This is a genomic window from Chryseobacterium binzhouense (assembly GCF_007474545.1).
GTDB classification, from domain to species: domain Bacteria; phylum Bacteroidota; class Bacteroidia; order Flavobacteriales; family Weeksellaceae; genus Chryseobacterium; species Chryseobacterium binzhouense.
Genome location: NZ_VKOG01000001.1, coordinates 115,344 through 173,014 on the forward strand (window position 1 = coordinate 115,344; position 57,671 = coordinate 173,014).

A 57,671-nucleotide genomic window follows, 5' to 3' on the forward strand; every position below is an offset into this window, starting at 1 on the left:
TAACAACTTCTTTTTATCTTTCTCCAAAGAAAAATGTTACAGAAAATAAAAAAATCATCGCCGAAAGAACAGTAAAAACAACTCCGGAAAATGTATCTAACGAAAAAACCGGCAATCTAAGTTCATCTGAAGAACTTTACAATTCCATCTTATTTGATGATGAAAATAAACTGAATTTTGATGTTTTTGCAAAAGCAATTTTAGGATTTAACAATCTTAAAAAAGCAGGAAAACTGAATGAAGATGCTCATCTGCTGACCGTTTGTGATTTCTCTATGTCTTCCAACAAAAAAAGACTTTGGGTAATTGATATGAACGAAAGAAAAGTAGTTTTCAATTCTTTAGTAGCACACGGTAAGAACACCGGTGAGGAATTTGCGGAAAAATTTTCAAATACTGAGAGTTCGTACCAAAGCAGTTTGGGCTTTTATATTACCGATACCACTTACGAGGGTGGAAACGGCTATTCACTAAGACTTTTGGGAATGGATAAAGGTTTTAATGATGCCGCTTTACAAAGAGCCGTAGTGATGCACGGTGCAAATTACGTAAGTGAAGAATTTGCTGCCACTCACAAAAGAATCGGAAGAAGCTGGGGTTGTCCCGCTGTTCCGAGAGCTTTGGCAGAACCTATCATCAACACCATCAAAGGCAAAAATGTACTCTTCATTTACTATCCTGATGAAAATTACCTCTCATCTTCCGAGTGGTTAAAATCATAAAAAATTAAAGCAGTCTAAATAGGCTGCTTTTTTTGGCACTAAAAAAACAATTGTTTATCACTATTTTTGTAGTGATATTTTTTTATTTAGATTTGCCAATCAATTTAAATCTCCGTCTTGTGTAACAAAAAAGTTTTAATGATAACTAATTATTCAACCTTTTAGGGTTTAAAAGATTTCAGATAAGAAATTTTACCACAATAATTTAAACTATAAAAAAAGTAAATCTTATCAATCGCAATGATTTTAAAAGCAAATTAATAAATCAGCGACTGCATAAGATTAATAAAAACAATAAATATCTACATATATGAAAATAAAAATCTCCCTTTTCCTGATGTTTTTTTTCTCTCTCATCACGTTTGCACAGAAAACTGTTACGGGAAAAATTACAGATGAAGACGGCGTAGCCATTCCAAGCGCAAGTGTAACGATTGAAGAGCCGGGAAAAGATGCCATTTTAGCTTATGGAATTACCAATTCTAAAGGTGAATATAAAGTAACATTTACCTCATCTGAGTCTAATGTAGATCTTAAGGTAAAAGCATTTAATCAAAAAACTCTTACTCAACAAATCAGCAACAGCAATCAGAATCTTAGCTTTAGGCTTCAGCCGGAGGCTACAGAGATAAAAGAAGTACAGCTGAAAACCAAGATGATCACAGCTCGTGGAGACACCATTGCATACGATCTTAAAGCATTCGACAGTAAAAATGACCGAACGCTTGCTGATGTAATGAAAAAAATCCCGGGAATTGAAGTGAAAACCGACGGAACCGTTCTCTATCAAGGTAATCCTATCAATAAATTTTATGTAGAAGGAAAAGACCTGATGGAAGGCGGCTACGGAACTATTAATAACTCGCTTCCAAAAGATGCGGTTGCAAAAGTTGAGGTTCTGGAAAATCATCAGCCTGTGAAAATGCTGCAGGGGAAAATTCCTTCTGATGCAGCTGCCCTTAATATTAAACTTAAAAAAAATGTCACCATGACCGGAAGAGGCGAAGTCGGAAGTGGTTTTGGTGATCCATGGTTGTGGAATGTAAAACTTACCCCGATGTTTTTCAGTAAAAAACAGCAGTGGGTTCTCAATTACAAAACCAACAACATGGGAGAACAGGTAGAAAATGAAGGCAACATTATCGGTTTTGGAAGTTCATGGGAAGGAAGAAGAAGCAATATAGGACAAAATAACTGGCTTAGTGTAGAAAATGCAAGTGTTCCTAATCTTCCCGTACGAAGATATTTATTCAATAATGTTCATTATTTATCCGCCAATTACCTTACTAATATTGATAAAAAGCAGGAATGGGAACTGAAAACCAATGCCAATTATACTAATAATGCGGTGGAAAGAGAATCGACGACGTATGTTACCGATTTCCAGCAAAATACACAGTACGGGTACAGCTTTTTAAACAATTTTTATACAGATAAACTAAAAGGGGAATTGATTTTTACGAAAAACGCAAAAAAAGGTTTCTTTAAAAATGTTACTACTTTCTCGCAATTCTGGAATGGGGAAAGAGCTGACGCAAACAGATGGGATGCTTTGAGCAACAGATTCGGAAATCAGTCTGTACAATCTCCAACTTCTTCATTTCAAAACTCTTTAAGCACCATTATTCCGTGGAAGGAAAAAATGGTTAATTTAAAATCATACATCAGCTATCAGGATGATAATCAGACTTTACAGATAACACCAGCCAATTACCTACAGATTCCGTTTATTCAAAATAATGCATTTACAACAATACCTTTTGCTCCCGGAAGTATTGCCTTACAAAATTACCGAATGAAAACTTTAGACACATCGCATTCGGCAAATATTAGCTTTACTACGAAAGGATGGACTTTTACTCCACAGATTGGTGTTGATTTTTCTACGGACAATCTTACAACAAACTTTGACGGCGTTACAACAGGAGTTGTAGGAGCGCCAGATTTCAACAGCCCATTATATGACAATGCCTTGAAATTCACAGAAGTTACACCATCTGCCTCAGTAGGAATCAACTATAAATCTGATGCATGGAGTTTATTTTCTAATATTCCTGTAAATTTCAACAGCATCAAAGCTGAAGATCCGGCAAGAAATGTTTACAAAACCTTAAACAGAACAACTTTTACTCCTAATATTTTTGCTCAGTACACTTTCGCTTCTTTCTTTAAGGCAAGTATTAACGGAAACATCAGCAATAATTTCGGAGATATTCAGACTGCCTATGCAGGATATATTTTAACAAGTCCCGGAGGTTTTAATGTAATGAATGCTAATAATCCAATCCCGCAAACCACTACAAAGAGTTTGGGAGGAAGATTAGAATACAGAAATCCGCTTAATAACTTATTTTTCAATACAGGATACAGATTGAGTGATTCTAAAAATAATTTGCTGGCATCAAGCAGAGTAAATGAGTCAGGATTTAGTGTAATCGAATATATTGAGAGAGAAAACAATAGACAAACGAATACTTTATACGCGGAAATTGGAAAATACTTTCCAAAATTTAAGACTAATCTATCGGTAACATTCAACGAGACTGAAACAACTTCACAACAGCTTAGAAACAACGACTTTATTGATAACAAAAATACAGGAAATACACTTGGTTTCAAATTCAACAACACATATTTCTCCTGGATGAGTATTGATTTTAATCTTTCGAAGAGCTGGACAAAACAAACTAACGGAATTCAGGACAACAAAACCGAAGGCTACAATCACAACCTGAATGTATTCTTTTATCCTTTGGAAAATCACACAATCGGTTTTTACTGGGATCAGATCAACTCAACGTTTGTGGATACACAATACCAAAATGCATTTTATGACTTGTCTTATCAGTTTAGCTGGGCAAGTAAAAAAATAGATTTTGAACTAAAATGGATGAATATTGCCAACCGAAAAGTTTTTGAAAGAATTGATCTCAACTTAGCTACAGTAGCACAAACAACCATGTTGCTCCGTCCAAGCCAGGTAATGTTTACCGTTAAATTCAACTTCAAATAAAACAGAAAGCCAATCAGGAAGATTGGCTTTTTTAATGTTCATTCAAAAAATAATTTAAAAAAAGTGTAACATTTTTTATATAACCCCAACTAATTAATTAAAATAAACATTCAAATCTCTATAAAATAGATTGATGATTTAATAAGCACAGATGAATAACTATAATTATCTATATTCTTAAATAAATATCTATTATGAAAAATATACTATCATTCTTATTTATTGCTGTTTTTGCCATTGCAAATGCGCAGGAAACCGCAAATAGATTTTTTTATGAATTGACTTATGTACCAAATAAGGATTCTTTGGAAAAGAAAAACAAAGAAATGATGATCCTGGATATTACAAAAGATAAATCTATTTACCGCGATTATCTTGCTGTTTCTCAAGATTCAATCTTAAAAGTTGAAGTAGAGGCTATGCAAAAGGCTGGGGTTTTTAAAGATTTATCAAAAACATTGAAACAGCCGAAATTTTCTCATGTAATTACTAAGACATATCCGTCAATGGACGTTTCTTATGCAGATTATATATTGCAGGACAAAGTGAGCTATAAAGATGGAAGCTCATTAGTCTGGAATATTTCCAATGAAAAAGCTAAAATCGGTACTTATGACACTCAGAAAGCCACTACAACTTTTGGAGGCAGAAAGTGGACTGCATGGTTTACAACAGAAGTGCCTTTTCAGGATGGACCTTACAAATTTAAAGGTTTACCCGGCTTAATTGTAAAGGTGGAAGATGATGCTAAAAATTATTCTTGGGAATTGAAGGGCAATAAAAAAATCGCTGATTACAATCCTGAAAGTTATTCAGAAAAATTAATGAAGCAATTCGGACAAGGGAGAAACAACTTAGAAGTAAATAGAGAAAAATTTGAGCAAATGTATGCTGCTTATAAAAAAGATCCTTTTGGAAGCATTAGATCCCAATTATCACAAATCCCGGCAGATGCAAAAATGCCTGATGGAACATCAATGTCTCAAATGATGAAAGATGCTGAAGAAAGAATGAAAAAATATTTAAGCGAAAATAACAACTCTATTGAGATTCTTGAGGCAACAGCAAAAAAGAAAAAATAGCATTCATATTTAACTAAACTATATTTTGATAAACCCAGATACTATTCGTATTTGGGTTTATTTATGAATTTTCATTATTTAGATTAAATTTAAATAGCGTATATTTGCACTCAAAATTTTGGCTTTGCAGGATATTTCATTACACAATCTTAGCAGCTTTCCCAAAAACAAATTGGGGATAATTATCGGTTATGATAACGACGGAATGGATATGCCTGTGAAGATCATAGAAATGGGGCTGCTTCCTCATACTACTTTCAGAATTCTTTATCAGGCTCCTTTCGGAGGACCCCTTTATGTGGAGTTTGGAGAAGAGAAAAGCAGGATCGCTCTTCGCCGGGAAGAGGCAGACTTTATCACTGTAGAAGAATTGACAGATGCGGGAAAATAATCAAAAACAAATTCTATTAGTAGGAAATCCAAACGTCGGAAAATCTACTCTCTTTAATGCTCTTTCCAATAAAAAACAAAAAACCGGAAATTATGCAGGCGTTACCGTTTCCAGCCATTCCGGGAGATACACTTACAAAAATGAAGAGGTAGAAATTATAGATTTACCCGGATCATACAGCATCTATCCAAGCTCAGAAGATGAGGCTATTTTTTCTCAGTTTTTGATTGAGAATCAGAAAAAGTATTCCGGTGTCATTTATATTCTTGAAGCTCTAAGCATTAAGAGAGGTCTTTTACTTTTTCAGCAGATACAGGATTTGGGAATCCCAATGATTTTGGTTCTTAATCAGATAGATCAGGCGGAAAGAAGAGGAATTCATATTGATGCAGATAAGCTGTCTGAAAAGCTCCATATAAAAATTATTAAAACCAATGCAAAAGAACAGTTAGGCATCGAAGCTATAAAGGAGGCTGTACTTAACAATGATTTTGCGCTAACTAATAATTCAGTTTTTAAAATACCTTCAGAACATCAGGAAAAATTATCCGGTAACACTTATCAGGACTGGCTTAAAATAACTTTAGCTAAAAGTACTGAGCAAGAAAAAAGTCTAAACCCTAAAAGGTTACAGGTGCAGGAAACAGTAAGACGTTACCAAAATATTGACGGAATACTTTCTGAAGTCATTTCAAAAAAAGCACAGTTTAAAGAACTCCTTACAGAAAAGCTGGATAAAATTCTTGTACACCCGGTTTTAGGATACTTCTTCTTTTTGCTGGTACTTTTAATAATTTTTCAGAGCGTTTTCTTTATCGCAGAATATCCGATGAACTGGATTGATGCACTTTTTGCCTGGCTTTCAGAAACTTCAGCAGCCTATCTTCCCGAAGGACCTGTAAATTCATTAGTCTCTAAGGGGATTATTCCCGGATTAGGCGGAATTATTATTTTTGCTCCTCAAATCGGAATTTTACTGTATTTCCTTTATCTTTTGGAGGATTCGGGATATATGGCAAGAGTGGTTTTCCTGATGGATAGAATCCTGCGTCCTTTCGGATTAAACGGAAAAAGTATTGTGCCTTTGGTTTCCGGAACTGCGTGTGCGATTCCTGCTGTAATTTCTACAAGGAATATTGAGAACTTAAAGGAAAGATTATTGACCATTCTGGTGACACCTTTTATGACCTGTTCTGCAAGACTTCCGGTTTACAGTATTATTATCGGATTAATCATTTCAGACAAAACTGTTTTCGGAATTCATTACAAAGCTTTGGTGCTCTTAGGCATGTATCTTCTAGGATTTTTCGTCGCTTTATTTTCGGCTTTTATTTTGAAAAATTTCATTAAAGAAGACAAAAAAACATATCTGGTGATGGATCTTCCTACTTATAAAAAGCCTTTATTCGGGTATGATTTTCAGTTAGTTTTAGGCAAAGTATGGGAGTTTATTACCGGAGCCGGAAAAATAATTTTTGTTGTAAGCATCATCATCTGGTTTTTAAGCTATTTTGGTCCTAAAGAAAAGCCGGAACAATGGGTTGCCGCTGACGTTTCGCTGGATCATTCTTATTTAGCAAGAATGGGAAAAGTATTAGAACCTGCTATAGAGCCTTTAGGCTATGACTGGAAAATGGGGGTCGGTATTCTAACCAGTTTTGTGGCAAGAGAAGTTTTCGTAGGTACGATGTCAACATTATACAGTCTTGACGATGACGTTCCAGAAGGAAAAATAATTGACAAAATGCGTCATGATGTAAAACCCAATGGCGAAAAAGTCTTCAGCTTTGCAACAGGAATTTCTATACTTTTATTCTATGCTTTTGCGATGCAGTGCGTTTCTACGATTGCAGTAGTATATAGAGAAACAAAAAGCTTAAAATGGACAGCCTTACAGGTAATTATGATGACCGGTTTGGCATATTTTGTGTCGATGATTGTATATCAGATTTTAAAATAAAATGGATAATTCTTTAATCTTTCAGTATATCGTTGTTGCGTTAATTGTGATTTTCGCCTGCTACTCTCTGTACAGAATTATCCGTAAGAACTTTTCAACAAAAAAATTCAGTTCCAAGAGAAGCAATTGCGATAAAGATTGCAGATGCTCGTAGTTTAGTATTTGTAAAATAATTTAACTAATTTAGTTTTGCAAATATTTCCTCTTGGATAAGTATTTCTTATTTATTGCCACTGTATTTTCTTTTCTCAGCCTTAAAGCTCAGAGCATATCTGATTCTGCAAAAATAATTTCATACGAAGAAAAACTCATCCTTAGAATTAATTTTGACACCAATATTGAAGACTTTGTAGCTTCTTTTAAAAATTCCGACAGAGATTTTCAGACAAGGCTTTCCATCAACAATAAAATCAGAACATCGTTTTCAATAGATTATAAGATTATTAGTGCAGCATTATCTTTTACACCCGATTTCATTCCCGGAAATGACGATAATAACCTCAAAGGTAAAAGTTCATATACTGATTTCAGATTCAGATTTTTTCCTGATCAGATTATTCAGACATTAGGATACAGAAATGTGAAAGGTTTTTATCTCGACAATATGGAAGACTTTTTTCCTGATTGGCAAAAAGGAAAAGATCCGTATTTTCAGTTCCCGAATCTAAAGATTCAAACCTTTAGCGGCAGTACATCGTATGTATTCAACAAAGATTTTTCATTAAAAAGCATTCTTTATCAGCGTGAATGGCAAAATTACAGCTCCGGAAGCCTGATTCCGGAGATAGAGTATGATCTTTCTTTATTTAAAAACAAAATTGATGAAGTTAGAACGAAAGAAACACAGCTCAATGTAGGATTTAATCTTGGCTATCATTACAATTGGGTCATTCGAAAGAAAGTCAATATTGCACCGTATTTTTTCACAGGAATTGGCAGAAAATGGACAAGCTATAAAGCAGATATTCAAAATTTCCCCGCTGAAAGAAACAATTATTGGGTAGGAAAAGCAGGAGCAGGAATTCATTTGGGTTATAATTCAGAAACTTTTTTTTCAGGCATAAAATTAAATTTGAATTCGTCTTACTACAGGGAAGATTCGTCCTCTGAAATTACTAATACGAATGTTTTTGGCTTGATTTATTTTGGATATCGCTTTCCACCTCCCAAAATATTAAAAAGAAGTTACGATAACGTAAAGAAAAAAGTTCCCATCTTATAAATTGTAGGTATTTGAGTATCTTTGCAAAAATTTAATTCAACGTAAATCAGAATAAACTAAAATGTCATTAATAAAAAGTATTTCAGGAATCCGCGGAACAATTGGTGGTAAAGTAGGCGATAATTTGACACCGCTTGATGTTGTAAAATTTGCTTCTGCTTTCGGAACCTGGCTTCAGAATAATAAAAACAAAAAAGACTTAACTTTAATCATCGGGCGTGATGCAAGGATTTCAGGATCGATGGTTAATTCTCTGGTTACTGCAACTTTACAGGGATTGGGAATCAACGTGGTTGATTTAGGTCTTTCTACCACACCGACTGTTGAAGTGATGGTTCCTGAGCTCAATGCAGATGGCGGAATTATCTTAACCGCTTCTCACAACCCAAAACAATGGAACGCGCTTAAACTTTTGAACGAAAAAGGAGAATTCATCAGCGGAGAAAATGGTGCTGAAGTTTTGTCTTTAGCTGAAAATGAAGATTTCAATTATGCAGAAGTTGATGACCTGGGAAAATACGAAACCAGAGAAGATGCATTTGATATTCATATACAGAAGATCTTAGATTTACCCATGGTAGATGTAGAAGCTATCAAATCGAAAAAATATAAAATTGTTCTGGATGCCGTAAACTCTACCGGAGGAATTGCCATCCCGATGCTTTTGGAGAAGTTAGGCTGTGAAACCATAAAGCTGTATTGCGAACCCAACGGACAGTTCCCTCACAATCCTGAACCCTTAAAAGAGCATTTAGGAGATATTTGTGAATTGGTAACAAAAGAAAAGGCTGATTTTGGCGTTGTAGTAGATCCTGACGTGGACAGACTGGCTTTAATTGATGAGAAAGGAGAAATGTTTGGCGAAGAATATACTTTGGTTGCCGTTGCTGATTATTTGCTGAAAAATAAAAACGGTGCAGCAATTTCCAACCTTTCCTCAAGCCGTGCTTTAAGAGATGTTGCCCGTTCACATAATTCAGAATACTTTGCAAGCGCAGTAGGTGAAGTAAATGTGGTGAATTTAATGAAAGAAAAAAACGCAGTAATTGGCGGTGAGGGAAATGGCGGAATCATCTATCCTGATCTGCATTACGGAAGAGACTCTTTAGTAGGTGTTGCGTTGTTTTTAACACATCTGGCTAAAGAAAACAAAACGGTTTCCGAACTGAGGGAAGGTTACCCAAGTTATTTCATGGGGAAAAAGAAAATTGAACTGACTTCCGGAATAAATGTGGATGATCTTTTAACTAAAATGGAAAAAGAATATCAAAATGAAGAGGTTTCAACCGTGGATGGCGTAAAGATAGATTTTGAGAACAGCTGGGTTCACCTTAGAAAGTCGAATACAGAACCGATTATCAGAATTTACACCGAAGCTAAATCTCAGGAAGAAGCCGATAAGCTGGGTGATGATATGATAGCTAAAATCAATAGTTTGATTTAGAAAAACACAATCATTTTCATCATTTTAAAAAATTATTATTATTAAATTTATAGTCATTAAGATTTTCAGAAGCGGGGATTAGTATATCTCATATCTCAGGTCTTAAATCTTAAAACTCGTTATATTGGAAGAATATTTTGGAAATGAACTTGTAAAGAAGTTCGAGGAAATGATGGAAAACAATGATGAATTCTACTTTGATACAGAAGAGTTGGAAGACATTATTGTCTATTATCTGGAGTTGGGAGATTTTAATTATGCCGATATGGCTGTTAATTATGGTCTCAAGCTACATCCCAATTCTTTAGACATCAAGATCAAAAAGCTTGAAGTGCTGTTAGAATGGGAAGATTATAATATGGCGAAAGAACTCATAGACGAGCTCAAAGGTTCATCTATGGAAAACACAGATTTTCTGGTGTGCTACGCCAAATATTATTCTAATTTGGGAAATCCGAAAAAATCAATAGAAATCTGTAAAAAAGCATTGGAGCTCGAAGAAGAGGAAAACTTTCTCAACAATTTCATTGCAGATGAATATATAAATCTTGGCGACCCTTTTAATGCTCTAAAACATTATCAGCAAGCCTTGAAAGAAGATCCTACGGATGAATATTCATTGGAAAATGCCATGATTTGCTTTAATGATCTCAACAAAAGCGAAGAAGCCATTGCTTTTCTGAATGCTTATCTTGACGATTTTCCTTATTCAGAAATCGCATGGAGTGAGTACGGACAATATTATTTTAACCGGAAAAATTATGAAGAGGCTATCAAAGGCTTCGATTATATGCTTGCAATCAATTCCGGCGCAGTTGGAGTTTACGCAAGCAAAGCAGCTTGTTATGAAGCTTTAAACCAATACCAGAAAGCAATAGAAGTATATGGAGAAATGCTGGATCTGGAATATACCAAAGCATTTACTTTTTATAAAATCGGCTTATGCTATAAAGCTTTAAAACAACCAATCGTAGCATTAAATTCTTTTCAGAAATCATTGAGAGAAGACCCTCAGTTTTATCTTTCTATGATGGAGCAGTCTTATCTTTATGAGGAGATGGGAAGTATGCCGGAAGCTTTGTATTTTGCAAAAGAAGCCACATTACTTAACGATAATAATCTGGATTACCAGAAAAGACTTGCATTTTTATTTATTGATGCAGGAAAATTTGAAGAAAGTCTTTCCTGTTTAAAAAAGCTCGTTGATGCAGAACCATCCAGGTTTTACAACTGGTATGCTTATTCTGAAGTAATGATGCTTGTCGGAGAATATGAAGAAGCGGTAACAGTTGTGAAACAGGCGATAAAATACCATTATCGCGCCGAATTGTTTTACCAGCTGAGTAATTGCTATCTTAATCTTAGAGACAAAGAAAAGGGGATTGAATCTTTACAGAAAGCTTTGGAACTTGATTCTACTTTGATCTCTGATATGCAGAAAAAATATCCTTACATCAAAGATGAGGTGAAAGAGGCAAAGGCAAAAGTAAAAAAGCGAAATTAAAACTAAATCAATTTTGTTTAAACATAAGTCTGGCTCAAGCCAGACTTTTTCTTTTATAGTAAATCAAGAATATTATCTGCAAAAAAATTCCCCTGAAAGCATAACTTTCAGGGGAATTTCATATGAAACGCTGATTTGATTAAGCGTTCGGTTCTACAGATACAAAAGATCTGTTGTTTGCTTTCTTTCTGAAAACTACTTTACCGTCTACCAATGCAAACAAAGTGTGGTCTTTACCCATTCCCACGTTTTCACCCGGGTGGTGCTGTGTACCTCTCTGTCTGATGATGATGTTTCCGGCAATAGCTTCTTGTCCTCCGAAAATCTTCACACCTAATCTTTTAGAGTGAGATTCTCTACCGTTTTTGGAACTACCAACTCCTTTCTTGTGTGCCATTTTATTATAAGGTTTTTTGGTTTAAATTATTCTGCGCTTTCAGTGGTTTCAGCGTCAGCTTTTTTAGTTGTTTTCTTAGCAGGTTTTTCTGCTTTTTTAGCTCCGTCAAATCCTGTAATACCAGTGATTTTGATCTGAGTAAGAGATTGTCTGTGACCGTTTTTCACTTCGTAACCTTTTCTTCTTTTCTTTTTGAAAACGATTACTTTATCAGCTTTTACATGGTCAAGGATCTCTGCCTCTACAGTGATTCCGTTTACAGCTGGGGCGCCTACAGTGATTGCTCCGTTTACGGTAAGAAGAATTTTATCGAAAGATACTTTTCCTCCTTTGTCTCCTTTCAAACGGTTTACAAACAACTTCTGGTCTTGCTCAACTTTATATTGAAGCCCTGCTATTTCTACAATTGCAAACATTGTCTATAAATTTTTAGTTAATTCGAGGTGCAAATGTAGTGATTTTTTATTCACTAACAATATGATTTTGAGAATTTTTCTAATTTCTGTGCAGATTCATTTTAGGCTGATTATTTATTTTCTTATATTTTAAATAAATTATATCTTTCAAAATACTTTAAACTTGAACATCATCAGCGAGTTAACACTTAAAATCTTACAGGATAATTCAGAGATTATCAATGTTGTAAATTAACTTATATAAACAGATCAGGCTACATCATATTTAAATATAGAATTAGATTGATTGCAATTAATTTGTATTTTTGAAAAAAGCTTACAATGAAAATAATCTTAACTATTTTACTCTCTTTATTACTCACTTCATGTACTGTATACGGCTGGTCAAATGATTATAAAAAACTTTCCGGAGAACAGCAAAATTCAATTGTCACTGTACAAAGTTTTGAAAATACAAATTCACAAAACATATACAAAATAACCGGAAACCAGCTTAAAGAAGAGCTTAAAAAACATCCGAAATCTCTTGTCTATATTTTTACCAATGGCTGTGTTTCAGAATACTGTCTTCCGATGTCCAACTACGAAAGGTTTGCAAAAGATAATAATTACAAACTTTTTCTGGTGATGAACGGTTATGGTCAGCTAGAGGAAACGACAAAACAAAGATCAGAAGTTTTTACAGAGCCTTTGTATGCTATCAATAACGAAGCCTACAATTCAAATACCCGGTGGAAATATTCCAGATATTTTGAAAATGAATTGAGAGGAATTGACAGAAAATCTAAACCTAAATGGGAAGGAAGTCTTTATTTCTTCAATTACGACAAACTAGAAAAAGTGATGCAAGATTTACCTAAATAATATGACCAGAGATCTTTATATTGATTTTGCCAAAGGATTAGCAACGCTTTCCATTATATTTATTCATACGGCATTTTGGTCGGGACAATTTTACATTATTCCGGAAGTACGGGTTTTTTCTTTGGTTTTTGATGTCGCACTGTTTTATGCCTTGAGCGGAATTACTTCGGGATCAAATATCGAAAAAACCTTTTACCGGTTGCTAAAACTCCAGATTACTTACATGATTTTTGTAACGTTACTGTTCTTTTTAGACTATTTCTTCAAAATTTTCGGACTTACATTTTTTTCTCTGGAGTGGCTGCAGAACTTCTACTCTACTTTCGGATCAAAATATTCGGCAACAAGTATTTCTACTACTCCGCAGTGGCAGAATCTGGGAAACTGGTATTTGCATGAATATTCTAATGCAGATACTTTTCCGGTCGTAATGGGAAGTTTCTGGTATCTGAAAGTCTATTTTATTTTAACAGTTTTTGGAGTTTTAATACTAAAATTTTTCCCGAAACACATCAATTGGTTTATAGGAATCTGCGTTGTTTTGACGGTGCTGTTTAATATTTTTCCGCAATTCTATCCTTCGGGACAAGTAGGTTATATCGCATTTTATATGACCGTTTTTCTGGTTGCACATCAGATGAGAGGGAAAAAAATCCCCGCAAAAGCAATTCCTGTGCTTTACGGATTGGTTGCTGCTGTTATAATCTGGATGTTCTGGTATTTTGGAAATGAAATTTTCTTTAAAATCAATAAACAAAAATTTCCGCCAAAGACTCCTTATATTATCTGGACTTTATTTTCGCTGACAACATTATTTGTATTCTATAACAGGCTAAAAATTACTAAAGAAAATCTTATAACCTACATTGGCAAGAACGCTATTTTTTTCTATTTCGGACAGGGAATAAGTTCTTCTTTGGTGTACTTTTTAGTTGTTCCTATGAAAGAAACAATGCCTTGGTGGGTTTTAATGATCCTAATTTATATCATTAATGTCATTTTAGCGTTTATTATTGCTGAAGGTTTGAAGAAATTTGATGGTTTCGGATGGAAGATGCTGGAATTTTTACGAAAGAAAACCGCCACAATGTGACGGTTATCAATTTTTTAGAATCAAATTTAATCTCTGCTGGAGGATCTTCCGCCACGCATCAGAACTGCTATCAGTACAATAAACAGAATAGCTCCGATAATGATGTAAACCGGATTGGCATACCATTCCTCGGTTTTGGTAGTCGTGGTGGTTACTTCAACTTTCGGTGCGGTTTCCTGAGCGAAAGCGATAAATCCTGTCAGTAAGGTCAGAATGCATACTGCAAATCTTTCCAGTTTTTTTGTAATTAGTGGTGAGTTCATTCGTTTAGATTTTAATGTTGATTTAACATAATCCAACTTTATGCCATGATGTTGATTAAAATGACACCGAAAATCAAATTCTTATCTAAAGAATATTTATTTTAATTAAATTTACAGAAATTTTTAAAGTCATGTTTAAGCTTAAACTTCCTACCGATCCAAGGTGGGCAAATATTGCAGAGGGAAATCTTGAGGAAATTTTAACGGATCATGCATGGTGCGAACAAAAAGCCGCCACCAACGCAATCGGATTGATTACTATGCTTCCGGAATATCCTGAAATTGTGACCGAACTTTTGGCAATTGCACAGGAAGAATTAGAACATTTCAATCAGGTGCATGAAATCATTAAGAAGCGGGGTTACACTTTCGGACGCACCAGAAAAGATGATTACGTAAATGAATTGGTAAACTTCATACAAAAAGGAGGAAACAGAGACACTTTAATTATTGATAAAATGCTTTTTGCCGCAATGATTGAAGCGAGAAGCTGCGAAAGATTCAAAGTTTTAACAGAAAACATCAAAGACGACGAGCTGAGAGAGTTTTACAAAGAACTGATGATTTCGGAAGCCAATCACTACACTACATTTATCGGGTTTGCAAGACAGCTGGGGAATCCTGAACAGGTGAACAAAAGGTGGGAAGAATGGCTGGAATATGAAGCAAAAGTAATTCAGTCTTACGGAAATAAAGAAACCATACACGGATAAAAACATTGAGAAAGCCTACTTTTGAAACCATGACCAATATTTTCCTGAAAAATTTTTTTCAGGGACTTGTGATTATTGGACCCATCGGGCTTACCATCTATGTCATTTATTTCGTCATCACCTCTATTGATAATATCATTCCTTCTGTTGCGCGGCAGATTCCCGGTCTGGTTTTTATTTCAGTTTTATTGGTGACAGCGCTTTTGGGTTATTTGGGAAACAAATTTGTAGTCGGAAGATTTTTTGTAGATGCTGTTGACAGTCTTTTGGAAAAAACTCCTGGTATCAAGCATATTTATTCGTCTACAAAAGATGTGATGTCTTCTTTTGTTGGAGACAAAAAAAAATTCAGTGATCCGGTCTGGGTAAAAACCAATGAAAACCCTGAAATCTGGAGAATAGGATTTTTAACTCAAAAAGAAATGGCAGATGTAGACAAACACAATTACGTAGCGGTCTATCTTCCGCATTCTTATGCTATTTCGGGCTGGGTAATTGTGACCGAAGAGAAAAACATCAAACCTGTAATAGGAATGTCTGCTGCTACAGCAATGAAATTTGCAGTAAGCGGCGGTGTGGCAGGTTTTCACTCTGACGAAAATATATTTAAAGCTCCTGAGTAAATTTCAATTTACTACTTTAAATACATTTGATGATTTGAAATTAATTTTCAAATTAAATTTTTCTTTAAAATCTAAAAATTATATCACATGGAATTACCATACGCAGAACCGTTTCGTATAAAAATGGTGGAAGAAATCCGCCAGTCTACAAGAGAAGAAAGAGAGCAATGGCTGAAAGATGCCAAATTCAATTTATTTAATCTTAAATCTTCGCAGGTTTATATTGATCTGCTTACCGATTCCGGAACCGGAGCCATGTCTGACAGTCAATGGGGAGCTTTAATGACAGGTGATGAAAGCTATGCCGGCTCACGTTCTTTCGAGCAACTGCATACTACTGTTCAGAATATTACCGGTTTCAAATATTTATTGCCTACTCACCAGGGAAGAGCGGCTGAAAACGTTTTGTTTTCTGTATTGGTGAAAGATGGAGATATTATTCCCGGAAATTCGCATTTTGATACCACAAAAGGGCATATCGAAATCAGAAAAGCTCATGCTGTTGACTGTACCATTGATGAAGCTTTTGACATTAATGACCTTCATCCTTTCAAAGGAAATATCAATCTGGAGAAGCTGGAAGCCGTGTATCAGTCACATCCGAAAGAGCAGATCCCTTTTTGCCTGATTACGATTACCTGTAATTCTTCAGGAGGACAGCCTGTTTCTCTGGAAAATATGAAAGCTGTAAAAAAACTTTCTGACAAATACGGAATTCCTGTGTTTTTTGATTCTGCCAGATTTGCCGAAAATGCTTATTTCATCAAAAAAAGAGAAGCGGGGCAGGAAAACAGAAGCATTAAAGACATTTGCAAAGAAATGTTCTCGTATGGAGAAGGGATGACGATGAGTTCTAAAAAAGACGGATTGGTTAACATTGGCGGATTTATCGCTCTGAATAACGAAGATGTTTTCAGAAAAGCATCTAATTTCACCATCATTTATGAAGGTTTCATCACTTATGGCGGTATGGCAGGAAGAGACATGGCTGCTTTAGCGGTAGGATTGGATGAGGCAACTGAATTCCCTTATCTGGAAAGCAGAATATCTCAGGTTGAATATCTTGGAAATAAGCTAATTGAATATGGAATTCCGGTACAGAAACCAATTGGAGGTCATGCTGTTTTCATTGATGCATTGAATTTTCTGCCTAATGTTCCCCGTGAAGAATATCCTGCACAGACTTTAGGACTTGAGATTTACAAAGAAGCAGGAGTGAGAACTGTAGAAATCGGGACTTTATTGGCAGACAGGGATCCTGAAACCAGAGAAAACCGCTATCCAAAGCTTGAACTGCTGCGTTTGGCAATTCCAAGAAGAACGTATACCAATAATCATATGGACTATATTGCCGCTGCAGTAAGAAACGTGTACGAAAAAAGAGACGAAATTACCAAAGGCTACAATATAACCTGGGAACCGGAAATTTTAAGACATTTTACAGTTCATTTGGAAGAAGCTTAATTGTTGATTCATTAAATAAAAATCCATTCCAGTTCTTTTTGGAATGGATTTATTCTTTATGTGAAACAGCCTTTAATTCAACTCTGTAATAAAGTCTTCCTTAGATTTTCTTACTTTAGCCAAACCAGCCAGCCAGTCATTATCAGTATCTCTGTACCCTATTGGTAACAACAGAACACTTCTTAAACCTTTCTCTTTCAAATTCAAAATTTCATCTACAGCTTCAGGTACAAAGCCTTCCATCGGCGTTGCATCTACCTCTTCAAAAGCTGCCGCAATAATTGCTGCTCCAAATGCGATGTAAGCCTGCTTTGCTGTGTGAATAAAATTTTCCTCAGCAGGTTTTGGCGGGTACATCTGCAAAAGCTGCTGTCTGTAGTTTTCCCAACCTTCATTTTTGAAACCTCTTATCTCATTCGTCAGATCAAACATTTTGTTGATTCTTTCTTCCGTATAATTATCCCACGCTGCAAAGACCAAAAGATGCGAACAGTCTGTAATCTGTGGCTGATTCCATGCATTGGGTTTAATTTTTTCCTTAATTTCCTGGTTTGTGATTACTATAATTTCAAAAGGCTGCAATCCGCTTGATGTAGGCGCTAATCTCGCCGCCTCCAATATTCTGTCTATTTTTTCCTGCGGTACTTTGTGTCCGTTCATTGCTTTTGTTGCAAATCTCCAGTTAAGTTTGTCTAATAATTCCATTATTTTAAAAAATTTTCAGGACAAAATTATATCAAACAACTGTAACAAAAGCGATAAATTCTAATTTGAATAATTGTTAAAATCTATAATGTAACAAAATCAGTTACACTTGAACTACGACAGCATTTTTTTAGCTTTTTTAACTCCTTCAACCAACAGATCAATCTCATTAAAAGTATTATAAACTGCAAAACTTGCCCTTACTGTTCCGGCAATATTCAGAAAACTCATGATAGGCTGAGTGCAGTGATGACCGGTTCTTACAGCAACACCCATTTTATCAAGGATCATCCCTACATCAGACGAAATACCAATTCCGTCCAGATTAAATGAAACAACACCTGTTCTTGTGGCTTTTTCGCCATATACTTTCAGATCTTCAATTTCCAGAAGCTGTCTCTGCGCATAATCAAGCAGTGCATTTTCATGATTCTGAATATTCTGATGTCCAACTTTTTCAATGAAATCAACGGCTGCTCCCAAAGCAATATTCCCTCCGACATTTGGAGTTCCTGCTTCATATTTAAATGGAAGTCCCGCATAAGTAGTTCCATCAAAAGAACAAGTTGCAATCATTTCACCACCTCCGTGAAAAGGCGGAAGTTTTTCCAGAATATTTTCTTTTCCGTATAAAATTCCGGTTCCCATCGGAGCATACATTTTGTGACCTGAAAACACAAAAAAGTCACAATCAAGTGCCTGAACATCAATTTGAAAATGCGGAGCTGACTGAGCGCCGTCAATCACAATATAAGCATCAGAATTAGCTCTTGTTCTGGCAATGATTTCTTCAACAGGATTTACAATTCCCAATGCATTGGAAACCTGATTTACTGAAACCACTTTTGTTTTTTCGCTCAAAAACTGATCTAAAAAGTCCAGCTGAAGAACTCCGTTTTCATCCATAGGAATCACTCTCAGTTTCGCACCGGTTCTTTCACAAAGCAATTGCCATGGAACGATGTTTGAGTGATGCTCAAGATGCGAAATTATAATCTCATCATCTTTTTTCAATTCTGATGTTAAAATATAAGAGATAAGATTGATTCCTTCTGTAGTGCCTTTGGTAAAGATTACTTCAAAATCATGTTTCGCATTGATGAATTTTTGAATTTTTCTTCTTGAAAGTTCCATTTCTTCGGTAGCCAATTGGCTCAAAGTATGGATTCCGCGGTGTACATTGGCATTAAGCTCGGTATAATATTTTGTCCAGACCTGCAAAACTGAATCCGGTTTCTGGGACGTTGCTGCATTGTCTAAGTAAACCAATGGCTTACCATTCACTTCCTGATTTAATATAGAAAACTGACTTCTGATTTCCTGAATGTCAAACATTGTAAATAAAATTTATGATAGATCCCTTATTTAGAACCCTTCAAATTTACGGCTTTTTTTTCGTAACCTCAGTTTATAACATCTATTTGATTCATAAAAAAACCTGAAGATTTCTTCAGGTTTTATATTATCTTATCAACTGGCGAAATGTATCACCTTGCTGTATATCTCCGGAATTATATCCTTTCATAAACCATTCTTTACGCTGTGCGGATGAACCATGGGTAAAGCTTTCCTGATTTACATATCCCTGCGATCTCCTCTGGATATTATCATCACCAACCGCTTCGGCTGCATCTATTGCGGATTGTATATCTCCAGCTTCTAAAATCTGTTTATTTGTATCAGTTTTTTTTGCCCATAATCCAGCGTAGAAATCTGCCTGAAGTTCTGTTGCTACAGAAATCATATTTAATTGTGCTTCAGAATACCTTCCGCTTCGTCTTGCTTGATCTGTTTTATCTAAAGTTCCTAATAGATTTTGAACGTGATGTCCCACCTCATGAGCCAAAACATAAGCTACAGTAAACTCTGTAACTTTTGCTCCAAATCTTTGCTGAAGTTCATTAAAAAAACTCATATCCATATATATTGATTGATCAGCTGGACAATAAAAAGGTCCCATAGCAGACTGTGCTGTTCCACACTCTGAAGCTGTATTATTTTCAAATAAGATGATTTTAGGCTTTTGGTACACCATTCCGTTTTCTTTGAAAATTTGATCCCAAGTAACTATGTTCCATTTTCCCATCATATCTACCATTTCACCAATTTTCTGTTCATTAACTGTAAGTTCTCTTTTTTCACCATAACTGGATGTTTGTGATGAAGAGCTATTAGAATTTAGAATTGCAGAGGGATCACCACCTAAAAAGAATACTATTGCTGCTATTATTATTGTTCCTAGTCCACCGCCAACTATTACACCTCCACTTGATTTTCCTCTTCGATCGTCAACATTACCCCCTCTATCGTTTGTCCATTTCATAACATGTAAATTTAAAATAATTACTATCCTTTAAATATAAAAAAAATTTCTTTTAAAAATTAAAAGAAATTTCTTGATTTTTTTTAAGTATTCTTAACACTAAAGTTAAAAAAAGAATTTTAACATTTTTGTCATTAGAATAGTTATTAGTGATAAATTCGATTTAAAATTTATTAATTTATTAATGTTTAATATAGTACTGTGTATGATGTACATGTTTTAAGTATACAACAAGGGGCTATAGGAGTTGGACCATTTACCAATATAGTAGAACCTCTTCTGTCCTCAACATTACAACTCCTATCTTTCGTCCATCTCAATCCTCCTGTAATTGTTTTCAATTCTTCTCTTGAAAATTTCACAGCTTTTCCTTTTAATTTTTCTAAATTTTTCATTTGTAAATTTTTTAAATAAAATTGATAATTTGTTTTCACTAATTTATGGATTAATATTGGTTAAATAAAATTAAAATCCAATATTTCCTTTCACACCAGAAAGATTCTTTTTGAAATCTATCATTTGTAAGGCAGTAATGGCAGCTTCTACCCCCCTTTGTTATCCCTCCACCAGAACCACGCCTGTCATCCACATTATCACCTCTGTCATTTGTCCATTTCATAGTTGTATTTTTAATTTATTGGTAAATTTAAAAATTAAATACATACAACGTATCGGCATTGCAATATTTTATAAATTTTTAGCGGTTAAGCAGATTTTTTTTGAGCCAGTAAGATGTAGACTGATATGCAGAAATAGCGGCATAAACGGTGTTTTTATTCTGATTTTTTTCTTTTAGTTCTATTTCGTTAAAAGTACTGTCAAACTCTTGTGCTAAATTATTTTTTTGCTGAATAAGAGCATATTGCTTTATTTTTCTTACAGGAGAAATAATTGTTAAATAATTATCCTTCACAAAACCCAGATCTTCATAAGTAGCTATGTACGCTCTCGGCTGAAATTCTTTGCTAAAAACATTCTGCCCTAAAAATTTGGATTCATAATCAAAATTCAGTAGTCCGAAAACAGTAGGCATTACATCAATCTGAGACATGATTTTGGTGAATGTTTGAGGCTGAATAAAACCTTCCGAAAAAACCATGGCAGGAATTCTGTATTTATCCATCGGAAGCTCTGTATCTCCTGCACTTGAAGCACAGTGATCGGCAATGATTACAAAAACCGTATTCTTGTACCAGTCTTGCTTTTTTGCCATCTCGAAAAATTTTCTCAGTGCATAATCTGTGTACTTTACTCCTCCTTCACGTGACTTTACATTTCCTGGAATATCAATTTTTCCGTCAGGATAAGTAAACGGGCGGTGATTGGAAACCGTCATCCAGTGATTAAAAAACGGCTTTCCTGATTTTGATTCTGTATTCATCGTCTGAATTGCCTTTTTAGCCATATCTTCATCTGCAACACCCCAAACATTGGCAAAAGAAATTTCTTCAGGTTTAAAATTATTTCTGTCTACAATATCATAGCCATTTCCTTCAAAAAAATCCTGCATGTTGTCAAAATAACTATATCCTCCATATAAAAATTTCACGTCATAACCTTTTGATCTGAAAACACTTCCTGTAGTAAATTTATTTTTATTATTTTCTCTTTTAATGATGCTTTCTCCCGCTGTAGGGGGAATACAGAGCGTCAATGCTTCCAGACCGCGAACTGTTCTGTTTCCTGTTGCATAAAGATTGGTAAACATTAAAGATTTATCTGCCAAACTATCTAGAAAAGGTGTGATCTTTTGGGTATTTCCATAATGTTCCAAAAAATTTGCAGATAAGCTTTCAACAGAAATCAAAACAACATTTTTCTTTAGTTCCGGCTGATCAGAAATCATATTTCTCTCGAGAACAGGCGATGAAAACTGATTTAAAAAGCTTTTTTCTGCCTGACTTTCGTTGATTGCGGGATAAAACTGAAAATAATCCAGTTCATTATGAGTAAAAGCCCAATAGAATTTCGGAAGCCCATTCGCTTCAATTTCTTCTTCAAAGACACTGTCTCCTTTTATTTTAGTTGTAAAATTTAAACCTAAAAAACTTACCAAAATTAAACTGCCGAATGAACCCAGCAAAATAAATTTCAGTTTTAGAGATGGAAGTTGTAAAAGTTCTCTGTAAGTTTTTTTATAAATGAAGCCTGCAACACCTAAAGTCACGATAAAAATTACGGAAAATAATGGTATAACGGGATAACTCTCCATAATGTTCCCAATCACTTCATTGGTGTAAATAAGATAATCTACAGCAATAAAATTGTATCTCACCCCAAATTCATTATAAAAAAAGTATTCGCTTACCGCATTGAAGACTATAAGCAGGACATACAGAAAAACCGTTATGAAATACAATCTATTTCTTATTTTTACACGATAATTTGGCAGAAAAAGCATTAATCCGGTGCAGATAATCTTCAATCCGACAAAAGCCAAAGCAATTTCCGCAACAGATCCTCCATATTGTTTGAAAATATTATTCGGAATAAACAGAATGTATAAGAAAAACAGTATCAAAATTCCTAAAACGATCTGTCCGTATGGCTTTTTGTATCTTGAATCTGACAAAAACAGTAAATACAATACCAGAACAGTACTTGCTAAAACAAATACCAAAACATCATTTACAAATCCTACAAGAATTATTTTAAGAACTTCCAGTATACCAAAACTTGCTGTAGTAATGGGATGAAATAAAAAAACAATTCTGATGATTAAAGATATAATTACATAAAAAGCTGCCAGATAAAGGAATGGTTTTATTTTATTAATAGTCATAGTTATCAGTTAAAATATTATTGCAAAAATAACTATTTGGCAGCACTGATAAATATAACTGCTATCATTTCTATAAAAAATGAAAAGTTTATAAATATTCTAAATAATTTTATGAATCTGGTAATCTAATTATTTAAAAAAAAAGAGCTATTTTTCAATAGCTCTTAAATATTATTATCTTAGAATTACGAATTTCCAAATCCAATGTTTCCTTTTGCACCAGAAAGATTCTTTTTGAAATCTATCATTTGTAAGGCAGTAACGGCAGCTTCTACCCCTTTGTTACCTAAATCGCCTCCGCTCCTTGCGATAGACTGTTCTTTGGTGTCATCGGTAAGTACACAAAAAACAGTTGGTGTATCGGTCATAATATTACAGTCTTTAATTCCCTGGGCAACTGCAGAACAAACGAAATCAAAATGCGGGGTTTCTCCGCGGATTACGCAGCCAATGGCAATTACCGCATCAAATTTCCGTTCTTTACAAAGCTGCATGCTTGCATAGCTTAGTTCAAAAGCTCCGGGAACAGAAAACTGTTTTATATTTTTTGCTTTTACCCCTTCTTTTTCAAGGATTTCCAAAGCTGCATCACGAAGATTGTAGGTTACAAAGTCATTCCACTCAGAAAAAACAATGCCGATAGAAAAATCTTCGGCATTGGATATATGAAGTGGCTTGTAATCTGAAAGATTAACTGTTGCCATATTTTAGTTTAAGTATTTAGCCATTTCAATATAAGAATCAGACATTCCGTTGTCATAATCCTGATATTTTTCGTCAATTGTAGTAAAATATTTTTTAGCTTCAGCATTTTTTTTCATTCCTAAAGCTAAAATACCAGCTTTTCTAGTGAAAAAATATGAAGTATAAGGATCTTCTGCTGCTGAAGCCGCTTTATCCAATAAAGACAATGCTTCATCATTTTTATTAAGACCGGATTTGGCATCTGCCATTGCAGCATACTTCATAGCCATCAATGTCTTGTTGTCTGAAGAAAATTTATCCAACAGATCATAGGCTTCCTGAAATTTCCCTTCTTTAAATTTGATAAGACCAGCATTGTAAGCCGCCAATTTACCAACATCCGTTGAAGAATATTCTTTATAGGTTCCCATAAAACCAGGATTAGCGGCAGATTTACCTCCTAAAGCTTCTTTATCTTTACCTTCCGTAAGATTTTTCTGCGCCGCAAGGTAAGTTTTTACTGCTTCTGCATTTTTCGGAGCTACTATAAATTGCTGGTACCCAAAATAACCTAAAACGCCCACCACCAAACCAATAAAAACGGCACTTAGTGGTTTCTGATATTTCTCCAGGAATTTTTCTGTATTTAAAGCTTCTCTGTCAAGATCTTTAAAAAACTCTACTGTTTCTTTTCCTTCCAGCTCTTCCTGAGCATTTTTTCCCAATTTTGCCATAAATTCTTAAAAATTGAACTGCAAATTTAATTGTTTCTGAATGATTTACAAAATGTTTATTTGTATTATTAATAAATGTCTTGAAATAATTGAAAATCTTTTGAAACAATCATAAATGATAATATTTCTTATAATATTTTTCTTTCTCAGATTTATATTAATCCGGACTGATCAATATTGCAGAATACTGTAAATATCAGCGCCAAACTTTCGGAGTTTTTCTTCACCATTAAGATCTTTTAAGCCAATTAAAAAACTGAACTGTACTACATCTGCACCTTGCTTTTGGACAAGTTTTGCGGCAGCCTCTGTTGTACCGCCTGTTGCTAAAAGATCATCGTGAATTAAAACTTTTTGTCCTTTTTTTATCTGACCTTCTCTGGTTTCTATTTCTGCACTGCCATATTCAAGATCATATTTTTCTGAAATAACCGGAGGTGGAAGTTTACCTTTTTTTCTGATCAAAACAAAAGGCACATCCAAAGCAACAGCAACAGCAATCCCGAACAGATAACCACGGCTTTCTATTCCGCATACTGCATCTACTTTGCCTCTGCTGAATTTTACAAGATCCGCTATTACATCTTCGTACAATTTTGGGTCTAAAAATATCGGTGAAATATCTTTAAACTGAATTCCGGGAATCGGAAAATCGGGTATATTTTCTATTGTTGCTTCAAGTCTCTTAATGAGCTGCTCAGATGCCATACTTTTAAGGATTTATTTTATAGCTGGATATTTTCCATTCGCCGTTTACGTTTTTAAGACCAAAAGTAGCTTTCAGAGACGTTGTTCTACCGTTTTTATCCGTTACATCATAAGTGGCGCTTACACTTGATGAATTTGCCGTTGAGCCGTTCGTAGTAATATTCTTAACGCTAACGCTTTTTATCGCTCCGAATCCCGAAGTAGGATTTGCAAATGATTCGTAGCTTCCCCAGCTTGGATTGCTAGATGCATCAAAAGCAGCTTTTAAATTTTGTGAACTTACATTATTTAAAAATTTGCTCACCGTGTTTTTAGGATCTGCAGCGGGTTGTTTCGGCTGTGCAGGTGCAACAGGATCTGTACCCGGCGTAACGGTACCGGCAGGATTATTAGGATCTATTACTGCAGCAGGATCTTGTTCAACTACAGTAGAATCTACTTTAGGAGCTTCCGGAACTTTCAATGCCGTCGGATTAACATCTAAACCGATTTTAGACATCTTAAAAGTTTTAGCTGTTGTTTTAACTGATACAGTAACATCAATTTTATTATCCGTAATTTTAGATGCCAGTAAGGAAGAAAACTTTAGGTTGAAACCTTTAAAATTATTGTCCTGCATCAGGTTTTTGGCTGTAGAAATTCTTACTCCGTTGCTGAAAACTTCTAACGTGGCTTCTAAACCAGCTCCGGTAAACGCAACAGGATTTCCTGCATTGTCAACCAATCTCGGAATGATCTGGATTGCGGTAGGACCATTGCCATTATCTCCCGAGAACTGCGTAAGAATATTTAGCGAGCTTGCTTTTACATCGTTCGGATCGCTTTCTTTTGTCAATTCGTCACCAAAAATGTTCATTTCACCCAAAGATGGCGGTGCCGTACTTGCCCATTCTATTCCGTTTTCCTGAGCTACTTTATCAGCCATAGCCAAAATTTCCGGTACTTTTTTTCCGTTAATCAATTGTCCAAGTGCTTTTAATTCTGCAACATCCCCTTCAGCTTCGACACCGAAAGTTTTGAGAATATATAATGCTTCATTGAATTTAATCTGCTTTATCGTTGTAAGGCTGGATGCCATATCATTAATACTCGATTGAAAAGACTGAGTAGTTGTAGCATCTACGCTATCCTTTTTACATGATGTAAAAAGCAACAAACTGAAGATGAGCATCAAAGAAAACTTTTTCATTTTAGTATGGTTTATGGCAAATTTAATAAAACCTTTACTAATAAATATTTTTATTTCTTATTTTGTTGCTCTTTTAACTTATCCTTAAAAAAAGAGCTGAAAACTGTCTGCATATTCGGGAATGAAGAATCTTTCCAATAATTTGTGTGATAATCGCTGCTATTTTTATTGAATTTTACTTTCTGATCTACATCATTGTCGTCCGAAAAGTCAATTTCAACAGAATAAAAATTCTTATAAACAATAACTTGGTTATAATTAGACTCGCTTTTATGCCTTAATTTGATAAAGCTGATTTCATTAGACTCTAAAAAGTCTCTCAATGTTTTTTCTGAATCTTTTTCGTAAGAATGGTTAATAATTCCTTTAACATCAAAAAAACGATATCCGAATAATGCTAATTCTTTTTCCTGCAAAGCCTCACCCGTGATTTCAATTTCATCTTTATTAAGACCTTTAAGTTCTTTAATTGTAGCCCTTTTAGATTTAAATTCTGCAATATTGCCTACATCTTTCAGTTTTGGAAGATCCAAAAAACTATTGTAATCCCACGAAGCCGTTTCTTTTTTTTCATTTTTGGCATCTTCGAGCCTGAAAACGCGGTATTGTTCAACGTTTGTACTCTTTAATTTCTTAGTTTTATTATCAAAAACATACGTAATAACCCCATCTGCATAACAGTTTAGCTTTGTATTTATCGTCACATATGTATTAAAATTTCCACGTATTTTGATGTACTTTGCCGGTTTACTATTTTTGATAACAACCGGTTCAATATCTTTAATTTTATCATCAAGTTTGATAATCTCTTTATCAAAATCACTGTAAGACAACCTTGCGAGAATAATATTATCATAAATAAGCTGGAACTGTTCCTGCTCTTTAACCAATACAGATTTTTCAATCTTTCCATCAATATCAGATATTGCCAGAATACTCCCGTCTTTTCCGAAAACTGATACTTTGGGAATTGGTAAATTGGTTTTTTCTGAAATGAATGTAATACTTTGAGAATTAAATAAGTTTAAAATTAAAATAAATAGAACTGATAGGATTTTTGAAGTTTTCATAAGAGCTAGTATGTGTTATTAATATAATTATATAATCAGTAATTTGGTCATAACTGTCATTCATAAGACAGGAAAAAACGGAAAAGGTTGCCTGCATTAAACATTTCTAAAACAAAAAAGACTGATTATTGAAATCAGTCTTTAAATATTTATGTGTTACAATTCCTAAAAAGGATACTCGTAAATCTCAGATTCATGTAAATAAGGGTTACCTGTAGGAATAAGTTTTAGTTTAGCCAATGCTGAAAGCACTGTGAACATAAACAATCCAGCTACAAATAAAATAGCACCTGCAACAAGAAGTAAAACTTCAGGAGTCTTCCAGTAAGGACCAACTGTTCCCGGCATTACCATGTTGAAGTAATCTAAAATGTGACCACAGATTACAACAACTGCCATTATCGTAACAACTTTATAATTTCTCTTGATGCTGCTGCTTACTAATACCAATAATGGTAAAAGGAAGTTTACAATAAGCATTGGAAGGAATGTTGTAGAATAGTGTTCAAATCTTCCGAAGAAATAATTTACTTCTTCAGGTACGTTTGCGTACCAATATAACATAAACTGCGCGAACCATGTATATGTCCAAAGCATACTTGTAGCAAAAAGGAACACTCCTAAATCGTGCAAGTGATTATCGTTAAACTGTGGCAGGAAACCATTTTTCTTCAAGAAAACGCTTAGTAAAATAATTACAGCAATTCCACTTGAAAGGCAGCTCACCATTGAATACCAAATATACATTGTAGAATACCAGTGAGGGTCAATAGACATCAACCAGTCCCATGCCCAAGCTGCAGAAGCAAATCCGAAGAATGCGATATATCCTACAGCCCATCTGTAAAGATATTGGTAATCTACTCTGGACTTTGTTTCGTCTACTTTTTTAGACATTGCTTTTAGTTTCCATGCGAAGAATGAAGCTCCAGCTACATAAATAACAGTTCTTATAGCATAGAAAGGTATATTTAAGAATCTCTTCTTTTCAAAAAGGATAACATCAAATTCAGGAGATCCTTCTCTTGTCAACTCAGGATCCATCCAATGGAAAAGATGACCGTTGTGTGTAATATTAAGGATCATGATAATGATCAAAATAATACCACCCCATGGAATATATGAAGCAATAGCTTCCATTACTCTTGTAATAATGATTGGCCATCCTGCGTGTGCAGCATGCTGAATACAGTAGAAAAACAATACACAACAGCTAACTCCGAAGAAAAATACCGCTACAAAATGAATTGCTGCCAAAGGTTGATTATGAATCTGCATCTCTGCATGTTTCAAATGTGACTCATGATCCTGCGGACCTACCATTTGGCTTGAGTGTGTAGGCGCATCATGTCCTGAAGCATGTACTGCTTCCATCATATGCTCAATTTTCTCTGTAGTAATTCCTTTATTCATAAAGAAACCAACAGCAAAAAGAACTAAACCTACAACTAGAAGTATTATAGAAGCTGATTTTAATTTTGGTGAAAAACTATACATTTCTTTTCTTATTTTTTAGTTTCGGTAGTTTCGGTTTTTGCTGCATCAGCAGTTGCAGGAGCTGCAGCCAGAGTCGCAGATGCACCTTTGAAAGCATTCATTACATACATAGCCACTCTCCATCTGTCTCCAGGACTAAGTTGTCCTGCATAAGATCCCATTGCATTTCTACCATTTGTTAAAACATAGTGTACAGATCCTACAGTCAGTTCTCTGTCTGCATAATTCGGCACACCAGAATAAGCTCCGCTTTGTACGATCGGTCCTTGTCCATCGCCGGCGACACCGTGACATGCAGAACAAGTACGTTCAAAAAGTATTTTACCTCTCTCTAAATCCTTTGCTGCATTAGCAGGATTTAAAGGTGATGAATTAACTCCTTTGGAAGCATCATAACCTGCGTTATATTGATCCGGATTTCTCGGAAGCTTGTCTTCAGCAAAAATACCGTCTTTATTTTGAGCTACCGAACCTTCTACCGGAGAAAGTCCTGTTGCACCATTATTTTTTACAAATGCAGGAATCTCATTTTCATGATCTGAGTATGCATCCTGAGCCTTCATCAAAGGATCGTAAGCTACAGGAAAATACATGTCCGGAAAATAAACAAGAGGTGCGTTTTCTTTTGGTCCGCAAGAATTAAGTAAAACTGTAGTTAAACCTAAAACCGCTGTAATTTTTAAAATATTTCTCTTCATTTTAAGCATCTTTAACGGTTATTTCTTCTACTCCTGTATCAATCAAAAGTTGCTTTACCGAATCAACATCATTAGTAATAAACTCCATCAGGAATTTATCATCAGTAGTTCTCGGATCCGGATTCTGAGCTGGTGCACCTGGATACATTTTGTTTCTAACCAAGAAAGTTAAAGACATCATGTGGGCAGCACAGAAAACCATTAATTCAAACATAGGCACTACAAAAGCAGGCATATTGTGAGCCCAGTCAAATGCAGGTTTACCACCAATGTTCTGAGGCCAGTCATGATTCATGACATACCAGGTAACTGTTGCACCAATACTTACACCATATAATGCATAGATGAAAGCAGCATCAGAAATTCTGGTTTTCTTTAAACCTAAAGCTTTGTCTAGCCCGTGAACCGGAAACGGAGTATAAACTTCGTTGATTGCGATTCCTTTATCGTTGAATGCTTTAACGCCGTTCATTAAATCATCGTCGTCAGCATAAAGTCCGTATACAATTTTAGTGGTGCTCATCTCCTTCTTTTGCTTTATAAGTTTCACCTGAGATTTTCAAAATTGATTTCAATTCCGCCTGTGCAATTACAGGGAATGTTCTTGCATATAATAAGAATAACACAGAGAAGAATCCGATTGTTCCTAAATATACTCCAACATCAATGATTGTGGGTTTAAACATCGTCCAAGATCCTGGCAAGTAATCTCTTGAAAGGTTGATTACAATAATGTCGAAACGCTCAAACCACATACCGATGTTAATAATCAAAGCTACGATGAAAGTCCAGATAATATTCGTTCTTGCTCTTTTGAACCAGAATGAAGCCGGAACTACCAAGTTACAGATGATTAATGACCAGAAAGCCCACCAGTAAGGTCCAACTGCAGCACCAGGAGAAAGATAAGTAAAGTCTTCATATCTTGATCCGGAATACCAACCGATAAAATATTCAGTTGCATAAGCTACTGTTACCATTCCACCTGTCAATATGATTACGATGTTCATAATTTCGATATGATACATTGTGATGTAATCTTCAAGGTGGCACACCTTTCTTGCTACTAACAATAGTGTTTGTACCATTGCGAATCCCGAGAAAATCGCACCGGCAACGAAGTAAGGAGGATAAATTGTAGAGTGCCATCCTTTGATAACTGAGGTTGCGAAGTCAAATGATACCGTAGTGTGCACCGAGAATACAAGCGGCGTTGCCAAACCTGCAAGAACCAAAGATAGTTCTTCGAATCTTTGCCAGTGTTTTGCTTTACCACCCCAACCAAATGCAAGGAATGTATAAATCTTCTTAGTCCAAGGAGTTTTGGCTCTGTCTCTGATCATTGCAAAGTCAGGAATCAATCCCATAAACCAGAATACTGTAGATACTGAGAAATACGTAGAGATTGCAAATACGTCCCAAAGTAGAGGTGAGTTGAAGTTCCCCCAAAGAGAACCAAACTGGTTTGGTAAAGGGAAAACCCAATATCCTACCCAAACTCTACCCATGTGGATCACCGGGAAGATAGCAGCCTGCACAACAGCGAAGATTGTCATCGCTTCCGCAGAACGGTTTACGGACATTCTCCATCTTTGTCTAAATAATAATAATACTGCTGAGATCAGTGTACCGGCGTGACCAATACCTACCCACCATACGAAGTTGGTAATATCCCAACCCCAGTTAATAGTTCTGTTAAGCCCCCATGCTCCAATACCTGTTCCGATAGTATAAGCGATACAGCCAAATCCGTAGATGAACAGAACTAAGGCTGCATATAGTGAAATCCACCATAATTTACCTGCTCTTTCTTCGATAGGTCGTGCAATATCTTCTGTGATATCGTGATAAGTTTTGTGACCAATAATCAGAGGTTCCCTTATCGGAGCTTCGTAATGTCCTGACATTTTTTACCTATTTATTATTTAAACTTTATTTTTCTACTCTGTTTCTTACTTTAGTGTGATAGAACACGTTTGGCTTGGTTCCTATCTCTTCAAGTAAATAATATCTTCTGTTGCCAGAATATAATTTTCTAACTTCAGATTCCTTATCATTCATATCTCCAAACTTGATAGAACCTGTAGAACAAGCTTTTGAACAAGCAGTCTGGAACTCTCCTTCCGCTACTCTTCTGCCTTCTTTCTTCGCTTCAAGAATAGTATTTTGAGTCATCTGGATACACATAGAACACTTCTCCATAACCCCTCTTGTTCTTACAACAACATCCGGATTAAGAACCATTCTTCCAAGATCATTATTCATATTGAAATCGAACTTGTCATTTAGGTTGTATGTAAACCAGTTAAAACGTCTTACTTTATAAGGACAGTTGTTAGCACAATATCTTGTACCAATACATCTGTTATAAGCCATGTGGTTTTGTCCCTGCTTACCGTGAGATGTCGCAGCAACCGGACAAACAGTTTCACAAGGAGCATGATTACAATGCTGACACATTACAGGCTGGAAGATAACATCAGGGTTTTCTGCCGGGTTTTCTAAAGCTCCTTCAATTCCTAAAACATCACTTCCATATAATTCAGGAACTGCCATTCCTTCTTTCAGCCCATCATAAACTCCAACTTTCTGTTTAGATGAATAGTAACGGTCAATTCTCAACCAATACATATCTCTAGACATTCTCATCTCTTCTTTACCTACAACCGGAACATTGTTTTCTGCCTGACAAGCAATAATACATGCTCCACAACCAGTACAAGAGTTCAGGTCAATTGATAAATTGAAGTGAGGCCCGTCTGTATCATCAAATGCATCCCAAAGGTCGATTTTACCTGCAGGAAGAGCACCACTAATGGTATGATATTCCAATGGCTTGTTCCAGCCATGATGTTCGTCGTCGAAAGGTACGTTAATAAATTCAGCCAAAGGAACTTCTTTAGCAATATCGTAACGTCCCATTAATGTATTTTGAAGCTGAATACCGGCAAACTCGTGTTCTTCTCCTGTTTTTTCAATAGAAACATTAGAAACCACTAAGTTTGAACCGTCAAATAAAGGATATGCATTTACTCCTGTATCAGCTGTAGCACCAGAATCTTTTTTACCATAACCTAATGCAAGACCCACAGATCCATCAGCTTGTCCAGGTTGGATAAATACCGGTACATTTTCAATTTTAACTCCGTTTACTGTAAGGTTTACTATAGAACCATCTAACTGCATTCTTGCATTAAGATCATTTTCTATACCGAGCTCTTCAGCATCTTTTGGAGAAATCGTTAAATAATTATCCCAAGACATTCTAGTCAATGGATCCGGTAATTCCTGCAACCAAGGGTTGTTTGCCTGAGTTCCGTCTCCCATTGCAGTCTTAGTATAAAGCACTAATTCTAATTTAGAAGCTTTGAAGTTTCCTAATTCAGCAATAGCCTGATTTGGATTTCCACCTGCATAAGACAGCATTGTAGCGTTAGCGGATGTTACAAAACCATTGTAAAGCGCTTTATTAAATGAAATTCCGCCTAAAACAGATGCAGAATTAGCTTTTAAATAATCGTAATAGTTATTAGCAGCGTTATTCTTACCATTTTTCCAAACCAATAGAGATTCTTCGATCTGTCTTGACTTGTAAATTTTCTGAATGGTAGGCTGCATTAATGTATAAACACCAGTCTGAGGTTCTATATCTCCCCATGATTCCAGCCAGTTAGCAACCGGAATGACAGCTTTCGCTGCTTTATACATATTGTTTTTCTTATCCGTAACCGCAATTACGTAAGGTACTTTTTCTAAAGCTTTTTTGAAATCCTGACCTTTATTGTGAGAATATACAGGATCTACGTTGTTAGAAATCAAAACTCCAACCTGTCCGGCATTCATCCAACCTAAAAACTCCTGGAATCTTGCCTTATCAAATTCTTTAAGGAAGTTTGCTTTACCTGTGAAAGCTACTGATCCTAATTTTTGGTTGATTAAATGAGCTAAAACCTGTGCAGCTTTAGAACCATCAGCAAAAACAACAGCTTTATTTCCTTTAGCCTGAAGTTCTTTTGCAATTCCTGTAGCTACTTTATCTGAAGAACTTCCACCAACAACTGCATTATAAACTTCTACCAATGTTTTGTTTACATCGCTTGGCTTCAGTCTTATTCTTTCGTCGGCATTTGCTCCTGTAAGAGACATATTAGATTCAACCTGAATGTGTCTCAACATATTAGCACCGGGAGTTCTTGCTGCTGCATAAGAAGTTTCTAAGCTCGAAGCATTGTAATCTCCTAAGAAATCTGCTTGGAAAGAAACAACTAATTCAGTTCCTCTAAGGTCATAAACCGGCAAAGCTCTCATTCCAAAAACTTCCTGAGCGGCATCTAAACCTGCAGAATATGGAAGAGCATCGTAAGTTACGAGTTCAGCGGTAGGATATTTTGCTTTAAATTCAGCAAATAATTTTTTGAATGTTGGTGAAGCAAAAGAATGTGATAATAGCACAATTTTCTTACCTGCAGACTGAGCTTCATTTAAACCTTTGATAACGAAATCATCAACTTTATCAAAAGTTTCATCTTTACCGTCAAGCTTTGGCTGCTTTACTTTATCATTATCATAAAGAGAAAGTACACTCGCCTGAGCTCTTGCATTGGTTTTACCTAAATCTCCTGCAACCGGATTAGGTTCAATCTTGATAGGTCTTCCTTCACGTGTCTTTACTAAAACACTTGCAAAATCGAAACCGTCAAAATATGTTGAAGCGTAATAATTAGGAATACCCGGAATGATTTCATGCGGCTTTACCACATAAGGAATCGTTTTGATTACCGGTGCTTCGCAGGCAGCCAAAGTAACTGCTGCTGTAGAGAATCCCAATAGTTTCAAGAAATCTCTTCTTGATGTACCTGATTCGTTTTTCTGAGCACCTTCTAAGAAATCTTCTACCGGAATTTCTTCTTGGAACTCTTTCTGAGCCAGCTTATTGTTTAAAGCCGGATCTTTAAGTTCGTGAATACTTCTAAATTGTATTTTGTTTGAAGCCATTTATACTTCTAATTTTTTAGTTATTAATAATGACATTTACCACATTCAAGACCTCCAATCGCATCTACCGTAATCTTACCGCCATCTTTAGGATATTGCTTTTTAAGCTTTTCGTGTAGATTTTTGAAGTATTCTTTATTATAACCGTTGTTCATATCAATCTCTGTCGTTCTGTGACATTCGATACACCATCCCATCGTAAAGTCATTTGCCATCTGTACAACATTCATAGTATCAATCTTACCGTGACAAGCTTTACAAACTACGTCGATTTTGTTATCCGGATTTTTCTTATTGAATGAATTGATGATTGCCTGCTCACCTGCAACAACGTGCTGTGCGTGATTGAAGTAAACGAAATCCGGCATATTGTGAATTCTCGTCCATTCTACAGGGGTAGTTTTTCCTGTATACTGCTGTTTTTCAGGATCCCATCCGGTTGCTTCGTAAATCTTTCTGATTTCACCATCATAGAATGCCTTATCTTTTCCTGGCTCAATATATTTACCGTTGTACTCAGAGATAGTTCTGTGACAGTTCATACAAACATTCATAGAAGGAATTTCTGAAACTTTACCATATTTTGCACTTGAGTGACAAAGTTGACAGTCGATTTTATTTTCACCAACGTGAATTTTGTGAGAGAAATAAATTGGCTGTTCAGGTTTATACCCTTTATAAACACCAATCCACATGATCCAGTTCCAAACTCCGTAAGCAGCCAGTATCGCTAATATCGCTAAAGCTCCTTTTCCGATGTAGTGGTACTTTTCGTAAATTTCTCTGAATGATTTTACTCTTGTTTCATCAAGACCTGCCAAATCTTCTGACTGTCCCAATTTCACCAATTGTCTTAACTTAATTAAGATCCAAACTAACAAACCTGCAATTGCCAAAAGTGAAATAATCACAATGCTTGAAGTTGTATTATTAGCAGGAGCCTGAGCCGCATCAGCACCAGCTGCAGCAGTCTCGGGTGCTTTTTCCGGTTCCGGCGCCGGAGGATTAGTTGTGTACTCTAAAATATCATCAATATCCTTTTCAGAAAGATTAGGAAACTGCTGCATTTCAGTTTTGTTGTACTTTTCATAAACCTCATTAGCATACTTGTCACCAGAAGCCCTTAAAGCTTTATTGTCTTTAATCCACTTATAAAGCCAGTCTTTCCCAAGTCCCTGTTCGGTTTCAAGTCTTGCAACCACACCTTTCAACGCAGGTCCTACAACCTGTTTGTCTAATGCGTGACACGCCGTACAATTTGCTTTGAAAAGTTTTTCGCCGTTTTTAGGATCGCCGGCCTGCCCGTAAATTGAAGCACTTGTTGATAGCAATAATCCTATCGCAATCAGCCCTTTTTTATAATGCTTTCTCCAACTAATCATTTAAATTATCTTATGTTAGTAAATATTGAGTATGTAATCAATTCCGCAAAAATAATATTTTTAAGAAGAATTTAACGACCTTAACAAAAGGTAAAATGTCATTTCTGTTTAATTTATAACTATTCTAAATAGCCAAGTTTGCGGGGTTTTTATAATTATCCTAAATTTGCTGAAACAACTTTAAATGAAAAATTTAATCAAAATAATTGCTGTTATATCTTTTGTAAGTTTTTATACTGTTGAGGCACAACAGGTTGTAAAGAAAGACACCTTAGCCGGAACAGAACTTGTAATGACGATGGACGCTAAAGTAAATGATGCTTTGTCTTCTCTGGAAAACAAATGCGCAACTTCTAATGCTTCAAAAGCAAATTCCGAAGATGATGTACCATCAAAACCTTCCAAAATATATGTTCCCAGCCGCGAGCTTACCAATGCTGAAATATGCAGAAGAAATCCGAGAATTTTAGGTTACAAAATCCAGATAACAACGGTAAAAAGTAACGATGAAGCGAATGAAATCAAAACTTATTTCAGAAAAAGATTTCCAGGAATAAAGGTTGAAACTGATGCCTCTTTAAGACCTAATTATAAAATTCTTGCGGGAAGCTATTTTACCAAGCAAAGCGCAGCAGGAGATCTTTCAAAAATTAAAGAATACTTCAAGTCTGCTGTTGCAGTACAATACAGGGTTTTCTGTGCAGAAGCAAAATAATTTTACTTAAAAAAAAACATTAAACCGGAAGTAGTTTTTCCGGTTTTTTTATTTGTAAAAATGATTGATGAAGTCAAAAAACTCTAGCATTCTGAAGAAATTATTTTGTATCAGAAAAACCAGAAATACACCTAAAGTCACCGTTAAGAACGAAACTATTTTTGGTGATTGCCGATAACTGAAAAACAGCCACCCCAACATTAAAGGAAAAATAAAAACAAAGTGTCCGCCATAAATGTAAGAAGTGTGCAGTCCGAAACGGAATACGCAATGAATAAAAACATCCACCAGCAAAGAAAGCATGAGAATCTGAACAAGCTTATTTCTGAAATTTTTAAAGTAGCTCCAAATCATAAAACCCAACAATAATCCTACAAAAATATACGGGAAAACAGAAGTGTAAACATCCATAAAGAGAGCCTGATAATAAAACCCCTTCATATTATGTTTTTCGCGAATAAAAAATCCGGGAAATAATATATTTCCGCCAAAAAAATAAGAAATGATCATATCCCAAACAGGAACAGACTTTACATTGGAAAATTTCTCATACTGCTCACCGGATTTTGAAAGAATATTCTGATACTTAAAATCAATTCTGTAAAGATAAAGCAAAGCAAAAATGATGATTGTACTCGAAACTCTCAAAACCGCATTTCCAAATCTTTTCCAGCTTCTAAACACATCTTTTTCAAATAAAACCGGAACAAAAACTTTTACAATATTTGTAATGGTAAGGCCTCCAATAATAACTCCGCCCAAAACCATGGCAGAGCCAGCAATTTTTTTATCTTTTTTGAATTTTACAGCAGTATAATAGTTAAATAAAATCAAAAAAAACAAGGTATAGGTATAAGTTTCAGGTGTGAAAGATAAAAGTATGTTGGTAGAAAAAACACTGAAGAAAACTACAATCAGAACATTTAACCATAAAGGAAGTCCTATTATATTTTTCAAATATTTAAAAATCTGAACTAAACTTAAACTTATGGTGAAATTACTCAGCCAAACTAAAGTGAGTCTGAAATTACTACCTGTTTTGCCATCAGAAATAAAAAACGCAAGCTCTCTTATCCAATTAAAGAAATAGTAAGAAAGCGGATGTCTTTCAAAACTTCCACCCGTCATTACGATAGCTTTATTATCAAAACTGAAATAAGCATCCCACGGAATTCTTGCATCAAAAACGATTCTGTAATGCTGTGCAAGATAAGTTCCTAAAATACCATAGGTACTTACAAAAAAAAGGAATAACAACAATTCCGCCCACGTAGAAGGAAAAACAATTTTGAAAAAAGAAGCCAGTTTGAATTTGAAAGACACTTGTAATTTTTTTGCAAAAGTAAAACAAAAAACCCACCTGTAAGGCGGGAAATGTAATTTTAGATCATGAACTGCATGACAGCATTGAACATCCGGAAACATCATCATAACCTGAAGGTCTTTTTACTGAAAATTCAGGAAAAATGTCTTCATAAGGCTTTTCTAAAGCTTGAACTAATTTTTTCAGCATTTCATCATTGCCGGTGGTAATCTCTTCAATACATTCATACAAGAGATAATTTCTGAGAATGAATTTTGGATTACTTTTCTTCATTAATTCCAGAGATTCATTGCTTGATATATTGTTTTCTAACAGTCTTTTCTGGTATGCATTCATAAAGTGATTAAGCTTGCTTATTGCCGTTTTATCTAAGATGCTATAGGAAACAGACGAAAAATTAACATCTTCCTCGTTGCGGCTTTTTTCCAGTTCATTAAAAAACAAAGTATAATCCAGCTGAAGTTCATGCATCAATCCCTGCCAGTTGGTGAAAAATTCTTCGTCTGTTTTTCTTGGTTTGTCGAAGCCAAATTTCCGGCAAAGCATTTCGTCATGCTTTTCCCAAAAATAAGTTCCGTAATTATTTAGCGTTTCTTCCAAAAATTTTTCATCGTTAATTAAAGGAAATAAAGCATTGGCAAGCTGCCATAAATTCCACTGCGATATTTGTCCCTGCTTTCCAAAAGCATATCTTCTTCCCGGAAGATCAGTAGTGTTGGGCGTAAAATTCAGATCATATTCATCCATCATAGAAAACGGTCCGTAATCTATAGTTAAACCCAGGACTGACATATTATCAGTATTCATCACTCCATGCACAAAACCAACCCTTAACCATTCTACCATCAGATCTGCAGTTCTTTTACAAACTTCATTGAAAAATTCTTTATATCTATCTTCATTGACAGATTTTATATCGGTAAAATAATTTTCAATGGTGAAATCGGCTAATTTTTTTAGTGTATCATATTCTCTTTGTGATGAAATCAGTTCGAAATGACCAAAACGAAGAAAACTTTCAGCAGTTCTCACAACTACGGCTCCTTTTTCTTCCTGAGGATTTCCGCTGTACATAATGTCGCGTATAACATTTTCACCGGTAAGACATAAACTTAATGCTCTGGTTGTGGGAATCTGTAAATGAAACATCGCTTCACTCATCAGATATTCCCTTACTGAAGAACGAAGCACTGCTCTGCCGTCGGCATGGCGGGAATAGGGTGTAGCTCCTGCTCCTTTCCATTGTATTTCAGTTTTCTTTCCAACATCATTGGTAATCTCACCGGCAAAAATTGCACGTCCGTCTCCCAATTGACCTGCCCAGTTACCGAACTGATGTCCGGCATAAGCAGTAGAATAAGTTTTAATATGGTTAGGAAGATTGGTGGCGGCTAAAAAATTAAGATCTTTTTCATGAAATGTTCCCAATCCTATTTCTTCAGAAAGCCTTTCATTAAAAGCAATTAATTCCGGATGATCAAAACCCACTGTTGCAACAGTAGAAAACAAAACTTTAGGAGTGTTTCTCTGCATGGTATTCCCGGAAAAGTCTCCAGGAAATATTTCTATAAATGGTTGTTTAATATTTTCAATATTCATAATCCAAAGGTATTAATTATAAAAGAAAAGACCCTTCAATTTCATTGAAAGGTCTTATGATAATGATAATGAATCTTTATTTATTGAAGTCAATATTTTCTCCTGTATTGAGATTTTCATTAACATTTTCTTCTTTCTTCCCTGTATTGCTTTTTGGAGTATTATCTGCAGGCTTTGGATTTTTCAAATCATCAATAGTCTGCAAACCTCCCTCATCGCCATATCCTCCTCCCAATTCACGCAGATTATTGCAGCCGTCTTTCCAATCACTTGGTTTTACAAACTTGTCATCCGGTGAAATTTTGAGACTTTTATCTGCCCAGACTTTTTTCATAAAAATCGCCCAGATTGGTAAAGCCATCTTGGCTCCCTGTCCTTCACCTGTTCCGTAGAAGTGAGTGGCTCTGTCTTCCCAGCCAACCCACGCTCCTGTAGCCAGCTTCGGAACGATTCCCATAAACCAACCATCAGAGTTATTCTGCGTAGTTCCAGTTTTTCCGGCAATTTCAACGGCTTTAGAAACACCCCTTCTTCCCAATTCTCCTGATGCAGTACCAAATTCTGCAACACCTTTCATCAATTCAATCATTGTATAGGCATAATTAGGATTCATCACTTCTTTAGGCTCCTGGTTTACTTCCTTGATTACTCTTCCGTTGACATCTTCAATTCTCCAGATCATTTCCGGTTTATTGTAATTACCATAATTGGCAAAAGTACTATAGGCTCCCAACATTTCATAAATTGTAATATCTGAAGAACCCAATGCCATTGGGAGACTTGTGGAAATTTCTTCTGTCACCCCTAAATCTCTTGCTGTCTGTATTACACTCTGCGTTCCCGTCATTTCAGCTAATCTTACTGCAACAGGGTTTTTTGAATGTGCTAATGCATTTTTAAGTGTTAACATTCCTCCAGAACCTTCAACATTCCAACTCCCTTTTCTATAAGTTGCATTAGAAATTGTTGAACAAGGAGTTAATCCTAATTTCATGATCGCAGTTGCATATACGAAAGGCTTGAAGGTCGAACCGACCTGTCTTTTTCCCTGTTTGATGTGGTCATATTGAAAATGCTGCCAGTTGATTCCTCCAACCCAAGCTTTTATTTCACCTGTTCCCGGAACCATCGACATCAACCCTGCCTGTGCAATCTGTTTATGATAGCGAATAGAATCCCACGGACTCATTTCTACCTCTTCTTCACCTGCCCAAGTGAATCTTGTCATTTTTACCGGCTTCTGAAACTCCATCATAATGGAATCTTCCGAAACTCCTGCTCTGCTCAATTGCTTGTAGCGACCCGTTCTTTTTACAGCCTGCATCATTAAGCTATTAACCTGCTGATCATTCAAAAAATAAAATGGTCTGTTTTTTCTTCCTCTCTGTTCTGCATCAAATCTTCTTTGAAGATCTGTTAAGTGTTCTTTTATAGATTCTTCAGCATATTTCTGCATTTTGGAATCCAGAGTGACAAAAATTTTAAGCCCGTCTTTATAAAGATTTAGTTTTTTACCTGTTTCTTTTTCATAATCTTTCAGATAATTATCAATTTCTTTTCTAAGATAGAATTTATAATAGGCAGAGTAATCGTCTGTAATATCTTTTATTGGATGATAATCTGTTATGATAGGTGTATCTACAGCTTTGTCACGGGTGGCTTGGTCTATATATCCTGTTTCAAGCATTTGATCCAGCACAACATCTCTTCTCCTTTTAGCCCTTTCTGGATTTCTTAACGGATTATTAGCAATAGGAGCCTCTAACATAGAAACAAATACTGCCGCTTCTGGAAGAGTAAGTTGTGATGTTGATTTATTGAAATAAATTTTTGATGCCATTTCAATACCATTGGCATTGTGTGTAAAATCAAATTTATTAAAGTAAAGGGTAATAATTTCTTCTTTTGTATATCTTTTCTCAAGACTTACGGCTACAACCCATTCTTTAAGCTTTTGAATAGCTCTTTTTACCGGATTTCTAGAAGGCTCTTTTGTAAATAAGAGCTTTGCCAGCTGTTGAGTAATAGTAGAACCGCCTCCACGATCTCCCCCATATCTTATTGCTCTTAAAATTGATTTTAAATCAATTCCTGAATGTTCTTTAAAACGCTCGTCTTCTTTTGCCTGAAGAGCATAAATAAGGTGAGGAGGCAGATTTTTATATTCAATCGGCTGAGTTTTCTCTTTTTCGAATTTTCCTAAGAGAACGCCATCCGAAGAATAAATTTCAGAAGCAACATAGATGTCTGGGTTTTCCAGTTCTTTTACATCGGGCATTTCCCCAAGAAAGCCCTGGGAAACTGCAAAAAACAGTCCCGATATCCCTAAAACCACTGCAATAAGACCAATCCAGATAAATTTGACCCATTTTTTCCAGACTGTATTTTTTTGATTTTTTTTAGGAGGAAGCGGAAATGTTTTTCCTTTGCTTCCAGTATTTTGCTTATTTTGTTCCATTTGTATTTGCACTTACGGTTTTTGCCGTTTCTACTTTTATACCCAGATCCTCAATTCCCGGAAGATGATCGTTTCTCATAGCCTGAGAAACTTCAATTTCATAGCTCCCCTTTTCCGGAAATCTATAATTCAGTTTATACTGAAATAACGTTTCCTTTGTTTCGCCAAATCCTGTTCCCAACCACTCTCCATTTGGTTTTGCCAAAATATAATTCAGCGTATCAGTTTCTGCTTTCTTGGTTTTAGGATTGGTGAGATTCACAATAAATCTTATATTGCTGTATGGATAATCATTATTGTTTCTTACAACAAATATAATATTTTTAGGATTTTCAGGATCCGAAATTTCAAGATTAAACTTTTGCCGGATATTTTTATCCCATTTATTATCAACATGATTCATGATCACATTCTCATCAGAAGCATTGCATCCTGCGAGAATCATAAGAAGAACAAAACATGAAATTTTATGCATTATTGTCTTTTTTGGGAGGGAATTTCTTTTTAAACTTCTTTTTAGGCGGTTGATTTTGAGGTTTATTATCGGAATCACTTACTGCAGATTCCACCTTTACCATTGGAGGTTTTTGCTGCTGTTTTGGTGATTTTGGATTATTATTATTTGGAGGTAAATTTGGTTTAGACGGACGCTCTGTTCTTACAGGCTTGTCATCTTTATCAAATTTTTCAGAACGCACGTTTTTGTCACCTGTTTCATTTCTATTTCTTCTAGAACTGTTATTATTGTTAGGCTTATTCTGATTTCTGTTTTTGTTAGATCCACGGTTTTTCTTCTCAAATCGGTCGACACTGTTTTCCTGAATCAAATCAACAGTCTGAACAGCAAAATCCGGCTGTTTCAATTCTTCAAGAGGTAACGTTTTTTCGCCTTTTTTATTTTTTGCGATCATTTTTTTTACCAAAGCCACATCAAAGTCATACCACGCCATTGAGCTGTCTACATATGCAAACCACATTTTCTTTTTAAAGACATCAATTTTAATACAAAAAGCTCTTCCCTTCTCTGTATCCAGTGTAGTTGATGATGACGGGAAATCGCTTAATGCATCCAGATAGCTGTCTAATTCGTAATTCAGACAACATTTAAGTTTACCGCATTGTCCTGCCAGTTTCTGGGGATTAATGCTTAACTGCTGATAACGCGCGACATTTGTGTTCACAGATCTGAAATCCGTCAGCCATGTAGAACAGCAAAGCTCTCTTCCGCAAGATCCGATTCCTCCTACTTTTGCAGCTTCCTGACGGAAACCGATTTGTTTCATATCAATTTTTGTACGGAAAGTTCCGGCAAATTCTTTAATCAACATCCTGAAATCTACACGATTATCAGCTGTATAATAAAATGTAACCTTAGAACCATCACCCTGATATTCCACATCTGTAATCTTCATTTCAAGACCAAGTCTGTGCGAAATCTTTCTGGATTCTATTTTTACGCTTTCTTCCTTTTTTCTGGCTTCCTGCCAGACTTCTATATCTTTTTGATTGGCTAGCCTGTATATTTTAGGTACTCCATCTTCAGAAAATCTTTTTTTCTTCATCTGGATTTTTACCAATTCCCCTGTGAGACTTACTACGCCCACATCATGTCCCGGACTCGATTCTACTGTTACTACGCTACCTATATGTAATGGAATATTATTTACATTTTTATAAAATAATTTTCTGTCATTTTTAAACCTAACTTCCACAAAATCGCACCTGTTCGATGCAGGATTTTGCACATTGGAAAGCCAGTCGAAAACACTTAATTTATAACTATTACCGCAGGTATTTACACTTTCACAGCCATTCGCAGATTTTGTTCCGCAAGAATGTGCAGAATCGCCGGATGTTTTACATCCACAACTCATATTATAATTTATTTAATCTTGCAAATTTATTGATTTTTATCTTTATAGCATTTCCAAATGTACTAAATATTAATTTCTTGCTTTGTTTAAGGTTAAACAAATGCTTTTTCATAGGTTAAAAATATAATTAACAACCATTAAAACAGATAATTGAATAGTTTTTGTTTGAAAATACTATTTTAAACATAGTTTTCTTTTGGTGTTATGTTTAAAATATTAAGAAATATTAACAGACGTATGTAAAATAACTTTATATTTGACTTATATAATAATAGTCTATGAAAAAAATATTAATATCAACTGCTTTATTAGCTGGGGTTTTATCTTACGCAGGAGGCTTCAGAGTTTCTTTGCAAGGGGTAAAACAACTGGCAATGGCACACACGAGTGCCCATGCTGAAGACGCAAGTGTAGCGTTCTTCAACCCAGCAGGGATGTCATTCATTCCATCAAAACTAAGTATTGTTGCGGGAGGTTTCGGAGCAAGTAATAAAATAACTTTTCAAAATCTGAATACTTTAACAAGCACAGAAACAGATAATCCTCTTGGAACGCCTATTTATGCTGCTATTGCTTACAGACCTATCAAAAATTTATCCGTAGGTTTCAGTTTTACCACTCCTTTCGGAAGTACAATTCAGTATCCGAATGACTGGGAAGGAAAAGAGCTTGTACAGAAACTTGAGCTGAAAAGCTTTTATTTCCAGCCGATGGTTTCCGTAAAAATGGCAGACTGGCTTTCTTTTGGTGCAAGTTATATTTACGCCAAAGGAAAGGTTGATTGGGATAAAGCAGTCACTCAATTCAGCGGAACAGTTAACATTAATGATGATGAAGCGAGCGGACATGGGTTTGGTTTCGGATTTTATTTCAGACCTGATCCTAAGCTTGATGTAAGTATTGCTTACCGTTCTCCTGTTGATATGAAAGCCAAAAACGGAACGGCAACCTTCAGAGTCCCTGCCCAAAATACCGTAAACGGACTTTTAGGTCTTAATGGCGCAGGACAGGACAGCTTTACTGCAACCTTACCGCTTGTAGAAGAGTACACTATTGGTATGACTTACAAGGTTACGCCTAAATGGCTCATTTCTGCAGACTTTAACTATCACGGATGGCAAAGGTACAGCAAGCTTACTCTAGATTTTGCTAATGCGCCTATCGGAAATCAGGCAGATCCTACCGTTTTGGTTTCTCCTAAAAACTTCCGAAATGCAAAAACTTTCAGATTAGGAACTCAATATGCATTTACCAATATGATCTATGGCCGTCTTGGGGCATATTATGATGAATCGCCGTATTCTGATGAGAATTTCATTCCGGAAACTCCATCATTCAACACCTATGTTGTAACGGGAGGACTTGGATTTAAACTAAAACAATTCGGAGTTGATATTGCAGGAGGTTATGCAATGCCGCAGTCTAGAGATGTAAAAAATTCAAACCTTGGTTTCTACGGTCAGGCTAAAGCACAGGCATTCTATTTTGGTCTGGGATTATCTTATAACGCATTTTAATTGAATAATATGAAAAAAATAATAATATCTACACTTGCTGTTTCTGCTTTGTTTTTTACAACCAGCTGTGAAACAGATTTTGACACCGATGTAAAAGATATAGTCGTGAGCAAAGGTGAGGCAGATTTTACAAGATACGTTGCTTTAGGAAACTCATTAACTTCCGGTTACAGAGACGGTGCCCTTTACAGTGATGGACAAAAGGAATCTTACCCAAATATGCTTTCAATGCAGATGAAACTTGCAGGCGGCGGCGATTTCAAACAGCCAATGATGCCGAATAACGTGGGAGGATTTATCGGAATCCCCGGTTTTCCAGGAAAATTAGAGCTAAAAATGGTTAATGGTGCGTTATCTCCAGTAAATAATAGCGCTGCCGCTACATTGGATAATATTGCTTCAGGAGGTTCATATCAAAATATGGGTGTTCCGGGAGCAAAAGTTTCTCATTTGCTGGCTCCTGGCTACGGTAATCCTGCAGGACTTTCAGCGGGATTGGCAAATCCCTATTTTGTAAGATTTGCTGCTAATCCCACTACTTCTTCTGTTGTAGGAGACGCTCTTGCTCAGAACCCAACTTTTATCTCTTTATGGATTGGCGCTAATGATGTATTAGGATACGCTACTTCAGGAGGTGATGGATCAAACCCCATAACTCCTGTTGATGGAACTGTTGGAGTTGGCTTTACAAGCACTTATACTACTTTAATCAATACGTTGTTTCCGGCAGGAACTACAAGAAAAGGAGTAATTGCAAACATTCCGAGCGTAACAAATGTTCCTTTTTTCACAAGAGTTCCGGCAATGCCACTGACCAATCTGACGGATGCTCAGGTTTCTCAGCTGAACGGAGGTTATGCTGCTTACAACGCAGGATTAGCGCAGGCAAAAGCCTTGGGCGCAATCAACGATGCTGAGTATCAAAAAAGATTAATAAAATTTACTGCAGGAGCCGGTGCTAACGGAGCTGTTATCGTAGATAAAGATTTATCTCCTGTTCCTGGATTACCAAAATACAGACAAACTACTTCAAAGGATTATATTTTATTAACCGCAAGTGCTGTTCTTACCCCTCAAGCTGGTGGAGGAACTTCTGTTCCTTTGGAAGACAAACTTGTACTTACGGAAATGGAGGCTGCAAAAGTTTTAGCAGCAACAGCATCTTATAATACAACCATTAAATCATTGGCTGATTCTAAAGGTCTTGCATTTGTTGATATGAATGCAAAAATGCTGGAACTTAATTCGAAATCCGGAATCGTATGGAACGGAGTAAAATATACTGCAACGTTTGTTACAGGAGGAGCATTCTCTTTGGACGGAGTTCACCTTACCGGAAGAGGATATGCTATTGTTGCCAATGAATTTATTAAATCAATTAATGCTAAGTACAAATCTACTTTACCAGAGGTTGATTCAAATAAATATTCAGGCGTAACTTTCCCTTAAAATAAAGGAAATGTAAAAACTTAAAAACCACAGGATTGATTCTTGTGGTTTTTTTTTAAATTTGCACAATCTTAAAAAGTAAAAATGGCTGATCAACAAAGTTATCTGTTTTCAACAAGAACAAGCAAGGATCTTGCAGAAAAAATCGCCCAGCATTATGGGAAAGAATTAGGAAAAATTATCATTCAGGAGTTCAGCGACGGAGAGTTTGAGCCTGTTTTGGACGAATCCGTGAGAGGAGGAAGAGTATTCCTTATCGGATCTACCTTTCCGCCAGCAGACAATCTTTTAGAACTGCTTCTAATGATTGATGCTGCTAAAAGAGCTTCTGCAAAAAGCATCACTGTTGTACTTCCTTATTTCGGACTTGCAAGACAAGACAGAAAAGACAAGCCAAGAGCTCCGATAGGGGCAAAACTGGTTGCCAATCTTTTAACAGCAGCCGGAGCGACAAGAATCATGACGATGGATCTTCATGCAGACCAGATTCAGGGATTCTTTGAGATTCCTGTAGATCATTTGTATGCTTCTACCATCTTTGTTGATTACATCAAAGACCTAAATCTGGATAATCTTACCATTGCATCTCCGGATATGGGAGGTGCCAAAAGAGCAAAAAATTATGCCGGTCACTTAGGAGCAGATGTTGTGATTGCTTATAAAGAAAGAAAAAAAGCAAATGTGGTAGAGGAAATGTTTTTAATTGGCGACGTAGAGGGTAAAAATGTTATTCTGATTGATGATATGATTGATACCGCAGGTACACTTTGCAAAGCCGCTGATATTTTAATGGAAAAAGGAGCAAAATCTGTAAGAGCAATGGCGACTCACGGAGTACTTTCAGGAAAGGCTTATGACAATATTCAAAACTCAAAATTACTGGAAGTTATTGTAACTGACTCAATTCCTGTAAAAACATCTTTGTCATCTAAAATAAAAGTGCTATCTTGCGCCCCATTATTTGCAGATGTGATGAAAATGGTACATGAGCACCAATCTATCAGCAGCAAGTTTGTTATATAACTCATAAACAGACTATTGCAAATTAAACTAAAAACAATTTTTTAAATTTTTTATAAATGAAATCTATTACAATTCAAGGTACAAAAAGAGAAAGCGTGGGCAAAAAGTCTACAAAAGCTTTACGTGATGCTGAATTAGTTCCTTGTGTTGTTTACGGAGGTGGTGAACCATTGAACTTCTCTGCAACAGAGAAATCTTTCAAAGGTTTGGTATACACTCCTGAAGCACACACGGTATCTATTGAGGTTGATGGTCAGACAATTCCGGCTGTTCTTCAGGATATTCAGTTTCACCCGATTACAGACAAAATTATTCATGCAGACTTTTACAGATTATCAGACGATAAGCCTGTTATCATGGAGGTTCCTGTAAGAATTACTGGTCGTTCTAAAGGTGTTGTAGCTGGTGGTGTTCTTCGTCAGTCTTTCAGAAAATTAAAAGTAAAAGCTTTACCTGCTAACTTACCGGATGAGATCGTGGTAGATGTTACTCCATTAAAGATTGGTAACAAACTTTATGTAGGTGGTATTAAAGCTGAAGGATATTCTTTTATGCATCCTGACAACGCAGTTGTTGTAGCTGTTAAGATGTCTAGAAATGCAATGAAAGGAGGTGCAGCAGCACAGGATGATGATGAGGACGAAGTAGAAGGAGAAGCTCCTGCAGCTGAAGAAACTACTGCAGCAGAATAAGATTTTCTTACTCTAAATATAAAAAAACCTGTCGCTTTGACAGGTTTTTTTGTTGACAATATTACAGCTCAATAGGATTACTGTTGTTTTTCACTTCTTCTTTTATTCTTTCCTCTATTCTTTTTCGCATTTCCGCAGGATTCTGACTACGGTTTCCGCCCATTCTCATCGGCGCAGAGATTCCTCCTGAAGACTGATTCATAAATGACATCGGATCAGAGATAAATTTTTGCTGCTGCTTGATATAATCTTTACGTTTTACCTTAACCACATTCCCAAACTGATTCATTTCCGGAAAATCTGAAATTTTATAATTTCTCATCAAATCAAAAGAATAATCACCTTTAGTATCTTCAACTTTCACTATCAATCCGGGTAATCCGCTGAATTTGTACGGTCCGTCCTGATACGGGAGATCTGTTGTAAACCATGCCGTCCACTTTCTTCCGCCAAAATCAGTTTCAGCTTTTTGTACTTTATAATCCCCTATTTTCATCGTCTCAGATAAGATTTTCCATTCTACAGGTCTGTCTTCTTCATAAGAATAAATATCTCTTCCTATCCTGTCTTTATAAATTGTTTTTTGATCTTTTTTACTTTTTTCAATTGAATAATTGATGGAAGATCTAAAATTTTGTATTTGTTCACGATTAAAACCTCTTGTACCAACACTTTGGAAACCCGCCCGAATCACAGAATCTCTTTTTATTCTGTTTTCAGAATAAAACATTGATTTTTCAGCTGAAATATCAAGATATGCATTTTCAGTTTTTACATCATTTTTATCTTCCGCATTAGGCTTCATCGTAACCTGATAAACAAACCTGTTGGCTTGGGCGAAAGAAAGCTGCGCAATGAGTACCAATGCAGCAAATCCTATTTTTTTCATTGTTCTTATTATTTAGTCTTTTGATTTTAAAAGAAATGTAAAGTTAAAGCTATCAATCATAAATATAGGTAAAATAAAAATGCTAATTTTTATTTCCTAATAATTGTTCGTATTTTTGCATAATTAAATCATTCTAAATAAATACAATGATAAAGGTTTCAGATCAAGCAAAGGTAAAAGCGGTTCAGCTGATGACAGAGGATGGCTTTAACCCTGCTGAAGATTATATAAGAGTTGGGGTAAAAAGTGGTGGATGTTCAGGTCTAGAGTATGTTTTGGGTTTTGATAATAAAAAAGAAGAAACCGATCAGATTTTTGAAGATAACGGAATTAAAATAGTTGTCGAAAAAAAATCTATACTTTATCTGGCAGGTACCACCTTAGAATATTCCGGAGGTTTAAATGGAAAAGGATTTGTTTTTAACAATCCGAATGCATCCAGAACGTGTGGTTGTGGAGAGAGTTTTTCTTTATAATTAGAAATTAGAGTCAGATTTGGAAAGCAGATTATGCGAAATCTAAATCTTAGCCTAAAATCTAAAAAATATCAAAATGAGTAAATATACTGAAGACGACCTTAGAGTCGATCTGGAAAATAAAAAATACGAATTCGGCTGGGAAACCAAAATTGATTACGAAGATTTCCCAACGGGTTTAGACGAAGATATTGTCCGCGCAATTTCTGCAAAAAAGGAAGAGCCGGAATGGATGACAGAATGGCGACTGGAATCTTTCAGGATATGGAAGAAAATGACAGAGCCGGATTGGGCAAACATTAAGTATGAGAAGCCTGATTTTCAGGCAATCCGATATTATGCTGCACCTAAAGTAAAACCTGAACTGGCAAGTCTGGATGAGGTAGATCCTGAATTATTGAAAACTTTTGAAAAATTAGGAATCAATATTGAAGAACAGAAAAGACTTTCGGGAGTTGCAGTAGACATTGTAATGGATTCTGTTTCCGTGAAAACAACCTTTCAGGATACATTAGCAGAAAAAGGAGTTATCTTCTGTTCAATTTCAGAAGCAATCAAAAATCACCCTGATCTGGTTAAGAAATATCTTGGAAAAGTAGTTCCGAGAGGAGACAATTTTTATGCAGCTTTAAATTCCGCAGTATTCTCAGACGGAAGTTTCTGCTATATTCCAAAAGGGGTAAGATGTCCGATGGAATTATCTACATATTTCCGTATCAATCAGGCAGGAACAGGTCAGTTTGAAAGAACACTTGTGATTGCGGATGAAGGAAGTTATGTATCTTATCTTGAAGGCTGTACTGCTCCATCCAGAGATGAAAACCAGCTTCACGCCGCAGTGGTAGAACTAATTGCTTTGGATGATGCTGAAATTAAGTATTCTACCGTTCAAAACTGGTATCCCGGAAATGAAGAAGGAAAAGGTGGTGTTTTTAATTTTGTAACCAAAAGAGGTCTTTGCGAAAGAAGAGCAAAAATTTCATGGACTCAGGTTGAAACAGGTTCTGCGGTGACGTGGAAATATCCGTCTTGTATCCTGAAAGGAGACGGTTCGATCGGTGAATTCTACTCTATCGCAGTAACCAATAATCATCAGTATGCCGACACAGGAACAAAAATGATTCATATTGGAAGAAATACGAAATCAACCATTATTTCAAAAGGAATTTCTGCCGGAAAATCTAACAATTCATATAGAGGATTGGTGAAAGTAATGCCTTCAGCAAAAGGAGCCAGAAACTTTTCTCAATGTGATTCTTTATTAATGGGTAACGAATGTGGTGCGCATACTTTCCCTTATATAGAAATTAAAGATCCTTCTGCACAATTGGAGCATGAAGCAACGACTTCAAAAATCGGGGAAGATCAGATTTTTTACTGTAATCAGAGAGGAATTGATACTGAAAGAGCAATTGCATTAATTGTAAACGGTTTCAGTAAAGAAGTTTTAAATAAACTTCCAATGGAATTTGCTATTGAAGCTCAAAAATTATTGGAGATTTCTTTGGAGGGTTCTGTAGGATAGTTTTTAACGCAAAGCAAGACAAAGTTTTTTTTAATTGTTTGAAAACATTTTAAAGTTAAACTATGCCGCTAAAGCTTAAGAAAGTAATACAATTTTATTTATCAGACATCAAGAACTTGTTTATCTTTACGAAAATAACATAAGATGAATGAAAACGAAATTTCAAAAATTGTATTCGAAAGCGGATTAAAAATTCACAGACAAATTGGAATAGGATTATTCGAAAGTGTTTATGAAGAATGCTTGTATTATAAAATTCAAAAAACTGGGTTAATAGTAGAAAGACAAAAGTTCTTGGACGTTACCTATGATGAATTAGTAATACAGAAAGCCTTTAAAATGGATCTACTTATTGAAAACAAAGTAGTTTTAGAAATAAAATCAGTAGAAAATCTGAACAGTTTTCATGCTTCTCAACTGAAAAACTATTTGAGATTGGGAAATTATAAATTGGGAATGTTATTAAACTTTAATTCTCAATTATTTAAAAATGGTGTCAAAAGAATTGCAAACGGTTTAGACTAATTGTATTTCGAAAATAAGTGAAACGCCATTGTTTAACTTAAAACATATACGCAACTTAAATCAGCTTGTTTAACCTTGCGATAATTTATATAAATTAAAATGTTAAATATTAAAAACTTACACGCCAGAATTGAAGATGGCGCTCAAATTTTAAAAGGTATCAACCTAGAAATAAAGCCGGGCGAAGTTCATGCAATCATGGGACCCAACGGAGCCGGAAAATCTACGCTTTCATCTGTTATTGCCGGAAAAGAAGATTATGAAATAACCGAAGGCGAGATTATTTTTGATGGTGAAAATATCATCGAAGATGCGCCCGAAGAAAGGGCTCATAAAGGCATTTTTCTTTCGTTTCAATATCCTGTAGAAATTCCCGGAGTTTCTGTAACTAATTTTATTAAAGCTGCAGTAAACGAAACAAGAAAGGCAAACGGATTTGAAGATATGCCTGCAAAAGAAATGCTGGCAATGATTCGTGAGAAGTCTGAGAAATTAGGAATCAAAAAAGATTTTCTTTCCAGATCATTGAACGAAGGTTTTTCCGGAGGTGAAAAGAAAAGAAACGAAATTTTCCAGATGATGATGCTGAATCCTAAATTAGCTATTTTGGATGAAACAGATTCTGGATTGGATATTGATGCTTTAAGAATTGTGGCAGACGGCGTTAATGCTTTTAAAAATGAAGGAAATGCAGTCCTTCTGATTACGCATTATCAAAGATTATTAAATTATATTCAGCCTGATTTTGTACACGTTTTAGCTAACGGAAAAATCATCAAAACCGGAGACAAGTCTTTAGCACTGGAACTAGAAGCTAAAGGCTATGACTGGCTTCTAAATTAATTTGAGATTCGATATTTGAAATTTGGAAGAGTTCAAGAAACTTTGCCAATTGATATATCAAAATTGCCTGCAAAATGAAAAATTTCTTAATCACGACAAATCACAAATCGACAGAGCAGCTGCTTCAATAATGGATAACATTGCTGAAGGATTTGAAAGAGAAGGAAATCGTGAATTTGTCAATTTCCTGACAATATCTAAAGGATCTGCCGGTGAAGTTCGTTCTCAGTTGATAAGAGCTTATGACAGACAATATTTAGACAGTGAAACATTTATAAACTTAAAAATGAAAGTATTGAGATTTCAAAAAAACTTTCGGGATTTATTACTTATTTGAAAAATTCAACCCATAAAGGAAATAAATTCAATCGAAATGATGACTGAGTAAAATTAGCAGTCGCAATTTCAAATCTCAAACTTCAAATTTCAAATATGTTATCAGAACAAATTTTAAACAATCACAGCGAATTCCTAGGCACACTCCGTCATCGTTTTTTAGATGATACAAGAGTTGAAGCATTGAGGAAATTTTCGCAGATTGGCTTTCCAACAAAGAAAGACGAAGAATATAAATACACCAACATTAGGGAAATCATTGAGAAAGAATATAATTTCTTTCCGAAAGAAAGCCATAATATAACAAAAGAACAGCTTGATGAGCTGCATTTAGGAGAAGAAAACTTTGACTGGATTGTTTTTGTAAATGGTAAGCTTCACAAAGAATTTTCTAAGATTTCTATTGAAAATGCAGAATTTTTATCTTTCAACTACGCTTTGAATGATGAGAATCACAAAGACGTTTTCGATCAGTATTTCAATACAATTGCTTCAAAAGATTTAGCTTTTACCAATCTGAATGAAGCCTACTGCAAATACGGATTTTTTCTGAAAGTCCCTAAAAATGTAGTAATTGAGAAGCCAATTCACATATTTTACCTTTCACAAAATCAGGAAGAAAATACTTTCTATAACACAAGAAATTTATTGATTGCAGAAGAAGGATCAAAAGTAGAAATTATTGAAAGTCACCACAATTTTGATGAAACGTATGTTTTCACCAACTCTGTAACGGAAATTTTCACCCACTCCAATGCAAAAGCAGACTGGCATAAGCTTCAGAATGACAATGATACATCTTATATGGTTGACCATACTTTTGCAAAACAGGAAAGAGACAGTTTGACTACAGTAAATACTTTTTCTTTCGGCGGAAAACTGGTTAGAAACAATCTTGATTTTATTCAGAACGGTGAAAATATCAATTCCTTTATGAACGGAATTACCATTATCGGAAAAGATCAATTAGTAGATCATCACACTGCTGTTCATCACAATCAGCCTAACTGCGAAAGTTACCAGAATTATAAAGGTATCTTTAAAGATCAGTCTCACGGGGTTTTCAACGGAAAAGTTTTCGTTGACAAAATAGCACAAAAGACCAATGCTTATCAGCAGAATAATAATGTTCTTTTAAGCGAAGGCGCTACGATTGATACAAAACCACAACTGGAAATTTTCGCAGATGATGTAAAATGTTCTCACGGCTGCACCGTAGGACAATTAAATGAGGATGCATTATTCTATCTGAGAGCAAGAGGAATTTCTAAAAAAGAAGCACAGGCGTTATTGTTATTTGCTTTTGCCAATGATGCGATGCAAAATATTGACATTGAACCTCTAAAAGAAAAAATTTCTAAACTTTTGACAGAAAAGCTCGAAGTAAATATTGAATTTTAATTTATTTCTAAAATACAAAAGTCCGTTTCATTAGTTATGAAACGGACTTTTTTTATGATTTCTCTGACTTTTCTGAAGTGATTCTTAGTATAGATTGTGAGTTATGAAACAATTCTTTTCATATTAGAGATTATCATTTCAGCCAAGTCTGATTATATTTTTTGGCAGAACGCTTCACCCCGTTATTAATATTATAGGCAAGCCCAATTCCCAATGTTTGTTTAAGCTGAGTTTTCTGAATCTGATTGTGGTCGTACATTACATCTACCGTAATTATTGAAGATATGTACTTATTGATCTTCATATTCAGAAGCATATTATACGAAAGAACCATGTGATCGGGATTTTCAAGATAATTAGAAAAGACAGATGCCGTATTGGTCATTTCAATATTTTCCATCAATTTTACTTTGTAAATCGCTGTTCCCAAAAAACCAAGCTGCATTAGGAAAAAATCTCCATCAGATTTCAAACCGTAATTTCCCGCCAGTTGCAATTCTTTATCCAGAACAAAAGTAAATCTTCCGTTGGCAGGTCTTAAGGTAACAGTAAGGTTTTCATCAGGTCTATACGTGATACCCAAACCGGCATTTACATAACCCGGCGCCATAAAATTTGATATTTTTTTAGCTTCAGGATTGTTACCGTCTTCAAAACCTCCCGAGAACTGTGAAAGTAAACTTGCTCCCGCAGACACATACCAGCTTTTTGAGAACTGTCTTCCGTAATTACTGGAAAAATTAATGACATCCTGAGTTTTTCTGGTTCCGATTCCTTTGGTTGTATTTTGTCCATAATTTAAAATAATGACATTTTCCCAAAGATTACGGTCTTTCTCATAGGTGAGATTATAATTAGCATTAGCGAGCCACCCAACATTATTGGCTCCTCCTCCTACCCAATTAGAAAAAGCTACCTGATTAAACAGAAGGCTGTTTTTAACATCAACAGACCAGTATTTGGGCTTCTCAATGGTATCAACAGCTGCAGAATCACTCACTATAACCTGTGCATAAGCACTCATTGCAGAACATAAAAATAACACAAAAAGTTTTTTCATGAAGTTGTGTTTACTTAGTTTAAAAATTAGATAAGAATGAATATTCTTAAGGTTTGAAAATCAAATTTATTACTTTTTGTCTCAAATAGCAACTTAAGAGACCAATCATCGCCAAAATTACCGAAATTTATCCTTGGCTTTTGATTTGACAGCATACAGGTATGATTAAAAATATAATTCATAAAAGAGCGGTTATTGTTCCGGTGATCATGATCGCAGCCATGTGGTTTGGATTTTTACTCCAAAGCATGGGCTTTTTTTCAAGTTGTTTCGGCGCCATTATTCCTCTGCTTCCGGAAGGCTTGTTTGGCATTATCACCTCACCTCTTTTACATGGAAATGTAGATCATATTGTAAGTAATTCTATTCCTATTATATTCCTTTTATTTCTTTTATATCAGTTTTATCCTGAGGTAGCTAACAAAGTTTTTTTATTAGGGTGGATCAGCAGCGGTTTTCTGCTTTGGATTCTTCCTCCTATAGATATTTTCACGGGTGAATATCTCTATACCTGTACAATCGGAGCCAGCGGAGTAGTCTATGTACTTGCATTTTTTCTTTTTTTTGCAGGAGTTTTCCGTTGGAATATGAAACTTCTTACTATTTCGCTTCTCGTTGTTTTGTACTACGGAAGCCTTATCTGGGGGATGTTTCCTGAAGAACTGTTCTATACAATGAACGAGCCAAGCAAAATTTCCTGGCAGGCTCACTTATCCGGCGCTCTTATAGGCAGCATTATGGCATTTATTTTTAAAAAATCAGGAGAAAAAAAGAAAAAATTTATCTGGGAATTTCCGAATTATTACAGTGAAAAAGATGATAAACTCTGGCAGGAATATAAAGAAAATAATCCTGACGATTTTCTGGAACTTCCGTATAAAAAAAGAGATGATATCTGGGATCATTTGGATGAACTCAGAAAGAAATAATTTGATTATTTTTGAAAATAAAAACACAGATGTATAAAGAAGATCATCTCTATTCTATCGCTTTAAGGCAGTGCAGTTACATAGGCGACATCATATTCAGCAAATTGGTAAGAACTTTCGGCAGCGCAAAAACTGTTTGGGAAACTACTAAAAAAGATCTTGCTGAAGTTGACGGGATTGGAAAAAAAACAGTTTCGGATATTGGTAATCCTGAACACCTGAAGTTTGCCGAAAAAGAATTACAATTTTGTGAAAAAAATTATATCCGCATCAATTTAAGGCATCAGAAAGACTTTCCGTTTCTGTTGAATGAATGTGATGATGCTCCTGCAATCTTATACCAAAAAGGAACTTTTGATCCTCATCTAAAATGTGTAAGCATTGTAGGAACAAGAAATATGACTTCCTACGGAAAAAAATTTATTGAAGATTTTTTCACTGAAACAAAGCACAGCAATTATCAATCAATAAGTGGTTTAGCATTGGGTGTTGATAAAGAGGTTCATGAATATTCTCTGGAAAATGGCATTCCAACTACAGCCGTTTTAGCTCATGGGTTTCATACTTTATATCCCTCAAAAAACAGAAAGCTTTCAGAGAAAATACTGGAAGAAAATGGAGCTTTGCTTACCGAATTTAATACTACCCGAAAACCTGACCGGGAAAATTTCATCCAAAGAAACAGGATTGTAGCAGGAATTTCACCAGCTACAATTGTTGTAGAAACAGCGTTTGGAGGTGGCTCTGTAAGTACAGCAACATTTGCAAACAGCTATAATCGTGATGTTTACGCACTTCCGGGAAAAATTACAGACAAATACAGCCAGGGATGTAATCAGCTGATATTCCAGCACAAAGCTACTGCCATTTCCACTATTAAGGATCTCAGAGAATCTTTAGGTTTGCATCAGTCATCAGAAACTACAGGCGAACTTTTTCCTCAGAGTACAGCTTCCATTCAGCTTACTGAAAATCAAGAAGAAATATACCGGTCTATTTTAGCCAATCCTCACATAAGTTTAGATGATTTAGCTGAAAAAAATTCTCTGCCTTCACACAAAATTTTACCTATAATTCTTGAACTTGAGCTTTTGGGCA

At 35.4% G+C, this 57,671-nt stretch carries 52 protein-coding genes (2 of these 52 cut by a window edge); 26 read left to right on the top strand and 26 right to left on the bottom strand.

Annotation, left to right across the window (positions count from 1 at the left end):
* The 8 genes from FNE73_RS00575 to FNE73_RS00610 form a co-directional block, all read left to right on the top strand.
* Window positions 1-722 carry the 3' portion of a murein L,D-transpeptidase catalytic domain family protein gene (locus FNE73_RS00575; protein WP_143882859.1) on the top strand. Its footprint begins 40 nt before the window's first position, so the window shows 722 of its 762 coding nt (coding positions 41-762); the start codon falls outside the window, past its left edge; the stop codon is at window positions 720-722.
* A 310-nt stretch (window positions 723-1,032) separates the two neighbouring features.
* On the top strand, window positions 1,033-3,735 hold the full coding sequence (locus FNE73_RS00580; RefSeq protein WP_143882860.1) for a carboxypeptidase-like regulatory domain-containing protein: 2,703 nt from the start codon (window positions 1,033-1,035) through the stop codon (window positions 3,733-3,735).
* Window positions 3,736-3,929: 194 nt separating this feature from the next.
* Entirely contained in the window at window positions 3,930-4,817 is an 888-nt protein-coding gene (locus FNE73_RS00585) for a GLPGLI family protein (protein WP_143882861.1), read from the top strand.
* Window positions 4,818-4,941: 124 nt separating this feature from the next.
* Window positions 4,942-5,208: a FeoA family protein gene (locus FNE73_RS00590; protein ID WP_143882862.1), complete on the top strand. Its 267-nt coding sequence runs from the start codon at window positions 4,942-4,944 to the stop codon at window positions 5,206-5,208.
* Window positions 5,195-7,168 (top strand): ferrous iron transport protein B, encoded by a 1,974-nt coding sequence (gene feoB / locus FNE73_RS00595; RefSeq protein WP_143882863.1) that lies wholly within the window; start codon window positions 5,195-5,197, stop codon window positions 7,166-7,168. Before FNE73_RS00590 ends, feoB begins: the two co-directional genes overlap by 14 nt.
* Before the next feature lie 205 nt (window positions 7,169-7,373).
* Window positions 7,374-8,390 (top strand): DUF4421 family protein, encoded by a 1,017-nt coding sequence (locus FNE73_RS00600; RefSeq protein ID WP_143882864.1) that lies wholly within the window; start codon window positions 7,374-7,376, stop codon window positions 8,388-8,390.
* Between the two features lie 61 nt (window positions 8,391-8,451).
* Complete coding sequence (glmM, locus tag FNE73_RS00605; protein ID WP_143882865.1) at window positions 8,452-9,834, top strand: phosphoglucosamine mutase; 1,383 nt, start codon at window positions 8,452-8,454, stop codon at window positions 9,832-9,834.
* A gap of 124 nt (window positions 9,835-9,958) precedes the next feature.
* Window positions 9,959-11,338, top strand: coding sequence for a tetratricopeptide repeat protein (locus tag FNE73_RS00610; protein WP_143882866.1), 1,380 nt, complete (start codon window positions 9,959-9,961; stop codon window positions 11,336-11,338).
* Window positions 11,339-11,477: 139 nt separating this feature from the next.
* Here FNE73_RS00610 and rpmA read toward each other — a convergent pair whose 3' ends face one another.
* Together rpmA and rplU are read right to left on the bottom strand one after the other, a co-directional pair.
* Window positions 11,478-11,735, bottom strand: a complete 258-nt coding sequence (gene rpmA, locus FNE73_RS00615) for a 50S ribosomal protein L27 (RefSeq protein ID WP_007842221.1) — start codon at window positions 11,733-11,735, stop codon at window positions 11,478-11,480.
* A gap of 26 nt (window positions 11,736-11,761) precedes the next feature.
* The gene (rplU, locus tag FNE73_RS00620) at window positions 11,762-12,151 is read right to left on the bottom strand and encodes a 50S ribosomal protein L21 (protein WP_089745877.1); all 390 of its coding nucleotides are present in this window, start codon (window positions 12,149-12,151) and stop codon (window positions 11,762-11,764) included.
* Between the two features lie 321 nt (window positions 12,152-12,472).
* Between rplU and FNE73_RS00625 the strand changes: the two genes are divergently transcribed.
* Complete coding sequence (locus tag FNE73_RS00625) at window positions 12,473-13,015, top strand: hypothetical protein (protein WP_143882867.1); 543 nt, start codon at window positions 12,473-12,475, stop codon at window positions 13,013-13,015.
* Between the two features lies 1 nt (window position 13,016).
* On the top strand, window positions 13,017-14,108 hold the full coding sequence (locus FNE73_RS00630; RefSeq protein WP_143882868.1) for an acyltransferase family protein: 1,092 nt from the start codon (window positions 13,017-13,019) through the stop codon (window positions 14,106-14,108).
* 26 nt (window positions 14,109-14,134) lie between these two features.
* On the opposite strand, the gene FNE73_RS00635 is transcribed toward FNE73_RS00630, so the two are convergent.
* Window positions 14,135-14,371 carry a hypothetical protein gene (locus FNE73_RS00635; protein WP_143882869.1) on the bottom strand — a complete coding sequence of 79 codons (237 nt, stop codon included), beginning with the start codon at window positions 14,369-14,371 and terminating at the stop codon, window positions 14,135-14,137.
* Between the two features lie 131 nt (window positions 14,372-14,502).
* Between FNE73_RS00635 and miaE the strand changes: the two genes are divergently transcribed.
* From miaE to FNE73_RS00650, 3 genes are all read left to right on the top strand, one after another.
* The gene (miaE, locus tag FNE73_RS00640; protein WP_143882870.1) at window positions 14,503-15,084 is read left to right on the top strand and encodes a tRNA-(ms[2]io[6]A)-hydroxylase; all 582 of its coding nucleotides are present in this window, start codon (window positions 14,503-14,505) and stop codon (window positions 15,082-15,084) included.
* Window positions 15,085-15,089: 5 nt separating this feature from the next.
* Window positions 15,090-15,707 (top strand): DUF502 domain-containing protein, encoded by a 618-nt coding sequence (locus FNE73_RS00645; RefSeq protein ID WP_089744619.1) that lies wholly within the window; start codon window positions 15,090-15,092, stop codon window positions 15,705-15,707.
* A gap of 87 nt (window positions 15,708-15,794) precedes the next feature.
* Window positions 15,795-17,171 carry a tryptophanase gene (locus FNE73_RS00650; protein WP_143882871.1) on the top strand — a complete coding sequence of 459 codons (1,377 nt, stop codon included), beginning with the start codon at window positions 15,795-15,797 and terminating at the stop codon, window positions 17,169-17,171.
* A gap of 72 nt (window positions 17,172-17,243) precedes the next feature.
* Here the strand turns inward: FNE73_RS00650 and FNE73_RS00655 are convergent, their stop codons facing one another.
* The 16 genes from FNE73_RS00655 to FNE73_RS00735 form a co-directional block, all read right to left on the bottom strand.
* The gene (locus FNE73_RS00655) at window positions 17,244-17,876 is read right to left on the bottom strand and encodes a nitroreductase family protein (protein WP_143882872.1); all 633 of its coding nucleotides are present in this window, start codon (window positions 17,874-17,876) and stop codon (window positions 17,244-17,246) included.
* A 114-nt stretch (window positions 17,877-17,990) separates the two neighbouring features.
* The gene (locus tag FNE73_RS00660) at window positions 17,991-19,211 is read right to left on the bottom strand and encodes an aminotransferase class V-fold PLP-dependent enzyme (RefSeq protein ID WP_143882873.1); all 1,221 of its coding nucleotides are present in this window, start codon (window positions 19,209-19,211) and stop codon (window positions 17,991-17,993) included.
* Window positions 19,212-19,338: 127 nt separating this feature from the next.
* Window positions 19,339-20,199 carry a KPN_02809 family neutral zinc metallopeptidase gene (ypfJ, locus tag FNE73_RS00665; RefSeq protein WP_143882874.1) on the bottom strand — a complete coding sequence of 287 codons (861 nt, stop codon included), beginning with the start codon at window positions 20,197-20,199 and terminating at the stop codon, window positions 19,339-19,341.
* Between the two features lie 188 nt (window positions 20,200-20,387).
* Window positions 20,388-20,594, bottom strand: a complete 207-nt coding sequence (locus tag FNE73_RS00670) for a hypothetical protein (RefSeq protein WP_143882875.1) — start codon at window positions 20,592-20,594, stop codon at window positions 20,388-20,390.
* A 302-nt stretch (window positions 20,595-20,896) separates the two neighbouring features.
* The gene (locus FNE73_RS00680) at window positions 20,897-22,981 is read right to left on the bottom strand and encodes an LTA synthase family protein (RefSeq protein WP_143882876.1); all 2,085 of its coding nucleotides are present in this window, start codon (window positions 22,979-22,981) and stop codon (window positions 20,897-20,899) included.
* 185 nt (window positions 22,982-23,166) lie between these two features.
* The gene (gene ribH, locus FNE73_RS00685; RefSeq protein ID WP_143882877.1) at window positions 23,167-23,685 is read right to left on the bottom strand and encodes a 6,7-dimethyl-8-ribityllumazine synthase; all 519 of its coding nucleotides are present in this window, start codon (window positions 23,683-23,685) and stop codon (window positions 23,167-23,169) included.
* Window positions 23,686-23,688: 3 nt separating this feature from the next.
* Window positions 23,689-24,399 (bottom strand): YfgM family protein, encoded by a 711-nt coding sequence (locus FNE73_RS00690; protein ID WP_143882878.1) that lies wholly within the window; start codon window positions 24,397-24,399, stop codon window positions 23,689-23,691.
* 171 nt (window positions 24,400-24,570) lie between these two features.
* On the bottom strand, window positions 24,571-25,107 hold the full coding sequence (locus FNE73_RS00695; RefSeq protein ID WP_143882879.1) for an adenine phosphoribosyltransferase: 537 nt from the start codon (window positions 25,105-25,107) through the stop codon (window positions 24,571-24,573).
* A 4-nt stretch (window positions 25,108-25,111) separates the two neighbouring features.
* Window positions 25,112-26,296, bottom strand: a complete 1,185-nt coding sequence (locus tag FNE73_RS00700) for a nuclear transport factor 2 family protein (protein ID WP_143882880.1) — start codon at window positions 26,294-26,296, stop codon at window positions 25,112-25,114.
* A 50-nt stretch (window positions 26,297-26,346) separates the two neighbouring features.
* Window positions 26,347-27,366: a hypothetical protein gene (locus FNE73_RS00705; RefSeq protein ID WP_143882881.1), complete on the bottom strand. Its 1,020-nt coding sequence runs from the start codon at window positions 27,364-27,366 to the stop codon at window positions 26,347-26,349.
* 165 nt (window positions 27,367-27,531) lie between these two features.
* On the bottom strand, window positions 27,532-28,863 hold the full coding sequence (locus tag FNE73_RS00710) for a quinol:cytochrome C oxidoreductase (RefSeq protein WP_143882882.1): 1,332 nt from the start codon (window positions 28,861-28,863) through the stop codon (window positions 27,532-27,534).
* 8 nt (window positions 28,864-28,871) lie between these two features.
* Entirely contained in the window at window positions 28,872-29,570 is a 699-nt protein-coding gene (locus FNE73_RS00715) for a c-type cytochrome (protein ID WP_143882883.1), read from the bottom strand.
* The gene (locus FNE73_RS00720; protein WP_143882884.1) at window positions 29,563-30,084 is read right to left on the bottom strand and encodes a DUF3341 domain-containing protein; all 522 of its coding nucleotides are present in this window, start codon (window positions 30,082-30,084) and stop codon (window positions 29,563-29,565) included. Before FNE73_RS00720 ends, FNE73_RS00715 begins: the two co-directional genes overlap by 8 nt.
* Window positions 30,071-31,468 carry an NrfD/PsrC family molybdoenzyme membrane anchor subunit gene (nrfD, locus tag FNE73_RS00725; protein WP_089744605.1) on the bottom strand — a complete coding sequence of 466 codons (1,398 nt, stop codon included), beginning with the start codon at window positions 31,466-31,468 and terminating at the stop codon, window positions 30,071-30,073. Before nrfD ends, FNE73_RS00720 begins: the two co-directional genes overlap by 14 nt.
* A 25-nt stretch (window positions 31,469-31,493) precedes the next feature.
* Window positions 31,494-34,556 carry a TAT-variant-translocated molybdopterin oxidoreductase gene (locus FNE73_RS00730; RefSeq protein ID WP_143882885.1) on the bottom strand — a complete coding sequence of 1,021 codons (3,063 nt, stop codon included), beginning with the start codon at window positions 34,554-34,556 and terminating at the stop codon, window positions 31,494-31,496.
* Between the two features lie 23 nt (window positions 34,557-34,579).
* Window positions 34,580-35,938, bottom strand: coding sequence for a c-type cytochrome (locus tag FNE73_RS00735; protein ID WP_143882886.1), 1,359 nt, complete (start codon window positions 35,936-35,938; stop codon window positions 34,580-34,582).
* A gap of 184 nt (window positions 35,939-36,122) precedes the next feature.
* On the opposite strand from FNE73_RS00735, the gene FNE73_RS00740 reads away from it, so the two are divergent.
* Window positions 36,123-36,653 carry an SPOR domain-containing protein gene (locus FNE73_RS00740; protein WP_143882887.1) on the top strand — a complete coding sequence of 177 codons (531 nt, stop codon included), beginning with the start codon at window positions 36,123-36,125 and terminating at the stop codon, window positions 36,651-36,653.
* Between the two features lie 48 nt (window positions 36,654-36,701).
* On the opposite strand, the gene FNE73_RS00745 is transcribed toward FNE73_RS00740, so the two are convergent.
* The 5 genes from FNE73_RS00745 to FNE73_RS00765 all read right to left on the bottom strand — a co-directional run bounded on the left by FNE73_RS00745 (window position 36,702) and on the right by FNE73_RS00765 (window position 43,908).
* Window positions 36,702-37,976, bottom strand: a complete 1,275-nt coding sequence (locus FNE73_RS00745; protein WP_143882888.1) for a DUF6080 domain-containing protein — start codon at window positions 37,974-37,976, stop codon at window positions 36,702-36,704.
* 64 nt (window positions 37,977-38,040) lie between these two features.
* Window positions 38,041-39,576, bottom strand: coding sequence for a protein adenylyltransferase SelO (locus tag FNE73_RS00750; protein ID WP_143882889.1), 1,536 nt, complete (start codon window positions 39,574-39,576; stop codon window positions 38,041-38,043).
* Between the two features lie 76 nt (window positions 39,577-39,652).
* Window positions 39,653-42,034: a penicillin-binding protein 1A gene (locus FNE73_RS00755; protein ID WP_143882890.1), complete on the bottom strand. Its 2,382-nt coding sequence runs from the start codon at window positions 42,032-42,034 to the stop codon at window positions 39,653-39,655.
* Entirely contained in the window at window positions 42,021-42,509 is a 489-nt protein-coding gene (locus FNE73_RS00760; protein WP_143882891.1) for a gliding motility lipoprotein GldH, read from the bottom strand. Before FNE73_RS00760 ends, FNE73_RS00755 begins: the two co-directional genes overlap by 14 nt.
* On the bottom strand, window positions 42,502-43,908 hold the full coding sequence (locus FNE73_RS00765; RefSeq protein ID WP_143882892.1) for a PSP1 domain-containing protein: 1,407 nt from the start codon (window positions 43,906-43,908) through the stop codon (window positions 42,502-42,504). Before FNE73_RS00765 ends, FNE73_RS00760 begins: the two co-directional genes overlap by 8 nt.
* 278 nt (window positions 43,909-44,186) lie before the next feature.
* On the opposite strand from FNE73_RS00765, the gene FNE73_RS00770 reads away from it, so the two are divergent.
* The 4 genes from FNE73_RS00770 (at window position 44,187) to FNE73_RS00785 (ending at window position 48,589) form a co-directional block, all read left to right on the top strand.
* Window positions 44,187-45,425, top strand: a complete 1,239-nt coding sequence (locus FNE73_RS00770; RefSeq protein ID WP_143882893.1) for an OmpP1/FadL family transporter — start codon at window positions 44,187-44,189, stop codon at window positions 45,423-45,425.
* A 9-nt stretch (window positions 45,426-45,434) separates the two neighbouring features.
* Window positions 45,435-46,874: an SGNH/GDSL hydrolase family protein gene (locus tag FNE73_RS00775; protein ID WP_143882894.1), complete on the top strand. Its 1,440-nt coding sequence runs from the start codon at window positions 45,435-45,437 to the stop codon at window positions 46,872-46,874.
* Window positions 46,875-46,958: 84 nt separating this feature from the next.
* Window positions 46,959-47,897, top strand: coding sequence for a ribose-phosphate pyrophosphokinase (locus tag FNE73_RS00780; RefSeq protein ID WP_143882895.1), 939 nt, complete (start codon window positions 46,959-46,961; stop codon window positions 47,895-47,897).
* A 56-nt stretch (window positions 47,898-47,953) separates the two neighbouring features.
* Window positions 47,954-48,589 carry a 50S ribosomal protein L25/general stress protein Ctc gene (locus FNE73_RS00785; RefSeq protein WP_143882896.1) on the top strand — a complete coding sequence of 212 codons (636 nt, stop codon included), beginning with the start codon at window positions 47,954-47,956 and terminating at the stop codon, window positions 48,587-48,589.
* A 61-nt stretch (window positions 48,590-48,650) separates the two neighbouring features.
* Here FNE73_RS00785 and FNE73_RS00790 read toward each other — a convergent pair whose 3' ends face one another.
* Window positions 48,651-49,478, bottom strand: a complete 828-nt coding sequence (locus FNE73_RS00790) for a GLPGLI family protein (protein WP_143882897.1) — start codon at window positions 49,476-49,478, stop codon at window positions 48,651-48,653.
* Window positions 49,479-49,624: 146 nt separating this feature from the next.
* Between FNE73_RS00790 and FNE73_RS00795 the strand changes: the two genes are divergently transcribed.
* The 6 genes from FNE73_RS00795 (at window position 49,625) to sufD (ending at window position 54,584) form a co-directional block, all read left to right on the top strand.
* A complete protein-coding gene (locus tag FNE73_RS00795; RefSeq protein ID WP_089744592.1) occupies window positions 49,625-49,954 on the top strand; it encodes a HesB/IscA family protein in 330 nt (109 codons plus the stop codon).
* Between the two features lie 76 nt (window positions 49,955-50,030).
* Window positions 50,031-51,479, top strand: a complete 1,449-nt coding sequence (gene sufB, locus FNE73_RS00800; protein ID WP_143882898.1) for a Fe-S cluster assembly protein SufB — start codon at window positions 50,031-50,033, stop codon at window positions 51,477-51,479.
* 144 nt (window positions 51,480-51,623) lie between these two features.
* Window positions 51,624-52,004 carry a GxxExxY protein gene (locus FNE73_RS00805; protein WP_143882899.1) on the top strand — a complete coding sequence of 127 codons (381 nt, stop codon included), beginning with the start codon at window positions 51,624-51,626 and terminating at the stop codon, window positions 52,002-52,004.
* Window positions 52,005-52,103: 99 nt separating this feature from the next.
* A complete protein-coding gene (gene sufC, locus FNE73_RS00810; protein WP_143882900.1) occupies window positions 52,104-52,847 on the top strand; it encodes a Fe-S cluster assembly ATPase SufC in 744 nt (247 codons plus the stop codon).
* A 49-nt stretch (window positions 52,848-52,896) separates the two neighbouring features.
* The gene (locus FNE73_RS00815; RefSeq protein WP_228429813.1) at window positions 52,897-53,184 is read left to right on the top strand and encodes a four helix bundle protein; all 288 of its coding nucleotides are present in this window, start codon (window positions 52,897-52,899) and stop codon (window positions 53,182-53,184) included.
* A gap of 95 nt (window positions 53,185-53,279) precedes the next feature.
* A complete protein-coding gene (sufD, locus tag FNE73_RS00820; RefSeq protein ID WP_143882901.1) occupies window positions 53,280-54,584 on the top strand; it encodes a Fe-S cluster assembly protein SufD in 1,305 nt (434 codons plus the stop codon).
* A 133-nt stretch (window positions 54,585-54,717) separates the two neighbouring features.
* Here sufD and FNE73_RS00825 read toward each other — a convergent pair whose 3' ends face one another.
* A complete protein-coding gene (locus FNE73_RS00825; protein ID WP_143882902.1) occupies window positions 54,718-55,644 on the bottom strand; it encodes a DUF3078 domain-containing protein in 927 nt (308 codons plus the stop codon).
* A 161-nt stretch (window positions 55,645-55,805) separates the two neighbouring features.
* Here FNE73_RS00825 and FNE73_RS00830 point away from each other — a divergent pair, with 161 nt between their 5' ends.
* Complete coding sequence (locus FNE73_RS00830; RefSeq protein ID WP_143882903.1) at window positions 55,806-56,573, top strand: rhomboid family intramembrane serine protease; 768 nt, start codon at window positions 55,806-55,808, stop codon at window positions 56,571-56,573.
* A 29-nt stretch (window positions 56,574-56,602) separates the two neighbouring features.
* A protein-coding gene (dprA, locus tag FNE73_RS00835) for a DNA-processing protein DprA (protein ID WP_143883791.1) crosses the window boundary here: on the top strand, window positions 56,603-57,671 show its 5' portion. 41 nt of this gene lie beyond the right edge of the window; only the first 1,069 of its 1,110 coding nucleotides appear in the window; the start codon lies at window positions 56,603-56,605; its stop codon lies beyond the right edge, outside the window.

Coding starts and splice junctions, on each gene's coding strand:
- FNE73_RS00705 (WP_143882881.1), bottom strand. CDS start 27,366: ATGAAAACTTCAAAAATCCTATCAGTTCTATTTATTTTAATTTTAAAC.
- FNE73_RS00790 (WP_143882897.1), bottom strand. CDS start 49,478: ATGAAAAAAATAGGATTTGCTGCATTGGTACTCATTGCGCAGCTTTCT.
- FNE73_RS00585 (WP_143882861.1), top strand. CDS start 3,930: ATGAAAAATATACTATCATTCTTATTTATTGCTGTTTTTGCCATTGCA.
- glmM (WP_143882865.1), top strand. CDS start 8,452: ATGTCATTAATAAAAAGTATTTCAGGAATCCGCGGAACAATTGGTGGT.
- FNE73_RS00625 (WP_143882867.1), top strand. CDS start 12,473: ATGAAAATAATCTTAACTATTTTACTCTCTTTATTACTCACTTCATGT.
- FNE73_RS00770 (WP_143882893.1), top strand. CDS start 44,187: ATGAAAAAAATATTAATATCAACTGCTTTATTAGCTGGGGTTTTATCT.
- FNE73_RS00780 (WP_143882895.1), top strand. CDS start 46,959: ATGGCTGATCAACAAAGTTATCTGTTTTCAACAAGAACAAGCAAGGAT.
- FNE73_RS00680 (WP_143882876.1), bottom strand. CDS start 22,981: ATGACTATTAATAAAATAAAACCATTCCTTTATCTGGCAGCTTTTTAT.
- FNE73_RS00690 (WP_143882878.1), bottom strand. CDS start 24,399: ATGGCAAAATTGGGAAAAAATGCTCAGGAAGAGCTGGAAGGAAAAGAA.
- FNE73_RS00760 (WP_143882891.1), bottom strand. CDS start 42,509: ATGCATAAAATTTCATGTTTTGTTCTTCTTATGATTCTCGCAGGATGC.
- FNE73_RS00805 (WP_143882899.1), top strand. CDS start 51,624: ATGAATGAAAACGAAATTTCAAAAATTGTATTCGAAAGCGGATTAAAA.
- FNE73_RS00785 (WP_143882896.1), top strand. CDS start 47,954: ATGAAATCTATTACAATTCAAGGTACAAAAAGAGAAAGCGTGGGCAAA.
- FNE73_RS00670 (WP_143882875.1), bottom strand. CDS start 20,594: ATGAAAAATTTAGAAAAATTAAAAGGAAAAGCTGTGAAATTTTCAAGA.
- FNE73_RS00695 (WP_143882879.1), bottom strand. CDS start 25,107: ATGGCATCTGAGCAGCTCATTAAGAGACTTGAAGCAACAATAGAAAAT.
- FNE73_RS00750 (WP_143882889.1), bottom strand. CDS start 39,576: ATGAATATTGAAAATATTAAACAACCATTTATAGAAATATTTCCTGGA.
- ribH (WP_143882877.1), bottom strand. CDS start 23,685: ATGGCAACAGTTAATCTTTCAGATTACAAGCCACTTCATATATCCAAT.
- miaE (WP_143882870.1), top strand. CDS start 14,503: ATGTTTAAGCTTAAACTTCCTACCGATCCAAGGTGGGCAAATATTGCA.
- ypfJ (WP_143882874.1), bottom strand. CDS start 20,199: ATGAAATGGACAAACGATAGAGGGGGTAATGTTGACGATCGAAGAGGA.
- rpmA (WP_007842221.1), bottom strand. CDS start 11,735: ATGGCACACAAGAAAGGAGTTGGTAGTTCCAAAAACGGTAGAGAATCT.
- FNE73_RS00580 (WP_143882860.1), top strand. CDS start 1,033: ATGAAAATAAAAATCTCCCTTTTCCTGATGTTTTTTTTCTCTCTCATC.
- rplU (WP_089745877.1), bottom strand. CDS start 12,151: ATGTTTGCAATTGTAGAAATAGCAGGGCTTCAATATAAAGTTGAGCAA.
- FNE73_RS00710 (WP_143882882.1), bottom strand. CDS start 28,863: ATGTATAGTTTTTCACCAAAATTAAAATCAGCTTCTATAATACTTCTA.
- FNE73_RS00715 (WP_143882883.1), bottom strand. CDS start 29,570: ATGCTTAAAATGAAGAGAAATATTTTAAAAATTACAGCGGTTTTAGGT.
- FNE73_RS00635 (WP_143882869.1), bottom strand. CDS start 14,371: ATGAACTCACCACTAATTACAAAAAAACTGGAAAGATTTGCAGTATGC.
- FNE73_RS00655 (WP_143882872.1), bottom strand. CDS start 17,876: ATGGAATTATTAGACAAACTTAACTGGAGATTTGCAACAAAAGCAATG.
- sufB (WP_143882898.1), top strand. CDS start 50,031: ATGAGTAAATATACTGAAGACGACCTTAGAGTCGATCTGGAAAATAAA.
- FNE73_RS00650 (WP_143882871.1), top strand. CDS start 15,795: ATGGAATTACCATACGCAGAACCGTTTCGTATAAAAATGGTGGAAGAA.
- FNE73_RS00630 (WP_143882868.1), top strand. CDS start 13,017: ATGACCAGAGATCTTTATATTGATTTTGCCAAAGGATTAGCAACGCTT.
- sufC (WP_143882900.1), top strand. CDS start 52,104: ATGTTAAATATTAAAAACTTACACGCCAGAATTGAAGATGGCGCTCAA.
- sufD (WP_143882901.1), top strand. CDS start 53,280: ATGTTATCAGAACAAATTTTAAACAATCACAGCGAATTCCTAGGCACA.
- FNE73_RS00735 (WP_143882886.1), bottom strand. CDS start 35,938: ATGATTAGTTGGAGAAAGCATTATAAAAAAGGGCTGATTGCGATAGGA.
- FNE73_RS00795 (WP_089744592.1), top strand. CDS start 49,625: ATGATAAAGGTTTCAGATCAAGCAAAGGTAAAAGCGGTTCAGCTGATG.
- feoB (WP_143882863.1), top strand. CDS start 5,195: ATGCGGGAAAATAATCAAAAACAAATTCTATTAGTAGGAAATCCAAAC.
- FNE73_RS00740 (WP_143882887.1), top strand. CDS start 36,123: ATGAAAAATTTAATCAAAATAATTGCTGTTATATCTTTTGTAAGTTTT.
- FNE73_RS00825 (WP_143882902.1), bottom strand. CDS start 55,644: ATGAAAAAACTTTTTGTGTTATTTTTATGTTCTGCAATGAGTGCTTAT.
- FNE73_RS00720 (WP_143882884.1), bottom strand. CDS start 30,084: ATGAGCACCACTAAAATTGTATACGGACTTTATGCTGACGACGATGAT.
- nrfD (WP_089744605.1), bottom strand. CDS start 31,468: ATGTCAGGACATTACGAAGCTCCGATAAGGGAACCTCTGATTATTGGT.
- FNE73_RS00765 (WP_143882892.1), bottom strand. CDS start 43,908: ATGAGTTGTGGATGTAAAACATCCGGCGATTCTGCACATTCTTGCGGA.
- FNE73_RS00730 (WP_143882885.1), bottom strand. CDS start 34,556: ATGGCTTCAAACAAAATACAATTTAGAAGTATTCACGAACTTAAAGAT.
- FNE73_RS00755 (WP_143882890.1), bottom strand. CDS start 42,034: ATGGAACAAAATAAGCAAAATACTGGAAGCAAAGGAAAAACATTTCCG.
- FNE73_RS00660 (WP_143882873.1), bottom strand. CDS start 19,211: ATGTTTGACATTCAGGAAATCAGAAGTCAGTTTTCTATATTAAATCAG.
- FNE73_RS00700 (WP_143882880.1), bottom strand. CDS start 26,296: ATGAAAAAGTTTTCTTTGATGCTCATCTTCAGTTTGTTGCTTTTTACA.
- FNE73_RS00830 (WP_143882903.1), top strand. CDS start 55,806: ATGATTAAAAATATAATTCATAAAAGAGCGGTTATTGTTCCGGTGATC.
- FNE73_RS00775 (WP_143882894.1), top strand. CDS start 45,435: ATGAAAAAAATAATAATATCTACACTTGCTGTTTCTGCTTTGTTTTTT.